56 protein-coding genes, 2 tRNA genes and 1 pseudogene are annotated in these 54,206 nt (G+C 64.3%); 30 read left to right on the top strand and 29 right to left on the bottom strand.

Annotated elements, in window-relative coordinates; translation table 11 throughout:
• Positions 1 to 109: 109 nt before the first annotated feature.
• The 4 genes from AC0L3X_RS13190 to trxB all read right to left on the bottom strand — a co-directional run bounded on the left by AC0L3X_RS13190 (position 110) and on the right by trxB (position 3,662).
• Positions 110 to 280: a hypothetical protein gene (locus AC0L3X_RS13190; protein ID WP_161495798.1), complete on the bottom strand. Its 171-nt coding sequence runs from the start codon at positions 278 to 280 to the stop codon at positions 110 to 112.
• Positions 281 to 395: 115 nt separating this feature from the next.
• Positions 396 to 1,304: a 4-hydroxy-tetrahydrodipicolinate synthase family protein gene (locus AC0L3X_RS13195; protein ID WP_063985508.1), complete on the bottom strand. Its 909-nt coding sequence runs from the start codon at positions 1,302 to 1,304 to the stop codon at positions 396 to 398.
• A gap of 463 nt (positions 1,305 to 1,767) precedes the next feature.
• On the bottom strand, positions 1,768 to 2,691 hold the full coding sequence (locus AC0L3X_RS13200; protein WP_027534296.1) for a LysR family transcriptional regulator: 924 nt from the start codon (positions 2,689 to 2,691) through the stop codon (positions 1,768 to 1,770).
• A gap of 5 nt (positions 2,692 to 2,696) precedes the next feature.
• Positions 2,697 to 3,662 carry a thioredoxin-disulfide reductase gene (trxB, locus tag AC0L3X_RS13205; RefSeq protein ID WP_063985507.1) on the bottom strand — a complete coding sequence of 322 codons (966 nt, stop codon included), beginning with the start codon at positions 3,660 to 3,662 and terminating at the stop codon, positions 2,697 to 2,699.
• A gap of 265 nt (positions 3,663 to 3,927) precedes the next feature.
• Between trxB and AC0L3X_RS13210 the strand changes: the two genes are divergently transcribed.
• Positions 3,928 to 4,407 (top strand): Lrp/AsnC family transcriptional regulator, encoded by a 480-nt coding sequence (locus tag AC0L3X_RS13210; RefSeq protein WP_028150670.1) that lies wholly within the window; start codon positions 3,928 to 3,930, stop codon positions 4,405 to 4,407.
• A gap of 119 nt (positions 4,408 to 4,526) precedes the next feature.
• On the opposite strand, the gene greA is transcribed toward AC0L3X_RS13210, so the two are convergent.
• From greA to AC0L3X_RS13225, 3 genes are all read right to left on the bottom strand, one after another.
• A complete protein-coding gene (gene greA / locus AC0L3X_RS13215) occupies positions 4,527 to 5,000 on the bottom strand; it encodes a transcription elongation factor GreA (protein WP_063985506.1) in 474 nt (157 codons plus the stop codon).
• Positions 5,001 to 5,210: 210 nt separating this feature from the next.
• Complete coding sequence (gene carB, locus AC0L3X_RS13220) at positions 5,211 to 8,675, bottom strand: carbamoyl-phosphate synthase large subunit (protein ID WP_354132157.1); 3,465 nt, start codon at positions 8,673 to 8,675, stop codon at positions 5,211 to 5,213.
• A 144-nt stretch (positions 8,676 to 8,819) separates the two neighbouring features.
• Entirely contained in the window at positions 8,820 to 9,989 is a 1,170-nt protein-coding gene (locus AC0L3X_RS13225) for an MFS transporter (protein WP_063985504.1), read from the bottom strand.
• Positions 9,990 to 10,101: 112 nt separating this feature from the next.
• On the opposite strand from AC0L3X_RS13225, the gene AC0L3X_RS13230 reads away from it, so the two are divergent.
• Complete coding sequence (locus AC0L3X_RS13230) at positions 10,102 to 10,473, top strand: ArsR/SmtB family transcription factor (RefSeq protein WP_028150674.1); 372 nt, start codon at positions 10,102 to 10,104, stop codon at positions 10,471 to 10,473.
• A 132-nt stretch (positions 10,474 to 10,605) separates the two neighbouring features.
• Here the strand turns inward: AC0L3X_RS13230 and AC0L3X_RS13235 are convergent.
• Both AC0L3X_RS13235 and AC0L3X_RS13240 read right to left on the bottom strand, forming a co-directional pair.
• Positions 10,606 to 10,681, bottom strand: a tRNA-OTHER gene (locus AC0L3X_RS13235).
• A 54-nt stretch (positions 10,682 to 10,735) separates the two neighbouring features.
• Positions 10,736 to 11,437 (bottom strand): class I SAM-dependent methyltransferase, encoded by a 702-nt coding sequence (locus AC0L3X_RS13240; protein WP_231143628.1) that lies wholly within the window; start codon positions 11,435 to 11,437, stop codon positions 10,736 to 10,738.
• Between the two features lie 115 nt (positions 11,438 to 11,552).
• On the opposite strand from AC0L3X_RS13240, the gene AC0L3X_RS13245 reads away from it, so the two are divergent.
• Positions 11,553 to 12,077, top strand: a complete 525-nt coding sequence (locus AC0L3X_RS13245) for a Dps family protein (protein ID WP_063985503.1) — start codon at positions 11,553 to 11,555, stop codon at positions 12,075 to 12,077.
• Between the two features lie 123 nt (positions 12,078 to 12,200).
• On the opposite strand, the gene AC0L3X_RS13250 is transcribed toward AC0L3X_RS13245, so the two are convergent.
• Both AC0L3X_RS13250 and carA read right to left on the bottom strand, forming a co-directional pair.
• Positions 12,201 to 12,728 (bottom strand): cupin domain-containing protein, encoded by a 528-nt coding sequence (locus AC0L3X_RS13250; RefSeq protein ID WP_063985502.1) that lies wholly within the window; start codon positions 12,726 to 12,728, stop codon positions 12,201 to 12,203.
• Positions 12,729 to 12,883: 155 nt separating this feature from the next.
• A complete protein-coding gene (gene carA, locus AC0L3X_RS13255) occupies positions 12,884 to 14,074 on the bottom strand; it encodes a glutamine-hydrolyzing carbamoyl-phosphate synthase small subunit (protein ID WP_063985501.1) in 1,191 nt (396 codons plus the stop codon).
• A 146-nt stretch (positions 14,075 to 14,220) separates the two neighbouring features.
• On the opposite strand from carA, the gene AC0L3X_RS13260 reads away from it, so the two are divergent.
• The 7 genes from AC0L3X_RS13260 to AC0L3X_RS13290 all read left to right on the top strand — a co-directional run bounded on the left by AC0L3X_RS13260 (position 14,221) and on the right by AC0L3X_RS13290 (position 19,783).
• The gene (locus tag AC0L3X_RS13260; protein ID WP_473316445.1) at positions 14,221 to 14,949 is read left to right on the top strand and encodes an alpha/beta fold hydrolase; all 729 of its coding nucleotides are present in this window, start codon (positions 14,221 to 14,223) and stop codon (positions 14,947 to 14,949) included.
• 33 nt (positions 14,950 to 14,982) lie between these two features.
• Positions 14,983 to 15,438, top strand: coding sequence for a GatB/YqeY domain-containing protein (locus tag AC0L3X_RS13265; RefSeq protein WP_028150679.1), 456 nt, complete (start codon positions 14,983 to 14,985; stop codon positions 15,436 to 15,438).
• A gap of 95 nt (positions 15,439 to 15,533) precedes the next feature.
• Positions 15,534 to 16,673 (top strand): epoxide hydrolase family protein, encoded by a 1,140-nt coding sequence (locus AC0L3X_RS13270; protein WP_063986690.1) that lies wholly within the window; start codon positions 15,534 to 15,536, stop codon positions 16,671 to 16,673.
• Between the two features lie 123 nt (positions 16,674 to 16,796).
• A complete protein-coding gene (locus AC0L3X_RS13275) occupies positions 16,797 to 18,407 on the top strand; it encodes an acyl-CoA synthetase (RefSeq protein ID WP_063985499.1) in 1,611 nt (536 codons plus the stop codon).
• Positions 18,408 to 18,420: 13 nt separating this feature from the next.
• Positions 18,421 to 18,888 carry a MarR family winged helix-turn-helix transcriptional regulator gene (locus AC0L3X_RS13280; protein WP_028159428.1) on the top strand — a complete coding sequence of 156 codons (468 nt, stop codon included), beginning with the start codon at positions 18,421 to 18,423 and terminating at the stop codon, positions 18,886 to 18,888.
• Between the two features lie 80 nt (positions 18,889 to 18,968).
• Positions 18,969 to 19,337: a YybH family protein gene (locus AC0L3X_RS13285; RefSeq protein ID WP_063985498.1), complete on the top strand. Its 369-nt coding sequence runs from the start codon at positions 18,969 to 18,971 to the stop codon at positions 19,335 to 19,337.
• 2 nt (positions 19,338 to 19,339) lie between these two features.
• A complete protein-coding gene (locus tag AC0L3X_RS13290) occupies positions 19,340 to 19,783 on the top strand; it encodes a hypothetical protein (protein WP_028159430.1) in 444 nt (147 codons plus the stop codon).
• 2 nt (positions 19,784 to 19,785) lie between these two features.
• Here AC0L3X_RS13290 and AC0L3X_RS13295 read toward each other — a convergent pair whose 3' ends face one another.
• A complete protein-coding gene (locus tag AC0L3X_RS13295; protein WP_063985497.1) occupies positions 19,786 to 22,017 on the bottom strand; it encodes an ATP-binding protein in 2,232 nt (743 codons plus the stop codon).
• 299 nt (positions 22,018 to 22,316) lie between these two features.
• Between AC0L3X_RS13295 and AC0L3X_RS13300 the strand changes: the two genes are divergently transcribed.
• Positions 22,317 to 23,090: a DUF2189 domain-containing protein gene (locus AC0L3X_RS13300; RefSeq protein WP_063985496.1), complete on the top strand. Its 774-nt coding sequence runs from the start codon at positions 22,317 to 22,319 to the stop codon at positions 23,088 to 23,090.
• 28 nt (positions 23,091 to 23,118) lie between these two features.
• Here AC0L3X_RS13300 and AC0L3X_RS13305 read toward each other — a convergent pair whose 3' ends face one another.
• Entirely contained in the window at positions 23,119 to 23,304 is a 186-nt protein-coding gene (locus AC0L3X_RS13305; RefSeq protein ID WP_063985495.1) for a hypothetical protein, read from the bottom strand.
• The gene (locus tag AC0L3X_RS13310; protein ID WP_063985494.1) at positions 23,304 to 24,110 is read right to left on the bottom strand and encodes a transglutaminase-like domain-containing protein; all 807 of its coding nucleotides are present in this window, start codon (positions 24,108 to 24,110) and stop codon (positions 23,304 to 23,306) included. The genes AC0L3X_RS13305 and AC0L3X_RS13310 overlap by 1 nt, the downstream gene beginning before the upstream one ends.
• Before the next feature lie 394 nt (positions 24,111 to 24,504).
• Between AC0L3X_RS13310 and AC0L3X_RS13315 the strand changes: the two genes are divergently transcribed.
• Positions 24,505 to 24,684, top strand: coding sequence for a hypothetical protein (locus AC0L3X_RS13315; protein WP_063985493.1), 180 nt, complete (start codon positions 24,505 to 24,507; stop codon positions 24,682 to 24,684).
• Between the two features lie 18 nt (positions 24,685 to 24,702).
• Here AC0L3X_RS13315 and AC0L3X_RS13320 read toward each other — a convergent pair whose 3' ends face one another.
• Genes AC0L3X_RS13320 through AC0L3X_RS13330 form a run of 3 tightly spaced genes read right to left on the bottom strand, consistent with a single transcriptional unit; the run spans position 24,703 to position 25,989 of the window.
• Entirely contained in the window at positions 24,703 to 25,215 is a 513-nt protein-coding gene (locus tag AC0L3X_RS13320) for an SRPBCC family protein (RefSeq protein WP_063985492.1), read from the bottom strand.
• The gene (locus AC0L3X_RS13325) at positions 25,212 to 25,682 is read right to left on the bottom strand and encodes an SRPBCC family protein (RefSeq protein WP_014492102.1); all 471 of its coding nucleotides are present in this window, start codon (positions 25,680 to 25,682) and stop codon (positions 25,212 to 25,214) included. Before AC0L3X_RS13325 ends, AC0L3X_RS13320 begins: the two co-directional genes overlap by 4 nt.
• Complete coding sequence (locus AC0L3X_RS13330) at positions 25,675 to 25,989, bottom strand: ArsR/SmtB family transcription factor (RefSeq protein WP_063687468.1); 315 nt, start codon at positions 25,987 to 25,989, stop codon at positions 25,675 to 25,677. Before AC0L3X_RS13330 ends, AC0L3X_RS13325 begins: the two co-directional genes overlap by 8 nt.
• Before the next feature lie 116 nt (positions 25,990 to 26,105).
• Here AC0L3X_RS13330 and AC0L3X_RS13335 point away from each other — a divergent pair, with 116 nt between their 5' ends.
• From AC0L3X_RS13335 to AC0L3X_RS13350, 4 genes are all read left to right on the top strand, one after another.
• Entirely contained in the window at positions 26,106 to 27,554 is a 1,449-nt protein-coding gene (locus AC0L3X_RS13335; protein ID WP_063985491.1) for an LVIVD repeat-containing protein, read from the top strand.
• 2 nt (positions 27,555 to 27,556) lie between these two features.
• Positions 27,557 to 28,093, top strand: coding sequence for a hypothetical protein (locus tag AC0L3X_RS13340; RefSeq protein ID WP_063985490.1), 537 nt, complete (start codon positions 27,557 to 27,559; stop codon positions 28,091 to 28,093).
• A 45-nt stretch (positions 28,094 to 28,138) separates the two neighbouring features.
• A complete protein-coding gene (locus tag AC0L3X_RS13345; protein WP_080586526.1) occupies positions 28,139 to 28,759 on the top strand; it encodes a LysE family translocator in 621 nt (206 codons plus the stop codon).
• Between the two features lie 84 nt (positions 28,760 to 28,843).
• Positions 28,844 to 29,827: a DUF3592 domain-containing protein gene (locus AC0L3X_RS13350; protein WP_084795399.1), complete on the top strand. Its 984-nt coding sequence runs from the start codon at positions 28,844 to 28,846 to the stop codon at positions 29,825 to 29,827.
• On the opposite strand, the gene AC0L3X_RS13355 is transcribed toward AC0L3X_RS13350, so the two are convergent.
• Complete coding sequence (locus AC0L3X_RS13355) at positions 29,824 to 30,630, bottom strand: N-formylglutamate amidohydrolase (protein WP_231143624.1); 807 nt, start codon at positions 30,628 to 30,630, stop codon at positions 29,824 to 29,826. The genes AC0L3X_RS13350 and AC0L3X_RS13355 overlap by 4 nt on opposite strands.
• A gap of 206 nt (positions 30,631 to 30,836) precedes the next feature.
• Between AC0L3X_RS13355 and AC0L3X_RS13360 the strand changes: the two genes are divergently transcribed.
• Complete coding sequence (locus AC0L3X_RS13360) at positions 30,837 to 31,235, top strand: gamma-glutamylcyclotransferase family protein (protein ID WP_063985489.1); 399 nt, start codon at positions 30,837 to 30,839, stop codon at positions 31,233 to 31,235.
• A gap of 76 nt (positions 31,236 to 31,311) precedes the next feature.
• On the opposite strand, the gene AC0L3X_RS13365 is transcribed toward AC0L3X_RS13360, so the two are convergent.
• Complete coding sequence (locus tag AC0L3X_RS13365; RefSeq protein ID WP_063985488.1) at positions 31,312 to 31,875, bottom strand: chlorite dismutase family protein; 564 nt, start codon at positions 31,873 to 31,875, stop codon at positions 31,312 to 31,314.
• Positions 31,876 to 32,078: 203 nt separating this feature from the next.
• Here AC0L3X_RS13365 and dnaG point away from each other — a divergent pair, with 203 nt between their 5' ends.
• A complete protein-coding gene (gene dnaG, locus AC0L3X_RS13370; RefSeq protein WP_063985487.1) occupies positions 32,079 to 34,097 on the top strand; it encodes a DNA primase in 2,019 nt (672 codons plus the stop codon).
• Positions 34,098 to 34,476: 379 nt separating this feature from the next.
• Entirely contained in the window at positions 34,477 to 36,636 is a 2,160-nt protein-coding gene (gene rpoD / locus AC0L3X_RS13375) for an RNA polymerase sigma factor RpoD (RefSeq protein ID WP_063985486.1), read from the top strand.
• Positions 36,637 to 36,745: 109 nt separating this feature from the next.
• Here the strand turns inward: rpoD and AC0L3X_RS13380 are convergent, their stop codons facing one another.
• Together AC0L3X_RS13380 and AC0L3X_RS13385 are read right to left on the bottom strand one after the other, a co-directional pair.
• Positions 36,746 to 36,982, bottom strand: coding sequence for a hypothetical protein (locus AC0L3X_RS13380; protein WP_028150700.1), 237 nt, complete (start codon positions 36,980 to 36,982; stop codon positions 36,746 to 36,748).
• Positions 36,983 to 37,616: 634 nt separating this feature from the next.
• Positions 37,617 to 38,549, bottom strand: coding sequence for an OmpA family protein (locus AC0L3X_RS13385; protein WP_187387816.1), 933 nt, complete (start codon positions 38,547 to 38,549; stop codon positions 37,617 to 37,619).
• A gap of 167 nt (positions 38,550 to 38,716) precedes the next feature.
• Here AC0L3X_RS13385 and AC0L3X_RS13390 point away from each other — a divergent pair, with 167 nt between their 5' ends.
• A complete protein-coding gene (locus tag AC0L3X_RS13390) occupies positions 38,717 to 39,523 on the top strand; it encodes a lytic murein transglycosylase (protein ID WP_063985485.1) in 807 nt (268 codons plus the stop codon).
• Between the two features lie 187 nt (positions 39,524 to 39,710).
• Here the strand turns inward: AC0L3X_RS13390 and AC0L3X_RS13395 are convergent, their stop codons facing one another.
• Complete coding sequence (locus AC0L3X_RS13395; RefSeq protein WP_063985484.1) at positions 39,711 to 40,547, bottom strand: SDR family NAD(P)-dependent oxidoreductase; 837 nt, start codon at positions 40,545 to 40,547, stop codon at positions 39,711 to 39,713.
• A gap of 120 nt (positions 40,548 to 40,667) precedes the next feature.
• On the opposite strand from AC0L3X_RS13395, the gene AC0L3X_RS13400 reads away from it, so the two are divergent.
• From AC0L3X_RS13400 to AC0L3X_RS13415, 4 genes are all read left to right on the top strand, one after another.
• On the top strand, positions 40,668 to 41,042 hold the full coding sequence (locus AC0L3X_RS13400) for a response regulator (RefSeq protein ID WP_028150703.1): 375 nt from the start codon (positions 40,668 to 40,670) through the stop codon (positions 41,040 to 41,042).
• 55 nt (positions 41,043 to 41,097) lie between these two features.
• Entirely contained in the window at positions 41,098 to 41,709 is a 612-nt protein-coding gene (locus tag AC0L3X_RS13405) for a LysE family translocator (RefSeq protein ID WP_063985483.1), read from the top strand.
• A gap of 641 nt (positions 41,710 to 42,350) precedes the next feature.
• On the top strand, positions 42,351 to 43,562 hold the full coding sequence (locus tag AC0L3X_RS13410; protein ID WP_063985482.1) for a GGDEF domain-containing protein: 1,212 nt from the start codon (positions 42,351 to 42,353) through the stop codon (positions 43,560 to 43,562).
• 34 nt (positions 43,563 to 43,596) lie between these two features.
• Positions 43,597 to 44,223, top strand: a complete 627-nt coding sequence (locus AC0L3X_RS13415) for a peptidoglycan recognition protein family protein (protein WP_063985481.1) — start codon at positions 43,597 to 43,599, stop codon at positions 44,221 to 44,223.
• A 111-nt stretch (positions 44,224 to 44,334) separates the two neighbouring features.
• On the opposite strand, the gene AC0L3X_RS13420 is transcribed toward AC0L3X_RS13415, so the two are convergent.
• The 4 genes from AC0L3X_RS13420 to AC0L3X_RS13435 form a co-directional block, all read right to left on the bottom strand.
• Positions 44,335 to 44,682 (bottom strand): hypothetical protein, encoded by a 348-nt coding sequence (locus tag AC0L3X_RS13420; protein WP_223153852.1) that lies wholly within the window; start codon positions 44,680 to 44,682, stop codon positions 44,335 to 44,337.
• A 333-nt stretch (positions 44,683 to 45,015) separates the two neighbouring features.
• Entirely contained in the window at positions 45,016 to 45,357 is a 342-nt protein-coding gene (locus tag AC0L3X_RS13425) for a hypothetical protein (RefSeq protein WP_063985480.1), read from the bottom strand.
• A gap of 334 nt (positions 45,358 to 45,691) precedes the next feature.
• Entirely contained in the window at positions 45,692 to 46,591 is a 900-nt protein-coding gene (gene rpoH, locus AC0L3X_RS13430) for an RNA polymerase sigma factor RpoH (protein WP_014492123.1), read from the bottom strand.
• Positions 46,592 to 46,807: 216 nt separating this feature from the next.
• Positions 46,808 to 47,815 (bottom strand): RluA family pseudouridine synthase, encoded by a 1,008-nt coding sequence (locus AC0L3X_RS13435; protein ID WP_063985479.1) that lies wholly within the window; start codon positions 47,813 to 47,815, stop codon positions 46,808 to 46,810.
• Between AC0L3X_RS13435 and AC0L3X_RS13440 the strand changes: the two genes are divergently transcribed.
• The 4 genes from AC0L3X_RS13440 to AC0L3X_RS13455 all read left to right on the top strand — a co-directional run bounded on the left by AC0L3X_RS13440 (position 47,814) and on the right by AC0L3X_RS13455 (position 49,657).
• Positions 47,814 to 48,158: a hypothetical protein gene (locus AC0L3X_RS13440; protein WP_063985478.1), complete on the top strand. Its 345-nt coding sequence runs from the start codon at positions 47,814 to 47,816 to the stop codon at positions 48,156 to 48,158. The genes AC0L3X_RS13435 and AC0L3X_RS13440 overlap by 2 nt on opposite strands.
• A gap of 98 nt (positions 48,159 to 48,256) precedes the next feature.
• Positions 48,257 to 48,847, top strand: a complete 591-nt coding sequence (locus AC0L3X_RS13445; protein WP_063985477.1) for a DUF2846 domain-containing protein — start codon at positions 48,257 to 48,259, stop codon at positions 48,845 to 48,847.
• Positions 48,848 to 48,986: 139 nt separating this feature from the next.
• A tRNA-Glu gene (locus tag AC0L3X_RS13450) sits at positions 48,987 to 49,061 on the top strand.
• 158 nt (positions 49,062 to 49,219) lie between these two features.
• Positions 49,220 to 49,657: a 2'-5' RNA ligase family protein gene (locus AC0L3X_RS13455; protein WP_231145435.1), complete on the top strand. Its 438-nt coding sequence runs from the start codon at positions 49,220 to 49,222 to the stop codon at positions 49,655 to 49,657.
• Between the two features lie 208 nt (positions 49,658 to 49,865).
• Here AC0L3X_RS13455 and AC0L3X_RS13460 read toward each other — a convergent pair.
• Together AC0L3X_RS13460 and AC0L3X_RS13465 are read right to left on the bottom strand one after the other, a co-directional pair.
• Positions 49,866 to 50,156, bottom strand: a pseudogene (locus AC0L3X_RS13460) (HigA family addiction module antitoxin); the annotation flags it as partial.
• On the bottom strand, positions 50,090 to 51,184 hold the full coding sequence (locus AC0L3X_RS13465; RefSeq protein WP_084795304.1) for a tetratricopeptide repeat protein: 1,095 nt from the start codon (positions 51,182 to 51,184) through the stop codon (positions 50,090 to 50,092). The pseudogene AC0L3X_RS13460 and the gene AC0L3X_RS13465, both read right to left, overlap by 67 nt.
• Before the next feature lie 185 nt (positions 51,185 to 51,369).
• On the opposite strand from AC0L3X_RS13465, the gene AC0L3X_RS13470 reads away from it, so the two are divergent.
• The gene (locus AC0L3X_RS13470) at positions 51,370 to 52,860 is read left to right on the top strand and encodes an amidohydrolase family protein (RefSeq protein WP_063985473.1); all 1,491 of its coding nucleotides are present in this window, start codon (positions 51,370 to 51,372) and stop codon (positions 52,858 to 52,860) included.
• Between the two features lie 4 nt (positions 52,861 to 52,864).
• On the top strand, positions 52,865 to 53,794 hold the full coding sequence (locus tag AC0L3X_RS13475; RefSeq protein ID WP_063985472.1) for a CobW family GTP-binding protein: 930 nt from the start codon (positions 52,865 to 52,867) through the stop codon (positions 53,792 to 53,794).
• Between the two features lie 34 nt (positions 53,795 to 53,828).
• On the opposite strand, the gene AC0L3X_RS13480 is transcribed toward AC0L3X_RS13475, so the two are convergent.
• A complete protein-coding gene (locus AC0L3X_RS13480) occupies positions 53,829 to 54,206 on the bottom strand; it encodes a tautomerase family protein (protein WP_473316451.1) in 378 nt (125 codons plus the stop codon).

Raw genomic sequence — 54,206 nt, forward strand, 5'->3', positions numbered from 1 at the left:
GGGCCCCCCCCACCCAACCGGCCCCGTGGGCACACACCCCCCCCCCCCGCGGGCGCGGCGCGCGACCGACCCTCCCCCTCCAGGGGAGGGTGAAGGACTCGCGCCGCCGCTAAACCCACTCGCTGTATTTCCTTCTGATCTCGTCGATGTAGTCCGCGCGCGATTTCACCTCATCCGCGGTCAATCCGATATCGCGCCGCAGCCAGTCGGATAACTCGCTCGCATATGAAACGCGTTCCCATGCCGCCTTCAGCGCATCGCGCCATTGACGAATGTCCATAGGTCGATCTCTTTTCCGGATTGAGATGGTGTCGAGCGGACACGACGCTGCCTTCCCTCTCCCGCACGGGGAGAAGGGGGTGGCGGCGTGCGTGTGAAGAGAGGAAGCGGAGGCGCTACGCGGCGACTTTCATCCGTCGCTCGATCTCGCGGTCGATCTGGGCTGCGAGCTCGCTGCTCACTTCCACCATTGGCAGGCGCACTTCGGGGCTGTCGATCAGGCCGCACCGCCACAGCCAGTACTTCGCCGGCGCCGGGCTCGGCTCGGTGAACAACAGGCGCGTCAGCTCGGCGACCTCGTGCCAGCGCGCCTGCGCCGCGTCGTGGTTGCCTCGCTTCACCTCGGCATACACGGCCGCAAACGTCGCGGTCTCGACATGGGCGGATAGCACGATGCCTCCGTCGGCGCCGTCGGTGAGCGCCTCAAGGTAGTTCGCATCCTCGCCGGTGAGCACGCGAAAGCCCTTCGGCCTGTCGCGCAGGAGCGCGATGGATTGATCGCGGTTCGCGCCGCAATCCTTCAGCCCGACGATGTTCCGATGTTCGGCAAGCCGCAGCAGCGTCTGGTTGGTGATGTTCACCGAGGTGCGATAGGGGATGTTGTAGAGCGCGATCGGCCACGCCGCGTGATCGGCAAGGGCTTCGAAATGAGCCAGGAGCCCGCGCTGCGACGGCCGCACATAATAGGGGCTCGCGATCAGATAACCGTCGATCGGCCAGTCCGCGGTCTCGTCGAGGCGTTCCTTCAGCCGCGAAGTGTCCGCGCCCGACAGTCCGAGGCAGATCGGAATGCTGCGGCGCTCCGTCGCCATCTCGTCGCGCACGATGGCGACGAGACGCTCGAGCTCGACCTCGCGCAGCGTCATGCCCTCGCCGGAGGTCGCCCCCAGGATGAAGCCGTCGACGGCCTGTCCGCTGTAATGTCGCGTCAGCCGCCGCAACGACCTCTCGTCGATAGCGCCGTCGCGAAACGGCGTCACCAGCGGCAGCCAGAGTCCGTGCAAATGATCTTGTAGACCGGTCATGTTCCATCTCCTTCTCGGGAAAAAACCTGAGACGGAGGGCACATGAAAAAACCCCGTCCAGGCGGCGGGGTTTCGGGATTTGCTAGCGATGACGAAGCTGTGTTAGCGCGCGCAAAAATCCGAGGTCCCCGGATGGGGGCCTTTTTTCGAGGCGACTGCCTTGAACGAGATTGCGCACGACTTCGTGATCATTCGCAAATGATGCGGGGTGTACGTGGAACTGTCAATACACGCGGAACGTGAAACCAGAATGGGACAGAAAAAAAGCCGGGCTCAAGCGAGCCCGGCTTAAGGTATTGGCCACGTGAGGCCGACACAATCACCTTCCAAGAGGGATTACTGAACTCCCGCGCCACTGGAGGAGGGGGACAAATGCGCAACGCGAAGGCTCAGCGTGGAAACATTATGGGCTCGACGAGCGCCATGCAGCAACCGTTCAGGTCGCATGTCAGACATGCGGAAATCAGGAAGGCCAGCGCTGCGCCTTGCTCACCACGAAGTCGCGGAACACCTGCACGCGCGCGACCGTCTTCAACTCCTCGGGATAGACGAAATAAGTGTCGAGCTGGATCGAATCCGATTCTCCGAACAGCTGCACCAGGCGGCTCTGTTCCTCGATCAGATAATCCGGCAGCGCCGCGATGCCGAGGCCTTGCTGACAGGCGCGGACGAGGCCGAGGATGTTGTTCACTCTGAAATAGGCCTCGCGCGGACCAGAGCCGTTGCGGCCGGCTTCGACCAGCCAGTTGCGGTTCTGAAGATGCGGCGCGAAGTTGCCGTCGGAGAGCGTGATGATGCGGTGGGAGTCGAGCTCCTCGAGCGTGCGCGGCGTGCCGAAGCGCTTGATGTAATCCGGCGAGCAATAGGCGTGGAAGCCCATCGCGAACAGCTTGCGCTGGATGAGATCCGGCTGCGTCGGCTTGCGGGTGCGGATCGCGACGTCCGCTTCGCGCATCGACAGGTCGAGCTCCTCGTCGGTGACGATCAGCGAGATCCGGATCTCCGGATAGAGCGCAGTGAATTCGCCAAGCCGCGGGATCAGCCAGTTGATGCCGACGCCGGGCGTGGTGGTGATCTTGAGGTCGCCGCTCGGCCGCTCGCGGCTGTCGGTCAGCTTGGCGCGCGCCGCCTGCAGCTGCATGAACACGTCATGCGCGGTGCGGAAGAGCAGGTCGCCCTGCTCGGTGAGGATCAGGCCGCGGGCGTGGCGGTGGAACAGCGAGACCGAGAGCTCCTGCTCCAGTGCCGAGACCTGGCGTGAGACCGCCGATTGCGACAGGCCGAGCTGCTCGCCCGCATGCGTGAAGCTGCCCGCTTCCGCCGCCGCGTGAAACACCTTCAGCTTGTCCCAATCCATATCCGTAAATCCGTCGCGTGTTCGAGGCATGATCTTTATTCCGCTGCAGCGCGCTCGCTGGCGCGCAGGGCCAGGAAACGTTCGGCTTCGAGAGCTGCCATGCAGCCGAGGCCGGCAGCCGTCACGGCTTGGCGATAGGTCTCATCGGCGACGTCGCCGGCGGCGAACAGGCCGGGCACCGAGGTGGCGGTCGAGTTCGGGGCAACCTCGACATAGCCCGACCGTTTCAGCTTGACCTGGTCCTTCACGAGCTCGGTCGCCGGCGCGTGTCCAATGGCGATGAAGACACCGTCGGTCTTCACGTTCGTGAGCGCGCCGGTCTTGACGTTCTTGAGGCGGACATGGGTGACCTTGTTCGGGTTCTCGGTGCCGCAGATCTCGTCGACAGCCGAGTCCCAGACCACCTTGATCTTCGGGTGCTTGAACAGACGCTCCTGCAGGATGCGTTCGGCGCGGAAGTGATCGCGACGATGCACGATGGTGACCTGCGAGGCATGGTTGGTGAGGTACAGGGCTTCCTCGACCGCGGTATTGCCGCCGCCGACCACCACGACTTCCTTGTTGCGGTAGAAGAAGCCGTCGCAGGTGGCGCAGGCCGACACGCCGCCGCCCTGGAATTTCGTTTCCGACGGGAGCCCGAGCCAGCGCGCTTGCGCGCCGGTGGCAAGGATGACGCTGTCGGCGAGATAGACGTCGCCGCTGTCGCAGGTGAGGCGGAACGGCCGCTGCATAGTCTCCAGCTTGGTGACCAGGTCGGAGACGATCTTGGTGCCGACATGGACCGCCTGCTTCTCCATCTGCTCCATCAGCCAGGGGCCCTGGATCACGTCGGCGAAGCCCGGATAGTTCTCGACGTCGGTGGTGATGGTGAGCTGGCCGCCCGCCTGGATCCCCTGGATCAGGATCGGCTCAAGCATTGCGCGCGCGGCGTAGATCGCCGCCGTGTAGCCGGCGGGGCCGGAGCCAATAATGACGACCTTTGCATGAACAGTGGCAGACATTTTGACGGACGCCTTTCACGGGGGATCTGCAGCGCGGGTGCGGAACGTGCCGGGAGGCGTCGCGGAAGCGCTGAAATATCAGAGCTAATCTAAGCCTTCTGGTGAGCTATGCAAGAATTGCATTCCCTGTCGGCGGATTTTTCCAACAGGGAACAAAAGTCGATTGCGCTGCACGCGCAATAAAATTGCGCAATTGCTGCGGACTGGCTATGAGGATTGCGTCAAATCCACCAATACAGCCGCAAAGGCCAGGAGTTCCAATCACGTGTCGCGGAACCTAGACGAGATCGACCTGAAAATTCTCACCGAGGTCCAGGCCGACGGTCGAATCACGAATGTCGAGCTGGCCAAGCGCGTCGGCATCTCGCCGCCACCCTGCCTCCGCCGCGTCCGCGCGCTGGAGGAGGAGGGCTATATCCACGGCTATCGCGGCCTGCTCGACGCCCGCAAGCTCGGCTTCGACGTCACTGTGTTCGCCGCCGTGCACCTGTCCAGCCAGGCCGAGGCGGATTTGCGCGCCTTCGAGGAGTTCGTCCGTGCCGAGCCCCTGGTGCGGGAATGCTGGATGCTGTCGGGCGAGGTCGATTTCATCCTGAAATGCGTCGCGCCGGACATGGCCACCTTCCAGGATTTCGTGACGCACCTCACCGCCGCACCCCATGTGCGTAACGTGCGCACGTCGCTGGTGCTGCATAATTCGAAATACGAGGCGGCCGTGCCGCTTGATGTGAAGGGGAGAAGGTAAGCCTTCTCCCTCTCCCGGTTCTTGCGGGGAGAGGCACACGGCCCTCGCAATACCCCGAAACAAAAAGGCCGCGCAGGGCGCGGCCTTTTCAAAACATCATCACGCTTAGCGGCAAATCCTTACCGCCACTCTACCTTGGTGATCTCATACGCCTTGGCGCCGCCGGGGGCGTTGACCTCGACGGTTGAACCCTTCTTCTTGCCGATCAGCGCGCGCGCGAGCGGCGAGGTGATGGAGATGCGGCCCTTCTTGGCGTCGGCCTCGACCTCGCCGACGATCTGCCACACCGTCTTCTTCTCGGTGTCCTCGTCGACCAGCGTCACAGTGGCGCCGAACTTGATGGTGTCGCCGGACAGCTTGGAAATATCGATGATGTCGGCGCGCGCGAGCTTGTCCTCGAGCTCGGCGATGCGGCCCTCATTGTGGGACTGCTCTTCCTTCGCGGCATGATATTCCGCGTTCTCCGACAGGTCGCCGTGCGAGCGCGCTTCCGCAATATGCTCGATGATGCGCGGACGGTCCTCGGACTGGCGCCTCTTCAATTCTTCTCCGAGCGCGGCAAAGCCGCCCGCTGTCATCGGAACCTTTTCCATCTCTTCTCTCGTCCTTCGGCCGCGCGCCCCGGCAAGACACAGGGCGCGGCAACCTTGATTCGTCAGTACTTCCGGGGCTGAGTATACGGCCACCGGAACGGTTATGTGGGTCTGGCGCCGGAACAGAACAACCACAACGGCCGGACAGTTCCTCCGGCCATTGTGGCTTCATTGCCAGTCACTTAGCGGAAGCGTCGCCGTTGCTAGCGATCAGGTTTCCGAAAAGTAGCTCTGCAGGGTACGAACCTCAAGGTCCCCGCCCAGATAGGCGCGGATGCCCTGCGCGGCCGCCACGGCCCCGGAAAGAGTGGTGTAATACGGCACTTTATGCAAGAGGGCCGCGCGCCGCAGCGAGCGGCTGTCGGCGAGCGCCTGCGGGCCCTCGGTAGTGTTGAGGACGAGCTGGACGTCGCCATTGGTGATGGCATCGACGATGTGCGGCCGTCCCTCAAGCACCTTGTTGACCCTCTCGGTCGGGATGCCCTGATCGGTCAGGAAGCGCGCCGTGCCCGATGTCGCCAGCACCTTGAAGCCGAGCGAATGCAATTCGCGAACGGCCTCGGCGATGCGCGTCTTGTCGCTCTCGCGAACCGAGACGAACACCGTGCCCTTGCGCGGCACCCGCGTGCCGCCGCCGAGCTGACTCTTGGCAAAGGCTATCGCGAAGGAGCTGTCGATGCCCATCACCTCGCCGGTCGAGCGCATCTCGGGGCCGAGCACCGTGTCGACGCCGGGGAAGCGGGCGAACGGAAACACCGATTCCTTCACACCGACATGCTTGAAGTCCGCCTTCTTCAGCTTGAAGTCGGCGAGCTTCTCGCCGGCCATGATGCGCGCTGCGATCTTGGCGACCGGCGTGCCGACCACCTTGGCGACGAAGGGCACCGTGCGCGAGGCGCGCGGATTGACTTCGAGCACGTAGATCTCGCCGTCCTTGATCGCGTACTGCACATTCATCAGGCCGACGACGTCGAGGCCGAGCGCCAGCTCACGCGTCTGCCGCTCCAGCTCCTCGATCATCCTGGCGTCGAGCGAGTGCGGCGGCAGCGAGCAGGCGCTGTCACCGGAATGGATGCCGGCTTCCTCGATGTGCTCCATGATGCCGACGATGAAAGTGTCCTTGCCGTCGCAGAGGCAGTCGACGTCGATCTCCGTTGCATCGGACAGATAGCGGTCGAACAGCAGCGGGTTCTTGCCGAGCACGGTGTTGATCTGCCCGGTCTTGTCGTTCGGGTAGCGCGCCTTGACGTCGGCCGGCACCAGCTCTGGCAGTGTGCCGAGCAAATAGTCGCTGAGCTGGTTCTCCTCGCGGATGATCTGCATCGCGCGGCCGCCGAGTACGTAGGACGGGCGCACCACCAGCGGCAGGCCGAGATCGGTTGCGACCAGGCGCGCCTGCTCGACCGAATAGGCGATGCCGTTCTTCGGCTGCTTCAGCCGGAGCTTGTCGAGCACGCGCTTGAAGCGGTCGCGGTCTTCGGCAAGGTCGATGGCGTCGGGCGAGGTGCCGAGGATCGGCACTTCGGCGGCTTCCAGCGCGCGCGCCAGCTTCAGCGGGGTCTGGCCGCCGAACTGCACGATCACGCCGTGCAGCGTGCCGTTGGTGCGCTCCTTCGCGATGATCTCCAGCACGTCCTCGGCGGTGAGCGGCTCGAAATAGAGCCGGTCGGCGGTGTCGTAGTCGGTCGACACCGTCTCGGGGTTGCAGTTGACCATGATGGATTCGTAGCCGGCGTCATGCAGTGCGAAGCAGGCGTGACAGCAGCAATAGTCGAACTCGATGCCCTGGCCGATACGATTGGGCCCGCCGCCGAGGATGATGACCTTCTTCTTGTCCGACGGCGAGCTCTCGTCCGCAGGCGCGCCCGCAAACAGCGCCTCATAGGTCGAATACATGTAGGCGGTGGGCGAGGCGAACTCGGCCGCGCAAGTGTCGATGCGCTTGTACACCGGGCGGACGTCGAGCGCGTGGCGCTTCGCTGTCACCTCGGCCTCCGTCGACGCCACCAGCACGGCGAGCCGCGCATCGGAGAAGCCCATGGCTTTGAGCGTGCGCATGCCGAAGGCGTTGCCCGGCAGGCCGTTCTTCCGGACCTTCTCCTCCATGTCGACGATGCCGCGCATCTCGCTGAGGAACCACGGATCGATCTTGCAGGAGTTGAAGATGTCCTCGTTCGACCAGCCGAGCCGCATGGCCTGGGCGACCTGGAGCAGCCGGTTCGGCGTCGGCGTGCCGAGCGCGGCGCGGATCGCGTTCTTGTCGTCGTGCTGGCCTAGCCCCTCGATCTCGATCTCGTCGAGCCCGGTCAGGCCGGTCTCGAGTCCGCGCAGCGCCTTCTGCAGGCTCTCCTGGAAGGTACGGCCGATCGCCATCACTTCGCCGACCGACTTCATCGACGTGGTCAGCGTGGTCGACGCGCCCGGGAATTTCTCGAAGGCGAAGCGCGGAATCTTGGTGACGACGTAGTCGATGGTCGGCTCGAACGAGGCCGGCGTCGCGCCGCCGGTGATGTCGTTGGCGATCTCGTCCAGCGTGTAGCCGACCGCGAGCTTGGCGGCGACCTTGGCGATCGGGAAGCCGGTGGCCTTGGAGGCCAGTGCGGACGACCGCGACACGCGCGGATTCATCTCGATCACGACCATGCGGCCGTCTTCGGGATTGACGCCGAACTGCACGTTGGAGCCGCCGGTCTCGACGCCGATCTCGCGCAGCACCGCCAGCGAGGCGTCGCGCATGATCTGGTATTCCTTGTCGGTCAGCGTCAGCGCCGGCGCGACCGTGATGGAGTCGCCCGTGTGCACACCCATCGGATCGAGGTTCTCGATCGAGCAGACGATGATGCAATTGTCTTTCTTGTCGCGCACGACCTCCATCTCGTACTCTTTCCAGCCGAGCACGGATTCTTCGATCAGCACTTCGTTGGTCGGAGACGCATCGAGGCCGCGCTCGATGATGTCGAGGAATTCTTCCTTGTTGTAGGCGATGCCGCCGCCGGTGCCGCCCATCGTGAAGGAGGGACGGATGATCGCGGGCAGGCCGATCTCGGACAGCGCCATCAGCGCCTGGCCGAGCGCATATTCCTGGTAGCGCTTGCGGCGGTCGCTTTCGCCGAGCACCCATTGCCGTTCGTGTTCCTCGAGGGCGGCACCCGACAGCTTCTCGCGTTCGGCCCGGTGCTTGTCGCGGAAGGACTTCTTCAACTCGGACGCGTTGGCGAGCCGCGACTTTGGCGTCTCAAGTCCAATCTTGGTCATGGCCTCGCGGAACAGCTGACGGTCTTCCGCCTTGTCGATCGCATCCGCGGTCGCGCCGATCATCTCGACATCGAACTTTTCCAGCGTGCCCTGCCGGCGCAGCGACAGCGCGCAGTTCAGCGCGGTCTGTCCGCCCATGGTCGGCAGCAGCGCGAAGCCGCCGGGAATGACGTGACGTTCCTTCTCGATGATTTTTGCGACGATCTCGGGCGTGATCGGCTCGATATAGGTCGCATCGGCCAATTCCGGATCGGTCATGATGGTGGCCGGATTGGAATTGACGAGGACGATGCGATAGCCCTGTTCCTTCAGCGTCTTCACCGCTTGCGTGCCCGAATAGTCGAACTCGCAGGCCTGGCCGATCACGATGGGACCAGCGCCGATGATCAGGATGGTGGTGATGTCTGTACGTTTGGGCATCAACTCTCGCCGAAGTGGATTTTGGGCACAAAAAAAGGGCGCGCTTGCCGCGCGTCCCCTTGAGCCGAGAGCGCGGGGTCTCCCCTCGCGCGCGGGTGGGTCTTAGACCAGTTTTCGGGGCGGCGAAACCCCGAAAAACGCCCATCAACCGGCAATTTTGACGGGTTTTGGCCGTGCCTGCCAGCCACGGGCGAGATGCACCAGCAGCGAGGCCGCAACGCTCGATCCGCCGATCCAGCCAAGATCAGTAGGCGAAAGGGTGGCCAGCACCGCGCCACCCAGGGCCCCGCCGATGGCAAAGCCGAGATACATGGCGGAGGCGTTGAGCGAGAGTGCGATCATCGAGGCCTGCGGCTCGATCCGGATGATGCTAGCGACCTGGGCCGGATAGAACGCCCAGCCCGAGATGCCCCAGAGGAAGATCGCGCCCAGCACCGCATAATGCGCCTGTCCAGGCATCAACTTCAGGACCAGCGAATGCAGGATCAGGGCGCTCGCCATGCCGGCGAGCCCGAGGCCTGCGGTGGCGAGAGTCCCGAGCCGGTCGGCCAGGACACCGCCCAGCATGTTCCCGATGGCGGCGGCGCCGCCGAACACCAGCAGCGCGAGGCTGATCTGCGCGGCGTCGAAGCCGAGGCCGCGCAGCGGGACCGCGAAATAGGTGAACACGGTGAAGCCGCCGAGCGCCCATAAGATGGTGATCAGCAGCGCGATCACGACATTGCTGTGACGCGCCACTGCCAGCCGTTCGCTGAGCGAGGCGGTGTTGCGCGGCAGGCCGCGGGGCAGGCCAAGCAGCAGGCCGGCAAGCGCAACCGCGCCGATCAGGGCCACCATGGCAAAGGTCGCGCGCCATCCGAGCAGGCTGCCGACGAGATTGCCGAGCGGGACGCCGATCACGGTTGCAATCGTGAGGCCCGAGGTGACCAGCGCCACCGCGCGGCCGCGCCGTTCGGGCGCGGCGACCGCCACCGATACGGCGAGCGCCGTCGGCATGCACAGTCCGGAGCCCAGCGCCATCAGCATGCGGGAGGCCAGCAGCAGGGCGTAGCTGGAAGCCACCATCGCGACGAGATTTCCGGCAATGAAGGTCGATAGCGCCAGGGCCAGCACGGTGCGGCGGTCGATATTGTTCAGCGTCACCGCCAGGATCGGCGAACCCACCGCATAGGTGAGGGCGTAGGCGGTGACCAATTGGCCGGCGGCCGGGACGGAAATCGAAAGATCGCTGGCGATCGATGGCAAAAGCCCTGCAATGACAAAGCCTTCCGTACCAATCGCGAAGGCCGCGAGAGCCAGCCAGAACACGCTCATTGGACGATATCCCTATGTTAAACGTTTATTGAACTATTGAATGCAAAGGCTAAGAAGTCAATTGGTTCAAGAACTATTGAACATCACGGTCAGTTTGCTATGATTCCAGACCATGAGCCGCACGCCCCTTCATCCCACCCGCGAGCAGATCGAGCTGCCGATGGTTCTGGATTGCCTGAGCGATCCGATCCGGTTGGCCATCGTCTATCAGCTCGCCCAGCAGGAACGTGTCAGCAGCGAACTCTGCTGTGGCGACTTCAGCGGCCTTTCCGGCAAATCCAACCTCGCCTACCATTTCGCCAAGCTGCGCGAATGCGGCCTGATGCTGACGCGCGTGGCGGGCACCAACCGCTTCATGCGGCTCCGCCGCGAGGATCTGGACGCACGCTTTCCGGGGCTGCTCGATGCTGTCCTCAGCTCCGCAGCCAAGGATGCCGACCGGCTACAGCTGCTGTCGGAGTGCGAAACGGTTGAAGTGGATTGAAGTTTGCGAGTTTTCGAGAATTCGCTTTGGGCGGTCCGTCGAAGCGTGCCCGTCTTCGCCCTTCGGGCTTCGCCGAGGCAGCCTTCGCACGATACGGCTTGCCTAGCCGAAGCTGGCGGAGCCAGCGAAGGCTGGAGACCCGGCCTGGATTTGAACCAGGATGAAGAGCGTTGCACCGCCCTCGCGTAGACGCTTCCGCCACCGGGCCGCGACGATCTTTACCTATCGGCGTGTGACAAGCCACCTCGGGCAGTCATTATGCTTAACGGACCAGAGGCGGCCGCGCGATGAAGGTCATGCGCCAGCGATTATGGCCGATATTGGTGTGGGCGCGCTGGACAGCGAAGCCGGCCGCGGTCAGCTTGGCGACGATCTCGTCCTCGCTATAGCGCTGGAGCCCGATGCGCGTGCGCAGATGACGGTAATCTGACAGCGCGGTGCTGATCAGCCCGATCAGCGCGTCCTTCAGGAAGCCGTGACGCAGGCCGAAGCTGAGCAGCGCCATCACATCCCTGAACATGCCGACATTGGGCTGCAAGATATCTCCGAGCACGAGCTTGCCGGATGGGGTCAGCAATCGCCGGATGTTCACAAGCGCGGCATCGAGCTCGTCCGGCGTCATGTATTGCGCGACCGAGTTCATCACCGCGAGGTCGATCGACTGGTCCTGCATTTTGCGGACGTCGTCGAGGGAGCGGACGCGGATCCTGGTGTTCGGGGCAAATCGCGCGATCAGCCGGCCACGCACGCCGGGGGCGGGCTCGGCGAGAATCAGCTTGCCGCAGGCCGCGGCCACCTGGCTCGCCGACAGCGCCTCGCCGCAGGCATAGTCGAGCACGGTCGCCTCGGGCGATGAGATGTAGCCGATGATGTCCCGCGCGATGATCTGGAAGTGCAAGTCGCGATGCAGCTTGCTGACATAGATCGTATGCGTGGAGTCGTAATAATCGATCCAATCGTCCATGGTATTTCGTAGGTCCCGGCCAAACGGTTCCTGTCAAGGAACCGGCGCTGCCCGCCTTGCGTTAGGGGTGCGACGGCGCGCCGTCAATGTCCGCGTCCTAACAGGAAGGTTTCCCGTGAGCAAAGCCCCCACCAAGGTCTCGCCCGATCTCGATACCCCCACCGATCTGTCGCCCGATGGGGTCAAGAAGGTCTCTGAGGCGCTCAACGTGCTTTTGGCTGATGCGTTCGCGCTCTATCTGAAGACCAAGAATTTCCACTGGCACATCAGCGGCCGGCATTTCCGCGACTATCATCTGCTGCTCGACGAGCAGTCCGACCAGATCTTCGCCACCACCGACCAGCTCGCCGAACGCGTCCGCAAGATCGGCGGCACCACGCTGAAGTCGATCGGCCAGGTCGCCAAACTCCAGACCATCAAGGACAACAACGAGGACTACGTCCCGCCACGCGAGATGCTGCGCGAGCTGATGCAGGACAACAAGCACGTCGCGAGCGCGATGCGCAAGGCACACGAGGTCTGCGACGACGCCGGCGATGTCGCCAGCGCCAGCATCCTCGAAAACTTCATCGACGAGACCGAGCGCCGGACGTGGTTCCTGTTCGAGGCCACCCGCCAGGAGGGTGGCAACGAGGCGTAGGGGGTACGCGACTGCGTAGGGTGGGCAAAGGCGCGCTTCTTGCGCGCCGTGCCCACCATCTATCCTTGCGGCTTGAACTGATTGGTGGGCACGCTCCGCTTTGCCCCCCCTACGGCGTCGCGCTTATGGCCGGCTCCACAGCCTCATCAACGCCCCGTTCTTGCCCGTCACCGGATCGGCCGGCGGCAGCGCGACCTCGGGAATCGTCTTCAGTGCCCTGGCGTGGTTCTCCGGAGTTGCCCGCGTCACCACCATCTTCGATCCCGGCGGATAGGCGCCGATGATGCAGAAATCGTCGCTCGCCCTGATGCACTGATGCCCCGTGCCGGCAGGCAGGATCGCGACGTCGCCTGCCTTGATCTCCAGCTCCTGGCCATGATCGCCGCCGAAGCGGACGCGGGCACTTCCGCGCGCGACGCCGAGCACCTCATGCACCGTCGCGTGATAGTGCAGATAGTCGTAGACACCGTTGCGCCACGTGCCGCCCCAGCTATTCGCTTCGAACAGGTTTTCGATGGTCGCCTCGGGACGCCTGGAATCGAGCTTCACCGCACCCCGATAGACCAGGAAGGGAAGGATGTTGTTCGGCACGAGCCCGTCATCTTCGAACACGATGGCGCGTGGCTCGGCATTGTCGCGGACAACGGACATGGCAGGGCTCCTGCGTGAGCGTAGCAGGAATCAACGAGGGGCGTGAGACGACGTTCCTTGCGTCCGGGCGAACCGCAGCGTCGAGCCCGGAATGACAAGAGCCCGGGTCAAGGCCCGGGCTCGATGTCGTCAAGGCAATTGCAGGAGAGCCGGCGTTACGCGCTCTTCTTCTGCCGCATCAGATCCGCGAAGCGCTGGAACAGATAGTGCGAGTCGCGCGGGCCTGGAGAGGCCTCGGGGTGGTACTGCACCGAGAACACCGGCTTGCCGTCGAGCTGGATGCCGCAATTGGAGCCGTCGAACAGCGAGATGTGGGTCTGCGTCGCGCCCTTCGGCAGCGTCGCCTCGTCCACCGCAAAACCGTGGTTCATCGAGGTGATCTCGACCTTGCCGGTGGTCTCGTCCTTCACGGGATGATTGGCGCCGTGATGGCCCTGATGCATCTTCTTGGTCTTGGCGCCGACGGCGAGGCCGAGCATCTGGTGGCCGAGGCAGATGCCGAAGGTCGGCGTGCCCGACTTGATCACGTCCCGGATCACCGGCACCGCGTATTTGCCCGTCGCGGCCGGATCGCCGGGGCCGTTGGACAGGAACACGCCGTCCGGCTTCATCGCCAGAATGTCTTCCGATGAGGTCGTCGCCGGCACCACCGTCACCTTGCAGCCGACGCCGGCGAGCAGGCGCAGGATGTTGCGCTTGATGCCGTAGTCGATGGCGACGACGTTGAACTCCGGCTTGTCCTGGCGGCCAAAACCCTTGTCCCACAGCCAGGGCGTCTCGTCCCAGGTGAAGCGCTGGCCCGAGGTGACCATCGGCACGAGGTCCATGCCCTCGAGGCCCGGCCATTCGCGCGCTTCTTCCTTCATGCCATGCAGGTCGAACTCGCCGTTCCTGGCATGCGCGATCACGGCGTTGGGCATGCCCTTGCTGCGGATCAGCGCGGTCAATGCGCGGGTGTCGATGCCGGACAGGCCGATGATGCCGCGGGCCTTGAGCCAGGCGTCGAGATGCTTGGTGGCGCGGTAGTTCGAGGGATCGGTGATCGCGGTGCGCAGGATCACGCCGCGCGCGCCGGGCGTCGCGGCCATGTTCACCGTCTCGATGTCTTCCTCGTTGGTACCGACATTGCCGATATGCGGGAAGGTGAAGGTGATGAGCTGGCCGGCATAGGAGGGATCGGTGAGGATCTCCTCATAGCCGGTCATCGCGGTGTTGAAGCAGACTTCACCGACGGCATGGCCTTCGGCGCCGAGACCGAAGCCTTCGAGCACCGTGCCATCGGCGAGCACGAGGAGCGCGGTCGGTTTATGGTCCGGCCAGGCGGTATCGTTGTCATGTTGTGTCATGAGCCCGGTTCATAGTCCGGGCCGGCGCCGCCGTCAAAGCGGACGAGCGCCGATTCACATGCGTTTTTGCATATTTGACAGGTCTCCTCAGGCACTTAAGCTTGGCAGAATAATTTCCGCCAATTTCCCGGGCTTGCGAGGCAATAATGGACCAGACCACCCCGCTTCTGCTGGTTCCGGGGTTGGCCTCTTCGGCCCGGATCTACGCCCCGGTGGTCCCCGCGCTCTGGCGGTTCGGCCCGGTGATGATTGCCAACCATATCCGCGACGACAGCATAGCGGCGATCGCCCGGCGCGTGCTGAGCGAGGCCCCGCCGCGCTTTGCGCTCGCCGGCCACTCCATGGGCGGCCATATCGCGCTCGAGATCATGCGCCAGGCGCCCGAGCGGGTTTTGAAGCTCGCGCTGATCAACACCCAGGCCCGGCCCGATACACCGGAAGCGACCGCGCGCCGCCGCGGCCTGATGGAACGGGCCAGGCGCGGCGAGCTGAGCGCGGCGCGCGAGGAGATGTTTCCGGAGCTGGTGCATCCCTCGCGCCGCGACGATGTCGGCATTCGAAAGCTCGTGCATGAGCAGGGCGAGGACGTCGGGGTCGAAGGCTATCTGCGGCAGCAGACCGCGATCATTGCGCGGGTGGATTCACGGCCGACGCTGGCGACGATCAAATGCCCGACGCTGGTGCTGACAGGCGATCAGGACAACACGATTCCGAACGCGTTCTCCAAGGAGATGGCGGAGGGCATAGCGGGCGCGAGACTGGTGATCCTCGAGCGTTGCGGGCACCTGCCGCAGCCGGAGCAGCCCGGGGCGACGACGCGGGCGCTGGTCGAATGGCTGGCCGCCCCGGTTGTCTCAGGGCCGCGAACGGCCTAGATCAGGCGTCGGATATTCGAAGGGATCACGATCATGCTGCGCGACGACATCAACAACGCGGTCAAGGAGGCCATGAAGGCCAAGGACGAGCGCAAGCTGTCCACCCTGCGCATGGTCAACTCGACCATCAAGAACGCCGACATCGAGGCGCGCGGCAACGGCAAGCCGCCGCTGTCGGACGCCGACCTGCTCGGTGTGTTTCAGAAGATGATCAAGCAGCGCCAGGAGTCGGTCGAGCTCTACGACAAGGGCGGCCGTGCCGAACTCGCCGCCCAGGAGCGCGAGGAGATCGCGGTGATCTCGGCCTATCTGCCGAAGCAGATGTCGGACGACGAGGTCAAGAAGGCGATCGCGGATGCGATCGCCGAGACGGGCGCAGCCGGCATGAAGGACATGGGCAAGGTGATCGCGGTGTTGCGCGCGAAGTACGCCGGTCAGATGGATTTCGGCAAGGCCAGCGGCCTGGTGAAGGCGGCGCTGACAGGCTAGCTTCTTCCCTCTCCCGCAAGGGGAGAAGGTGCACCTTTGATGCCGCGTGAGTTCGGTCTACTCTCTCCCGATAGGCAAATCGGGGGCAACCGATGATCGGCGCCATCAAACCGTTTCGCATCGCCATCAGCGACGACATTCTCACCGACCTCAAATCGCGCCTCGCCCGCACGCGCTGGCCGGAGGCGGAGCTGGTCGACGACTGGAGCCAGGGCGCGCCGCTGAAATGGATCCAGGAGATCTGCGCCTACTGGGCCAACAGCTATGACTGGCGCGCCCGCGAGGCAAAGCTCAACCGCTTCGACCAGTTCACCACCGAGATCGACGGGCTCGATATCCACTTCCTGCATGCGCGCTCGAAGGAGCCGTCCGCACTGCCGCTGATCATCACCCACGGCTGGCCGGGGTCGATCGTCGAATTCCAGAAAGTGATCGCGCCGCTGGTCGATCCTGCCGCGCATGGCGGTAATCCTGCGGATGCGTTTCACGTGATCTGCCCGTCGCTGCCGGGCTTTGGCTTCTCCGCCAAGCCAAGGACCACCGGCTGGGGCGTCGACCACATCGCCGCGACCTGGGCGAAGCTGATGGATCGGCTCGGTTACGCGCGTTACGGCGCGCAGGGCGGCGACTGGGGCTCGGCAGTGACGACATCGCTGGGCGCGCAGGACGCCGAGCACTGCGCCGGCATCCACATCACGCTCGCTTTCAACGCGGCGCCGAAGGTCGAGGGCGAGCCGACGGCGGAAGAGAAGCGCGCGCTCGCCGGCCTGAAGCATTATGTCGATCTCGATTCCGGCTATTCCAAGCAGCAATCGACGCGGCCGCAGACGCTCGGCTATGGCCTGACGGATTCGCCGAGCGGGCAGGCGGCCTGGATTTTGGAAAAATTCTGGGCCTGGACCGATTGCGACGGCCATCCCGAAAATATTTTTGACAAGGACGAGCTGCTCGACAACGTCATGCTCTATTGGGCAACGGAGACGGCGACCTCCTCCGCACGGCTCTATTGGGAGAGTTTTGGCAAGCGCCGCACCACGCCCAGGGTCAACGTGCCGACCGGCGTCGCCGTATTCCCGAAGGAGATCATCACGCCGGTCAGGCGCTGGATGGAGCCGAACTTTCCTAACATCACGCACTGGAGCGAGATGGAGAAGGGCGGGCATTTCGCCGCATTCGAGCAGCCGGAGCTGTATGTTGGCGACGTCAGGAAATTCTTCCAGACGGTGCGCCGTTAGGGGATGCCTCCGCATCGTCATGCCCGGGCTTGTCCCGGGCACCCACGCGCATAAACTCAGGTCCAACAAGAACGTGGATGGCCGGGACAAGCCCGGCCGTGACGACGCTGCCGGGAAACGACCATGCTGACCGAAGCCGCAACCTACGACGAGCTCTATCGTAACTTCCGCTGGGACGTCCCGGCGCGCTTCAACATGACGGAGGCGTGCTGCGACCGCCATGCCGACGGCACGGGCCGCCTCGCGCTGGTCTATGTCGACGAGAACGGCGCAACCACGCGTACCTCCTTCGACGAGGTCGCGGAGATGTCGCGCCGCTTCGCCAATGTGCTGAAGGCCGATGGGCTCGTGCGCGGCGACCGCGTCGCGGTGTTCCTGTCGCAGTCGCTGGAGCTGCCGATCGCGCATATGGCCGCGTTCCGCTCCGGGCTGATCTCGATCCCGCTGTTCGCGCTGTTCGGCGAGGACGCGCTGGAATTCCGCCTGTCGAATTCGCAAGCAAGAGCCATCATCACTGATGAGGCGGGCTGGGAGAAGCTCACGAAGGTCCGCGATCGGCTGCCCTATCTGCAGGACATCTATATCACGAGCGGCGCCGTCCACGCCGGCGCAAAACCGTTCTGGCCGGCGATCGAAACCGCGTCCGAGGACTTTGCGACCGTCGACACCTCCGCCGATGATCCCGCCCTGATCATCTACACGTCAGGCACGACAGGCAATCCGAAGGGCGCGCTGCATGCGCATCGCGTCGTGCTCGGCCACTTGCCGAATGTCGAGATGTGCCACAATTTCCTGCCGCGCCCCGGCGATCTGATGTGGACGCCGGCGGACTGGGCGTGGATCGGCGGCCTCGTCAACGGCCTGTTCGCGTTCTGGTATCACGGCATCCCCCTGGTCGGTCACCGCGCGCGAAAGTTCGAGCCGCAGGCGGCGATGCAGATGATGGCCGACCTCGGTGTCCGCAACGTCTTCCTGCCGCCGACCGCGCTGAAGCTGATGCGGCAGGCCGGCGTGAAGCATCCGGGCGTCAAGCTGCGCAGCATTTTCACCGGCGGTGAATCGCTCGGCGGCGAGCTGCTGGGCTGGGTACGCGAGACGTTCGGCATCGATGCGCATGAAGTGTTCGGACAGACCGAGTGCAATCTCGTGATCGGCAGCAACTCCAACCTGTTTCCGATCCGCCCGGGGTCGATGGGCAAGGCGACGCCGGGCTTCGACGTCCGCATTGTCAACGACAAGGGCGAGGAGCTGCCGACGGGGCAGCGCGGCATCATCGGCGTGCGCCAGCCATGTCCGTGCACGATGCTCGAATACTGGCGCAATCCAGACGCGACGGCGAAGAAATATGCCGGCGAATTCCTGCTGACCGGCGATCTCGGTACCCGGGATGAGGACGGTTATTTCTGGTATGTCAGCCGCGAGGACGACGTCATCACCACCGCCGGCTATCGCGTCGGCCCGTCCGAGATCGAGCACACGCTGATGAAGCATCCGTCGGTGGCGATGGCGGCGGTGGTCGGCATCCCCGATCCGATCCGCACCGAATCGATCAAGGCCTGGATCGTGCTGCGTCCCGGCTTCGCGGCAAGCGACACGCTCGCGCGCGAGATCCAGGAGTTCGTGAAGGTGCAACTCGCCGCGCACGAATATCCACGCTTCGTCGAGTTCGCGGAGACGCTGCCGATGACGGCTACGGGCAAGGTGCTGCGGCGCGAGCTGCGGGCGCGGGGTTAGGCTCTTTCAGACAATGGCAAAGACGTCTCAAGCTGCGGGGCTTCACCGCGCCTCACTTCCGAAGCTGCACGATCTCGATGCGGCGCTGGAGCTGATGTATTACGGCTGGCGCGGGATGACGCTGGAGGCCGACGAATATCTTGCGAAGCAGGGCCTGTCGCGTCCACACCACCGCATCCTCTACGTGGTGGCGCGCCGTCCCGATATCGCGATCGGCTCGCTGATCGAGATCCTCGGCATCTCCAAGCAGGCCCTGAACCGGCCGCTCAACCTGCTGCTGGAGCGCAAGCTCCTGACGTCGAAGCGGGCACCCGAGCAGCATCGCTCCAAGCTGTTGCGCCTGACGGAGGCCGGGCGACGCATCGAGCAAAAGGCATCGGATCACGAGCGCAAGGTCCTGCGCGAAGCGTTTGATCGCGCCGGGGCGTCGGGTGCGGCGGCATGGATGGCCGTCATGGGGGCGATCGCCGACAACAACTGACGGTTCCTCAAGTCAATATAGTTGACATGAGGCGCGAGCTTTGCCACTTTCCCGGCAACGAGCCAGGGGAGGGCTCCGCCATGAGCGGATGGAAAATGGATCGCGCAGCCGCCGAGCGCTTTGTCGCGGCATGGTGCGCGAGCTGGCGCCGGGTCGATATCGACGCGGTCGTCGCGCATTTCGCCAACGATGCGCAGATGCGCAGCCCTCTGGCACTATCATTGACCGGTTCTCCGGTCGTCAGCGGCGCCGAGAACATCCGCGCTTATTGGCGCGAGGCTTATGGCCACATCGAAAGCGCCGACCTGAAGATCCTGAGCTGGAGCTGGGACGAGGCGATCGCGCGCCTGACGGTGTGGTGGCAGCTCGGCGACACGCGCGCCAGCGAGTTCATGGATTTCGACGATGCGGGCCGTGTGGTGCGCAGCGAAGCCTTCTACGGAAAATGATCATGCATCTTTCGGATTTCGTCCTGCTCCTCAACACGCTCTGGTTCGGCGGCGCGTTCATCCAGTTCAGCGTCGCCCAGGGCAACACGCTGAAGATACTCCTGCCGCGCGAAGAGCGCAGCAATCCGATCGCGCCGACGCTGGCGGCCAGCGTGGCGTTCCTGGGCGGGATGAATCTGCCGATCGGGCTTTTGTCGTTCTATCTTCTGGCCGCTCGTCCGGCCTTCTTCCAGCCGATCGAGGCGCAGCTCGCGCTGTTCCTGTTCTTTGCCGCCTGCCACTTCAGCCAGTTCGCCTATAACCTTCCGGTCCTGATGCGCGGAGGGCGCGTCGGGGTGGCCTACTGGCCCGTGCTGAAAGGTCCGATGCTCAGGATCTTCGTCATCGACGCGGCTCTGTTCGTAGCCAATCTCGGCGTAGCGCTCCGGCTGGCGTTCTCTTCCTGATTTCAGCGCGGCGACGCCGACAGGGCGGACCGCAGCATCGCGGCAAGATCCTTCCGCCGGAACGGTTTTGTCAGGATGCGGGCGTCGCCGACCCCGTCGGGCGTCTTGACGGGATTTTGGGTGTAGCCCGAGGTGAAGAGCACCTTGAGCCCGGGCCGCAAGCCGGTCGCTTGCCTGGCAAGCTCTGGTCCGAACATGCCGCCCGGCATCACGACGTCGGTGAGCAGCAGGTCGATGTCGCCGGGGCGGCGCAACAGTTCGAGAGCCGCGGGACCGTTCGACGCCGCGATGACGCGATAGCCGAGGGTCTTCAGCTCGCTCTCGACATAGGCCCGAACCATGTCGTCGTCCTCGACGACAAGAATGGTCTCGCTTCCGTCGGGGGCGACGATCCGTTCCGCCGGTGACGGATGCTCGTTTGGTGGCGCCGCAAGGCGGGGAAAGAACAGCCTGACGACGCTGCCTTGTCCCGGTTCGGACTGCATCTGCACAACGCCGCCGGATTGCCGCACAAAGCCGTAGACCATGCTCAGGCCGAGGCCGGTGCCCTTGCCGACCTCCTTGGTGGTGAAGAACGGCTCGAACGCCCGGCTCGCCACCTCGGCGGTCATGCCGCTGCCGGTGTCGGTCACGGCCACCATGACGTAGTCGCCCGGCCGCGGCTCGCCATTGACGTCAAGGTCGGATTCACCGAGCGAGGTGTTGCGCGCCTCGATCGTCAGCTTGCCGCCGAGCGGCATGACGTCGCGCGCGTTGAGCACGAGATTGAGCAGCGCCGTTGTCAGCTCGCCGGGATCGACGCTGGTCAGCCACACATCCGATTCGAGCGCGAAGGTGCATTCGATGTACTCGCCCAGGGGCCGGCGCAACAGCTGCTCCATCTCGTGAATCTTCACGGCGATGTCGATGTCTCGCGGCCTCAGGGGCTGCTTGCGCGCGAAGGCGAGCAGGCTCCGCGTCAGGTCGGAGCCGCGCTCGGCGGCGGTCGCGATGTCGTTGGCGATCCGGTGCAATTCCTTGTTGCCCGCCAGTCTGTCGGCAAGATGCTCCGAATTGCCGAGAATGACGGTCAAGAGGTTGTTGAAATCGTGCGCCACGCCGCCGGTGAGCTGGCCCATGGCTTCCATCTTCTGGGATTGGCTGAGCTTGTGGCTGAGGTCGGCGATGGCGGCGCGTTGCTGTTCGAGCGACTCGGCGGTGTCGTTGAGCAGGGTCATCAATCCGCCCAGTTCGCCGCCCGGGTGGGGAGGCGGAATTCGCGCGCTGAGATCTCCGAGCCCAAGTTTCTTCGCCATGGTGGCGAGACGTCCGACCTGGCGCCCGACGCTCACGGTGGCAAGGATCCAGACGGCCGCCAGCAGCAGCAGCGAGGCCACCGCGAGTATCGCCACATCCTCGTAGAGCCGGCGATTCGCCGCGGCGACCAGTCCGTCCTTGGACCGTCCGACCATGATGTAGAGGCCGGCATCGCGGGTCGAAGGCGAGCGCGCGGCGACAGCCCAGACCTGCGTCCGGCCGTCGCGATCGGTCACCTCCTGATACGCCTTCCGGTCCGGCGTTGCAGCGAAGCGGAGCAGATCGGATCCCGCGATCGACGTGCCGACCGGCTCGGTCCATCCTCCGCGGGAGGGGGCGACCAGAACCGTTCCCTTGCTGTCGAGGAGCAGGATCTCCTTCTGGCCGAGCAGCCGCTTGTCGTGAAACTCCGCGAATTTGCGCAGGTTGAAGGAGGCGAGCAGGATCAGCTTCAGGGCGCCCGTCTCCGATCGCACTGGATAGGCGATCTGGAGCACCGATAGTCCGGTCAGCCGGCCGAATACCGGCTCGAGCGCGATGCCGCGCGACGCCAGGGCCTGCTTGAAATAGGCGCGATCCCGGAGGTCGAGGGTGCGGTTGGTCCGCAGCGAATCGCAGAACAGGCTGCCGTCGGGATCGATGGTCAATATCCCGGTGAACTGTGGGTATTCCTCGCGCACTTCCGACAGGAACGCCGAGCACGCCGCCTTGTCGCGCGTGTCGAGGTCGCGTGCACGGGCGAGACCATAGTGAAGCTGGGCGGTGCCCTGGATCTTCTCGTCCAGGTCGCTCGCAATGTCGTCGGCTGTCGCGGTCAGATTGGCCAGGGCTGCGTTGATTTCGCTGCTGCGATTTTGCACGAAACGTAAGCCGACGAGGATGGCCGGCACCAGCATGGCCGCAATGACGAGTATCAGTAGCCGGGTACGCAAGCTCATCGGTCGGGCGGTCCAATTTGGTCGTCGCGCGTGCTGGTTCGAAGATGCAATCTGCGGCACCACCCTCCGCTCAGTCCATAGGCATCCGCCGAAAAAGCCCCGCGGGGAAAGATTTCGGCCGCGTACATCACGGATGAGTCCCCGGAAAGTTCGCCCGCGAGGCCCTGTCGGGCTGGTGTCGGGCCTCCCGGGATACCGTCATCCCGCAATCAACGCGCGCGTGCGCGCCGGTCGCGAGGGCGCTAATATCGGGATCGCGCGCGACGGAGATCGTGCCGGTGATGAGGAGAGGGAGCCGCATGTCGATCTCGGGCAAAGTCGATCCGGTGGTGCGTCCCGTGGCGGCGACCGACATCGCCGAGGCGCTGGTCGAGGGTTTGCGCGATTTCCAGGCGCTGCCGCTCTACGGGCTCTGCTTCGGCGCGCTCTACGCAGGCGGCGGCATCGCCATCATGCTCTGCCTCACCGCCTTCGGCATGGTCTATCTCGTCTATCCCCTTGCGGCCGGCTTCGCGCTGATCGGGCCGTTCGTCGCGATCGGCCTCTACGAGGTCAGCCGTCGCCGCGAATGCGGCGAGCCGGTCTCCTTCGGCGCGATCTGGTCGGCGATACGCGCGCGCAGCGAGATCGGCTGGATGGCCTTCGTCACGCTGTTCGTGTTCGTGATCTGGATGTACCAGGTGCGGCTGCTCATCGCGCTGCTGCTCGGCCTGCACGCCTCGTTCTCGAGCTTGCAGGAATTCATGACGGTGGTGCTGACGACGAATGAGGGCCTGCTGTTCCTCGTCATCGGCAATGCGGTCGGTGCCGCGCTGTCGCTGATTTTGTTCTCGCTGACGGTGGTGTCGTTTCCGCTGCTGCTCGACCGCGAGGTCGATTTCGTCACCGCCATGGTGACGAGCGTACGCGCGGTGGTGACTAGCCCGCTGCCGATGATCTCGTGGGCCGCGGTGATCGTGATGCTGCTGATCGTCTCGGCGCTGCCGTACTTTCTCGGACTGGTCGTGACGCTGCCCGTGCTCGGACATGCGACATGGCACCTTTACCGGCGGTTGGTGGTGCCGGTGGCGTAAAGGGGAAGCCGGACGCAACGGAAGCGAGCTATTCGCCCGTTGCCAGGCGGCGAGCGCCTGACGAAGTCAGCTCGAGTTCGCCGAGCCGCCTGATCGCATAACCCAGATTGGCCAGACGTTCGCCGTGCGCCTGCGGAATGTCGCCTTGACCCTTGCCGACTATGGCCAAGGACGCAAATTCATCGGCGGTGAGCGCAGGGGTGCTGTCTGTCATCAGGCAACCTCGTCGGTCCATACCTTGAAATTGAGCAGGGTATTCGGACCGAAGGTCTGGACGATCGGGACGTCTGCGGCATCGCGCCCCTGCGCAATCAGCACGCGGCCGATCCGCGGCGTATTGTTGCGCGGATCGAACATGTGCCAGCTTCCACCGACGAAAGCCTCGAACCAGGCGGCGAAATCTCCAGCAGGCCATGGTTGTGGGGTGCCGATGTCGCTGAGGTAGCCGGTGCAGTAACGCGCCGGAATGTTCATGCTGCGGCAGAACGCGATGGCGAGATGGGCATAGTCACGGCACACGCCCTTGCCTTCGTCGTAGGCTTCCCGGGCTGTCTTGGTCGCACGCGCGTGCTCATGGCCGAACGTGATGTGGCGATGAACAAAATCGCAGATGGCCTGGACCCGCGCCCAGCCCGGCGGCGTCTGTTCGAACAACTTCCATGCGATATCCGACAGGCGATCGGTCTCGCAGTAGCGACTGCCGAGCAGATAGACGAGCGTGTCGGCCGGCAGCGCTTCGACGGCGTGCTGAAACGCGTTCGGAAACACCGGGTCGGGCAGGCCGCTGTCGCGAACGATGCCATCGCCGGCAAGACGGAAGGCGCCGGCCGGCGCAACGATGCGGCTGCACCAATTGCCGAAGAGGTCGCGATAGGGACTGATCGCCACCGAAGGTCGGGTGGTCAGCAGGTCGGGCACGACGATATCAGAGGCGCGCGTGAAGTGCGTGCCCAACACCATGATCATAGGCGTCGGCTGCGGGAACTCGTACAGCATCTCGAACCCGACGCGGAGCTTCATGCAAACTTCTTTCTCTTGGCCAAGCTCCCAACATGGCTACGAAGCGATCGAACACAAGGCATTCACGGCCTTATTCGATCGAGAGCGGCATTTGGCGCTTCAAAAGCGCGGCGCGGGCGAGAAAACGATAGCTAATTGCGGCGATTGCGCGCACGGTGCGCCAATGTCGGAAAGAGCGGTCGTCTGTGCGCACACGCTGCGTCACGACGATTCGCGCGCGACTTGAAGCGACTCATTCTTCGCATCGGCGGAGCCTTCTCATCGCGACGTCGTAACGGCGATCGTCGCGCTTATTGCCACTTCCCGCGGGCGAGCCGGACGCAGCAGGCGTGCCGCGGACGCCTGAAAAATTCCACAGCGGTTCGATACGAGATCGAACGCCAACCGAAAGCACATGATGCAAACTCTCTCCCCACGGCACGTCAAGACAGACGAAGCGCTCCGGCTCGGCGTGGAGTCAGGCTGGTACGCGATCAAGGTCAGCGGGACCTTCGTCTCGGGCCCGCACGACTCGGAAGGGGATTGCCGTCGCAAGATCGACGAGATTCAACCGCCGGTGAAGAAGAAGCGATAACAGCGCCGATTTCGGCCGCTACGGCGTCTTGATCCCCATCGCCTTCAACGCCGCCAGCATCTGCGCTGGCGGTGTCATTTTGATCTGCGGCGCCTTGCCGGTTTCCAGCAAACTCTTCAGTCCCGACAGGATCGCGGGCCAGCCGGTGCGGCCGCCGGAGAGGATGCCTTCGCTGAGCGCGCGGTCGTGGCGTTCGCTCATGGTGAGGCGGACGGCCTCGCCGGCTTGCTCGATCTCGTAGGTGACGAGCGTGGTGCCGAGCTTTGCGACGAGGTCGGGCCAGTTGACGTTCCATGTCACCGTCAGCTTGTTCGGCGGATCGTATTCGAAGACTTCACCCGAGATGTGCTCCGAACCGTCAGGCGCGCGCACGGTGAAACTCCCGCCGAGCCTCCGTTCCATCTCCACGGCAAAACCGGAAAAGTACTTCCTGCTGAACTCGGCCGAGGTCAGCGCTTCCCACACCTTCTCCGGCGTGGAGACGATGTAGATGGTGTAGACCGTCAGTGGTTTGAACTGATCGAGGTTCATTTTGCGTCGAATCCCTTGTTGAGCGCGGCGCGGGGAATGCCGAGCAGCTTGCCGGTCTCGAGCAGGCTCTTGAGCTGGGACAGGATCGCCGGCCAGCCGTTGGAGACGGCGCCGAGATATTTGCCGCCCTCGACGAAGCCGTCATGCAACACGGTCAAACGCACGAGCGAGCCGAACGGTTCGATCGTGAAGACGACGCGCGATATCGGCTCGCCGCGCAGCTCTTCGAACTTCTGGTGCTTGAAGCTGTAGGACAGGCGGCGCGGCGGATCGGCCTCCAGAATCTCGCCGGAATCGGTGACCTCGCCGTCGAGCGTGAGCGCGAAGGGGGAGCCGACCTTCCAGTCTGACCTGACCTCGGCGCCGAACCAGTATTGCCTGGTGAATTCGCTCGACGTCAGCGCCTCCCACAGCTTTTCCGGCGTGGTCTCGATATAGCTCACATAGACGAATTGGGGCTTACTCATCGCGCTTCTCCAACTGACGTTTCAACTCGCCGAGCGCGGCGAGCTTGCCGCGCTCGAATTTCCTGATCCAGCGTTCGCCGATCTGATGGATCGGCACCGGATTGAGGTAATGCAGCTTCTCGCGGCCATGTCTGATGGTCGTGACCAGATTGGCCTCTTCGAGAATGACAAGGTGCTTGGTCACGGCCTGGCGCGTCATCGCGAGGCCTTCGCAGAGTTCGTTCAGCGTCTGGCCGTTCCTGGCGTGAAGCCTGTCCAGCAGCGACCGTCGTGACGCATCGGCGAGCGCTTTGAAGACCTCATCCATGGTGGCGATAATAGGCAACCAAATGGTTGCATGTCAAGATGGTGTCTTTGGCGCCCGGAAATGGCTGTGCTAGCCTTGAAGCTCAGCCAACGCAGATTGGTTCCGGGAGAGCTTTGATGTTCCGTTGCTTCTCACTCGCAGCAGGTCTTGTCCTTTTCGCCTGCAGCACCACGGCCCAGGCACAACAGAAGCAGACCATCGGCGCGCCGCAGGAAGCGTCCAACATGAAGCTGGTCGGCACCAACGACCTGCAGGCGCGCAGCGCGTACCAGCCGACCATCCATCATCAGGCCGATCGCTGGATCGCCTATATCGGCCATCACGGTGGCACCGACGACGTGCCCGCGCCCGTCAACCCGATGACGGGGCAGGCCGAACCGAACGGAACGTCCATCGTCGACGTCACCGATCCCGCGCGTCCAAAATATCTGCGGCATCTGCCGGGACAGGAAGGCAAGTACGAATCCGGCGGCGCGCAGATGGTACGGGTTTGCGACGGCAAGTCGCTGCCGAAGGGCGATCCCAATGCGGTCTATATGCTCCGCACCTTCGGCAGCGAGGCGCATGAGATCTGGAACGTCGCCGACCCCGTAAATCCCGTGCTCGTTACCCGCATCGGCGGGCTGAAGGACACCCACAAGAGCTGGTGGGAGTGCGACACCGGCATCGCCTTTCTTGTCTCCGGCGCGCCGGACTGGCGCACGCGGCGCATGACGCAGGTCTACGACCTCAGCGATCCCGCGCATCCGCAGAAAATCCGCGACTTTGGCCTGCCCGGCCAGGAGCCCGGCTCGACCGGCGCCGTGCCGACCGAATTGCACGGGCCGATCTCGACCGGACCCGACGGCAATCGCGTGTTCTTCGGCTACGGCACCAACAAGGGCGGCATCCTGCAGATCGTCGATCGCGACAAGTTGCTGAACGGGCCGAAGGAGCCGACGCCGGAGAATCTTCGCTATCCCGAGATTTCGCGCATGCCGATGTCCGCCTTCAACGGCGCGCATACGACGTTCCCGATGCTCGATATGCCGGTCGCGGAATTCGCCGAGGACAAGGACGGCAAGACCCGCGACATCGTCATGATCGTCGACGAGGCGATTCTGAACGAATGCGGCGAGGCGCGGCAGATGGTGTGGTTCGCCGACGTCACCACCGAGACGCGGCCGATGATGATCTCGAGCTACACCGTGCCGGAGGCGGGTGGACAGTTCTGCCAGCGCGGCGGCCGCTTCGGCTCGCACTCCTCGAACGAGAGCATGGCGCCGGTCTATTACAAGAAGATGGCCTTCATCGCCTTCTTCAATGCGGGCGTGCGGGCGCTCGACATCCGCGATCCCTATCATCCGAAGGAGGTCGGCTATTTCATCCCGGCGATCACGCAGGCCACAGACAAGCGCTGCATTCCCGTCGAGGGCGGCGAGCGCTGCAAGGTCGCGATCCAGACCAACAATGTCGAGACCGACGATCGCGGCTACATCTACATCGTCGACCGCGCCAATACCGGTCTGCATATCCTCGAACTGACCGGACCGGCGCGCGCGGCCGCCGGCCTGCCGAGGAACTGACGATGCGGCGCGGGGCGGCGATTGCGGCTGTGGCCATCGCGCTCGGTGTGTCCGGCGTCGGGGCTTATCGGCTGGCGCCGGCGGCGGAATCGGCAGGCTGGCGCGAAATCGCATGGCCGTTCCCGCGCGACGGCTGGCCCGCCGGCCGCGCGTTCCGCTGCGACGGCGCCTGCGCGGGCACCGAGCTCTACGTGCGCGCCAAGCGTGGCTTCTGCAATTGCGACCGCGGCGTCGCCGACGATGATGAGGTCGATCGCGTTGCCGACATCGATCTGATCAGCCCGCGCTTTGCCGCCGTCGCGCCGGGCGAGGAGGTGGGTCTTGGCGAGATGCGCGGCCGTGCCAGGCGCTATGATCTCGATATGCTCGACGACGTCCGCCATGCCGCGATCGGCATCGCCGTCTCGCGCCGCTGCGATCTCTTCGTCGCTGCGGCCCAGGGGCGTGGCGAAGCAGGCGCCGTGCAACGCGCAGCGCTGGCGTTCCTGGAGACGCGGGAGATGAAGGTATGGGCGACCGCGGCGCTGGACGGACAGTGAGTGTCATGCATTAATGCGCCAAACCGCTCTCAGCGAGTCCTCCCCATGATGTCCATGCAAGCCTATTTCGCCTTCGTCGCCGCCTGCATTGCGCTGGCCTTGCTGCCGGGGCCGATCGTCACCCTCGTCGTCGCCAACGGCCTGCGTCACGGCACGCGCGCGGCGTTGACCAATGTCGCGGGCGCGCAGGCCGGGCTCGCCATCGTCATCGGCATCGTCGCAGTCGGCCTGACCTCGCTGATGGCGACCATGGGTTACTGGTTCGACTGGGTGCGCTTTGCCGGCGCCGCCTATCTGATCTGGCTCGGCATCAAGCTGATCTGGGCGCCGGTCGAAGGCCTCAATGTCGACGAGCCGCCGGCGCCGCCGCGCGGCGGGTTCTTCCTGCAAGGCTTCCTTGTGCTGCTGTCGAACCCGAAAGTGCTGATCTTCTTCGGCGCCTTCATTCCGCAGTTCATGGACATGAACCGCGATCACTTCCCGCAAGTCGCGGTGCTGGGCGCCACTTTCATGGTCACCGCGGCGATGACGGATGCGCTCTACGCTCTTGCCGCGGGGCGTGCGCGAAAATTCTTCTCGGCCCGCCGGACGCGGCTGATGTCGCGCATCTCCGGCGGCTTCATGATCGGCGGCGGTATCTGGCTGGCGCTGACACGGGCAAAATAACCTCGCTCGTACCGGTTCGCGCTTGAACCCTTCGCGGCGGCGATGCGTCCAATCGGGCATTGCCGCTGACGAAGGAATTTGGCCGTGCCCGATCTGCCCTGGTTCGTCTATGCGATGCTGTTCGCACCGCTCGGGCTGTTACTGGTCGCCTCCGTTGTGAAGACCTGGCAGGTGCGCGAGGCGCGAAGCTGGCCGCAGGCATCGGGCAAGGTCGTCCGCTCGGTCGCCGAGGTACGCGAGGTCAGGGTGTCCGACAGCGACCGCGAGGAAGGCTATCGGCTCGAGAGCCGCAATTTTGCGAACGTGACTTACGAATATCCGGTCGGCAGCCGCAAGCTGAGCTGTAACCGCATCTCGATCGGCGAGGACCTCGGCAATTTCGAGGTCGCCGAGAAGCTTGCAAAATATCCCGCCGGCAGCATCGTCACCGTCTATTACAATCCGCGCCATCCCGATCAGGCCGTGCTCGAGCGCGACCTGCCCAAGGGGCTGTGGGGCTGCCTCGGCATCGGCACGGCGATCGCGTTTGGCATCGTGTTCGGCTCGGCGTTCGGGCTCAACCAGACTTATGCCTACCTTGCGCACCGCATCGGGCGGCCCGATCTCGCCGGCCTTGTCGTCGGCTTCGGCGCGTTCGGCCTCGTCATCGCGCTGATGGGGTATGGGGTGCGGCGGCAGGCGTTGAAGGCGGCGCGCTGGCCGGTGGTGCCGGGCACGATCAAGCTGTCGGGGATCGAGCAATATCACGAGGCCAGCGAGCCGGGCGAGCGCCGCGGCACCGAGATGTTCGGCAAGCGCGTGACCTACACCTATCGCTATCAGAATATCAGCTACACCAATGAATGCGCGCGCGTCGCGGCCGGGACGCAGTCCGGGTCCGACGAGATGTTGAAGAAGCTGATGTCGCGCTACAAGCACGGCGCGACCGTCGAGGTGCGCGTCAATCCCGACAACCCGGCCGAGGCAACGCTCGATACAAGCGGCCCCGTCCGCATCGCCTGGCTGCTGTGGGGTATCGCTGCGATTTTCGCTGCGCTCGCGGTGTTCGTCGCGACGCGGGGCAGCTAGTCGACCAGCCTCTCCCTGCGCAACTCCAGCTCGATCTCCGCAAAAATCCTCGCCAGCCGCTCCGCCCATTGCTGCTGGCCGGACTGATCCGCGATCAGATCCTGGCGGATCTCGATGCCGGTGTTGACGAGGCCGCGGGCTTCGCCGTGGACGGGGATGGTGTAGTCGCTGAGGTCGCTCACCGCATAGGGCTCGTTGTCGCCGACGACGAGATCGCCTTCAGCGCGCAAATGTTTCAGCAGCAGCTGCGGCAGCACGGTGTCGCGGTTATACAGCGCGGCGATGTGCCAGGGCCGGGCGACGCCGGCATAAACCGGCGTGAAGCTGTGCAGCGACACCAGCACCGTCGGCCGCGTGTCGTGCAGGCGGCGGTCGATCGCGGCATCGATGCGGCGGTGATAGGGCTCGAAGATCTCGCGCCGCCGCGCCGCGCGCTCGCCCTCTGAGATGCCCTCGTTGCGCGGGATCGCGGTCGCCTCGGATATCACGGGAATCGAGCTTGCTACGCCGGGCGAGCGGTTGCAGTCGATCACGAGCCGGGAATAGCGCTGCGCGATCAGATGCGCATCGAGCATTCTTGCCAGCCGCTCGGCGACGCCGGCAATGCCGATGTCCCAGGCGATGTGTCGCGTCAGCTCGCTTGCCGCGACGCCGAGGTCGCCGAGCGCGCGCGGCAAGATCCGTCCGTAATGATCCGAGGTGAGCAGGAAAGGCGATGCCCCATCCGCATTGACCTCATGCACCGGCGGAATGTCCCCCGCGCCGAGCAGTTGATCGGTCGCGTCGGCCGTGTTCAAGTCCATCCTGATTGCCTATGGAAAAAGCAGTTACCGTCCAAATTGGGCAGCAATCGCTTGCAGGTCGGTCCACCCAAAATCATCATGATCGCCAGACGATGCCGTTGCCGGCGATTCATCACAAGACCAAATCTCGATTGCCCCCGGGGACTTCGCTGGGACGAGGAAATGTGCGGCTGTCGTTTCGCTCGATTGACGGCTATAGACACCCCATGACCTCCGATCGTCTTTTCGTCTACGGCACCCTGATGCGCGGCTTCGACCATCCGATGGCGCGGCTGCTTGCAGGACATGCGGACTTTTTGGGTGACGCGACGTGTCGCGGCCGGCTCGTTCTCGTGAAGCATTATCCCGGATTGCTGCTGTCGAACGCGGCCTCCGATGTCGTCCATGGTGAGCTTTTTCAATTGCGCGTGCCCGACGAGCTCCTGCGCGAGCTCGACATGTACGAGGCCTGCGGCGAGGGCTTTCCGGAGCCGACCGAATATCTGCGCAAGCTGATCGACGTGACGCTGCCTGATGGCACCACGGAGAAGGCCTGGACTTACGTCTACAATTGGCCCGTCATCGATCTGCCGCGCATCGAGTCCGGGCGCTTTCTCGAGCACTAGGCGCGGATGCGGACTTCACCTCTCCCGCGCAAGCGGAGCGAGGGATCGCACCTTCATCGTGGCCGGCGTTCGATCACTAAGCCGACAGCACTTCCTTCACCAGGCGCACGTCGATCTCGTGCTCGACGTAGCTCCACTCCTCGGTCTGCCTCAGCATCGCCACCAGCTCCTCGAACAGCGAGGCATCGGGGGGCGCGAACTCGAACCATGTCAGGAAGTCGAAGGGACCGCCGAGATCGCGGCTGTGATAGAGCTGCCGCGCGATGGCGGGCAGGAAACGAAGAGTGCTGGCGATGTGGTGCGACTTGTCCTCGAAGATCTTGCGGCGCTCTTCCTGCGTCAGCTCCCACCACGCCTCCGATTTGCGGATCGGAATCAGCGCCGCGGAAGTGGCCCCTAACCGGCCGAGCTCGGCCTGCACCGCGGTGAGCTGCTGCTTCTCGGCGCGCTCAGTATAGCGCGGCGTGCTCGCAACGCCGACCAGCCGCCACGCATTGCGAGAGGGCACCAGGGGCAATGAAATCGCCTCGCTGTCGGTCACCGACAGCGCCGGCACGAAGGGCAGGGGCTCGCCCACCACGGGTGAAATCGAGGTCACACGCCAGCCCCCGCTGTGGCCGCCGCGAAACATCCTGAACATGGCCTATGGAAGCGCGGAACCGGTCCGGGTTCAAGTCTTTCCGCGGTCATTCCGGGCTCGATGCTTCGCATCGCCCCGGAATGACGCCTGTGCATAGGTCGAATAACCCGGATAAGCCGGACAAACCTGACTTTTGGGCAGGCCGCGCCTATATCCGTAACCCTTCGCCCGACTCACGTTGATTCGCGCCAGACCCAGAGCCCATGCGCTTCACGCCCCAGTTCCTCGACGAGCTTCGTGCCCGGCTTTCGGTCTCCGAAGTCGTGGGCAAGCGCGTGAAGCTGAAGAAGGCCGGGCGGGAATGGAAGGGGCTGTCGCCGTTCCAGCAGGAGAAGACGCCGTCCTTCTACGTCAACGACCAGAAGGGATTTTACCACGACTTCTCCTCCGGCAAGCACGGCGACATCATCACCTTCGTGATGGAGACCGACGGCCTGCCGTTCGCCGAGGCTGTGGAGCGGCTCGCCGGCATGGCGGGCCTGCCGCTGCCGGCGGTGACGCCGGATGCGGCGCGGCACGAGCAGCGGCGCCGCACGCTGCATGACGTCATGGAGCTCGCTGCAAAATTCTTCGCCGAGACGCTGGCCTCGCGCGCCGGCGCCAAGGCGCGCGGCTATCTCGCCGATCGCGCGATCTCGCCGGCGACGCAAGTGCAGTTCCGCCTCGGCTATGCGCCGCCGCCACCCGAGCGTTTCGCGCTGAAGGAGCATCTCGGCAAGCTCGGCGTCTCCATCGAGGACATGATCGAGACCGGGCTGCTCGTTGCCGGCAACGACATTCCCGTGCCCTACGATCGCTTCCGCGATCGCGTGATGTTTCCGATCACGGATCTGCGTGGCCGTGTCATCGCCTTCGGCGGGCGCGCGCTGGAGAAGGACGTTCCGGCAAAATACCTGAACTCGCCGGAGACGCCGCTCTTCCACAAGGGCGACAATCTCTACAATCACCAGACCGCGCGCAAAGCCACCCACGATGGTAGCGCGCTGATCGTGGTCGAAGGCTATGTCGACGTCATCGCCATGGTGACAGCAGGCTTTGCAGGTGCCGTGGCGCCGCTCGGCACCGCGCTGACCGAAAACCAGCTCACGCTGCTCTGGAAGATGGCGGACGAGCCGATCCTCTGCTTCGACGGCGATCGTGCCGGACAGAAGGCGGCTTATCGCGCGGCCGACTTGGCCTTGCCATTTCTTGCGCCGGGCAAGAGCCTGCGCTTTGCGCTGCTGCCGGAAGGGCAAGACCCCGACGATCTCGCCCGCTCGGGCGGTCGCGGCGCGATCGAGGATGTCATTGCTGCGGCGAAGCCGCTCGCCGAGATGATTTGGTCGCGCGAACTCGAAGGCGGCAACTTTGCCACGCCCGAGCGTCGCGCCGCGCTGGAAGCGCGCGTCAAGGAGCTGTCCAACGGCATCCGCGACGAGGTGGTGCGGCGCTATTATCGCGACGATTTTGCCGAACGGCTTCGACGCACCTTCGCGCCTGAGGGCGGGCGCGGCGGTTTTGCCGGCCGGGGCAATTTCCAAGGCAATTCCGGCCGCTCCTTCCAGCCGCGCAACGGGGGACAGGCGAATCGATTCGGGGGTCAGGGATTCGGCAGCCAGGGGCGGCGTGGGGCCTCCGGTCCCGCCTTTATTCCCTCCGGCCCCTACCAGGCGGCGAGCCCCCAGCTGGCGGCCAGCCCGATCATGAAGGGCCAGCGCAGCGCCATATCCCGGCGCGAAGCCCTGATCCTGCAAATCCTGATCAACCACCCCTGGCTGCTGCACGACCACCTTGAGGAGGTCGCCGCCCTGGAGCTGGCCCATCCCGAGGCCCATAAGCTCCGGGCCGGCATCATCGCCGCCTTCGCCAACGACCACCACCACTCGCCGGACCCCGGCGAGCTGGCCGAGAAGATGCGAGCCGACATCGAAAAGGGCGGATTTTTACAGCTTCTTCAAAGGGTTGAGAACGGCATCACGACCGCGGCGGTGTGGGGTGCCCGCGAGGGCGCCGCCCGGGACGACGTTCTCTCCACCTGGCACCAGCTCGTTGCCTTGCATCGGCAATACCATTCACTACTTAGAGAACTGAAGGACGCCGAGCTGGCCTTGGGGGAGGACCCCAGCGAGGCCAATTTGGCGTGGCTGCGTGACGTCAAGGCTCGGATAGGAGAAGTCGACGGTACCGAGGCCCTGATCGAGGGTTTTGGCGAGCTGTCGGGCCGGTTCCAGAAGAGCGTGTGATGAAAGAATCATGCGGACGGCCGGGACCGGAACCGCTAAAAGACTCGCCAAATCCAAGGTTTGGCGGCAAAAACAGGGTTAATCGAGGCTTAACGGTCTTGTAGCACTTTGGCCACCAGGCGGCCGCAGGCAGAACAGACGCGTCAGGAATGAATCCGCGCAATCGCTGTTGGCACTACACCTGCATCCGCTGCGACAAAGAGGCTCACGAAGCGTTAGGCAAATCCGGCGAGAGAGAAGGTCGGGGTGGCGAGAGATATCCGCGCCGCCCTTTCCGTGTCGCGATCTGACGAAGCGAGAGCGTCGAACAACAGGTTCAAGTGAATTCAGGCGGGCGGGCCGTTCGGCCTTCTGCATGAAGCGCGTTTAGGAGCAATGGATGGCCACCAAGGCAAAGACGCTGCAGGCGAAGGACAAAGAAAAGGACGACAAGGCAGCGGACGCGCCGGAGAAGGACTCCCAGGACGCGCCGTCGCCGTTGCTCGATCTGTCCGACGCGGCCGTGAAGAAGATGATCAAGCAGGCCAAGAAGCGCGGCTTCGTGACCTTCGATCAGCTCAACGAAGTTTTGCCGTCCGACCAGACCTCCCCCGAGCAGATCGAGGACATCATGTCCATGCTCTCGGACATGGGCATCAACGTCACCGAAGCCGACGATAGCGACGGCGAGGAGGACAAGGACGAGGGCGGCGAGGACGAGACCGATAACGAGCTCGTCGAGGTCACCCAGAAGGCCGTCACCGAGGTCAAGAAGAGCGAGCCGGGCGAGCGCACCGACGACCCCGTGCGCATGTATCTGCGCGAGATGGGTACGGTCGAGCTCCTGTCCCGCGAAGGCGAAATCGCGATTGCGAAGCGCATCGAGGCCGGCCGCGAGGCGATGATCGCAGGCCTCTGCGAAAGCCCGCTGACCTTCCAGGCCATCATCATCTGGCGCGACGAGCTCAACGAAGGCAAGATCTTCCTTCGCGACATCATCGATCTCGAAGCGACCTATGCCGGGCCCGACGCCAAGGGCGGCATGAACACCGCGATGATCGGCGGTCCGACCGGCGAGAACGGCGAAGCGTCCGCCGAAGGCGGCGAGGCCGCTGTCGTGAACGGAGCTGCGCCGGCGCATGTCGCTCCGCCCGCCGCGCCGCCGTCGCCGACCCCGTTCCGCGCCGCGCCTGCGCCCGGCAATGCCGGCGAAGGCGAGAAGGATCCGGGCGAAGCCGCCGCCGAAGCCGACATGGACGAGGACGACGAGTTCGAGAACCAGATGTCGCTCGCGGCCATCGAGGCCGAGCTCAAGCCGAAGGTCGTCGAGATCTTCGACAAGATCGCCGACAGCTACAAGAAGCTGCGCAAGCTTCAGGAGCAGGACATCCAGAACCAGCTCGAGAGCACTTCGCACGGGCCCTCGCTGTCGCCGCACCAGGAACGCAAATATCGCAAGCTGAAGGACGAGATTATCGTCGAGGTGAAGTCGCTGCGCCTGAACCAGGCGCGTATCGACTCACTGGTCGAGCAGCTCTACGACATCAACAAGCGCCTCGTGTCGCACGAGGGCCGCCTGATGCGCCTTGCCGATAGCCATGGCGTCGCGCGTGAGGACTTCCTGCGCAACTACACCGGCTCCGAGCTCGATCCGCGCTGGCTCAACCGCGTCTCGAAGCTCTCGGCCAAGGGCTGGAAGAACTTCGTCCATATCGAGAAGGACCGCATCAAGGACCTCCGTCACGAGGTGCACCAGCTCGCCGCGCTCACCGGCCTCGAGATCGTCGAGTTCCGCAAGATCGTGCACTCCGTGCAGAAGGGCGAGCGCGAGGCACGCCAGGCCAAGAAGGAGATGGTGGAAGCCAACCTCCGTCTCGTGATCTCGATCGCCAAGAAGTACACCAACCGCGGCCTGCAGTTCCTCGACCTGATCCAGGAAGGCAACATCGGCCTGATGAAGGCGGTTGATAAGTTCGAATACCGCCGCGGCTACAAGTTCTCGACCTACGCCACGTGGTGGATCCGGCAGGCGATCACCCGCTCGATCGCCGACCAGGCGCGCACTATCCGCATCCCCGTGCACATGATCGAGACGATCAACAAGATCGTGCGCACCTCGCGCCAGATGCTCAACGAGATCGGCCGCGAGCCGACCCCGGAAGAGCTCGCCGAGAAGCTCGGCATGCCCCTGGAGAAGGTCCGCAAGGTCCTCAAGATCGCCAAGGAGCCACTGTCGCTCGAGACCCCGGTCGGTGACGAAGAGGATTCACACCTCGGCGATTTCATCGAGGACAAGAACGCGATCCTGCCGATCGACGCCGCGATCCAGTCGAACCTGCGCGAGACCACGACGCGCGTGCTCGCCTCGCTCACCCCGCGCGAAGAGCGCGTGCTGCGCATGCGCTTCGGCATCGGCATGAACACCGACCACACGCTGGAAGAAGTCGGCCAGCAGTTCTCGGTCACCCGCGAACGTATCCGCCAGATCGAAGCGAAGGCGCTGCGCAAGCTGAAGCATCCGTCGCGGAGCCGGAAGTTGCGGTCGTTCCTGGACAACTAATTCGGATCGTCGTGCCCGGGCCAGTCCCGGGCATTCATCCAAACGAAAACGGCGGGCCGAAAGCCCGCCGTTTTCTATTTGTGCCGACGCTTCGCGAGTCGGACGGAGCCTACTTCTTCTTCGCGCCGACCCGGTCGAGGGTCTTGATTGCCAGCGGCGGGCGGCCGGACTTTTCCGCGATCTCGCGGTCCTGCTCCATGATGAAACCGCGCGCGGGCTCGTCGCCGTCCAGGCCTCCGAGCAGCTCCGCAGGCACGCGCCGGTTGGAGCGTTGGGAGCCGTCTTCGTAGAAGACGTTGAAAAAGGCGAACTCGCCCTTGGGATTGGTTCCAGGTTTTTTGGCCATGGCGGGCTTGTCGTCGATCAGGGCGCTATAGTCAAATGACTTTGGCGGGTTTTCCGGTGGTCACACGGACCTGTCGCGGCGGTCTCGGCTGCGCAATCGATCGATGAAGTCCGTTTGCTGGATGTTCGGATGCGTCCGGCGCTTCGTAAAATCCGATGCAACCCTTCGCTCAACAAACGGCGGGCCGCAAAGCCCGCCGTTTATTTTTGGTCTTCAGCGTCGCCCGGGGCTGGCGGGGCGACAACCTAGAATAGAATACTATAACTTGCGCCATAGCGTGGCAAGGCAAATCGTTGACGCCGTGATGTCGCATCGAGCGCGTCAGATATGCGCTGATCGCGACATCTGGTTTCGATGCGCATCAAAGCAATTGTTTGGATGGCCAAATCACTTTGTTCATATTTCCCGCTCTCGCAACGCAACGAGAGGTGCGTGCTTTGTAAAAATGCGCGTTCGCCTGCACGTCTTCCGTCCGCGTGCACAGGTTGTGTTCCATTGTGCGAACGAGTTCCATATCCGTGGTTGCACATCTCACTGCGTACACGTGACGAGTTCCGCTACGACGAGCCACTTCTCCACCGACAACGCCATTCAACAGATACTCGGAGCGCAGGTGGGAAGATGAGTGAGGCCGTTACGGCGCCACCAGCTCCACGCGCCGGTTGAGCGCGCGGCCGGCGTCCGTAGCGTTGGAACCGACTGGTGCCAGCAATCCGACGCCGGCGGTGCGCAGCCGCGTCTGCGCGATCCGAAAGCTTTTCACGAGTTCGGCTGCGACCGCTTCGGCGCGGCGCTTCGAGAGATCGAGATTGTACTCGTAAGCGCCCTGGCCGTCGGTGTGGCCGACGATGAAGACGTTGAGCTGCGGCTGACTCGTCAGCAGCTTTGCGATCTGCTCCAGCGTCGGGCGGCTCTCCGGCTTCAGCACCGCCTTGTCGGTATCGAAATAGATGCCGTAGAGCGCGATGTGACCGGTCTCGCCAAGACCCTTCGCCATCGCGGCGGCATCGACCATCTTGTTCGCGATGGCGCCGAGCTCGGCGACTGTAACCTGCGCATAAATGTCCTGGTTGTTCTGGCTGACGATGACGCTGGCATAGGTCTCGCGCCCGCCTTCGGTCTTGCGGCCGGCAAAATAGCGGTAGTTGAAGCCGTCGACCCACATCTGCGGCACCGGCAGCGTGTCGATCGCCTCGGTGAAGGGAATCGCACCGCAGGCGTCGGTGTCGCAGGCGAGCAAGGTCTCGAAGCCGGCTTTCGCAAGCTGCGTCTCGAAATTGCGCGACACTTCCAGGATCGAGGGGCCGGGATTGGTGCGATAGGCGATGCGGAAGATGCGGCCTTCGAGCCGCCGCGCATCTGCCGGCTGGCCGTCCCTAAAGGCGGCCGCCTGCATCCGTGCGGCGTCAAAATCCTTCGTCACGTAGCCGGTGATGACGCTGCCGGTGAAGCGGCCGATGCCGGGATAGTCGCGGCTGCCTGCGACATCGCGGGTCTGCGCGGCGGCGGCCGTGGCGGTGAAGGAGAGCAGGGCGAGGACAGCGAGCATCCGGTGCGGAATGGGCATGGTGATCTCGATCGGTTGGGGACGGGGCGAGCGCAATTCATTTGTCGCGGCCAAGATACGATCGGTTCTGACGATCGGTTCTGGCGAGGATCTGCCGCTTTGACGCGAATCCGGTTCCCGGGCATGATCGCGCGCTTCCGCGTTCATTCTTCAAAGGATTTTCCCGCATGTCGAGACTCGCCCTGGCCACCGCCTTCATCCTCTGTCTGGCCGGCGGATCGGCGCAGGCCGCGCGTTGCGGCGGCGACTTCAACAGCTTCGTCGCCAGCATGAGCTCGGAGGCGCAAGGAGCCGGCGTCTCGGCGAGCGTGACCAGCGCGGCCTTCAGCGGTATCGCCCAGGATGGCGCGGTGCTCGCCTTCGACCGGCGCCAGCGCTACACCTTCAACAAGAGCTTTGAACAGTATGTCTCGACCCGCGTCGGCCCTGGCCGCATCAATGGCGGCAAGGCACTGTTGCAGCGCCACGCGGCGCTGCTCTCGCGCATCGAGCAGCAGTTCGGCGTGCCCCGCTATATCCTGGTCGCGATCTGGGGGCTGGAAAGCGATTTCGGCAAGGGCGACATCGGCAAGCTGCCGGTGATCCGCACGCTCGCCACGCTCGCGCATGATTGCCGCCGCACCGAGCTGTTCCAGGGCGAGCTGCTCGCCGCGCTCAAGATCGTGCAGCGCGGCGACCTGCCGCTGCGCGACCTCATCGGCGCCTATGCCGGCGAGATCGGCCAGACCCAGTTTCTGCCGTCGTCCTACATCAAATACGGCGTCGATTTCGACGGCGACGGCCACGTCGATCTGCGCCACAGCGTGCCCGACGTGCTCGCCTCGACCGCGAACCTGCTTCACACCAGCGGCTTCAAGATGGGCCAGCCTTACGGCGAAGGCACCGCCAATTTCGAGGCGATGCGGGAGTGGAACAGAGCGGTGATCTACCGCAAGACGATCGGCTATTTTGCGGATCGGCTGGCGGGGCAGTGACCACATACTCGGTGTCATCGCCCGCCTTGTGCGCACTTGCGTACTGGGGCGGGCGATCCAGTATTCCAGAGGAGGCGCGGCTAGAACCGAGAAGCCGCGGCGTACTGGATGCCCCGGTCAAGCCGGGGCATGACAGCGGTGGTGTGGCGACAGCGGAGCACGCAGCGGCGATGCCGTCGCGTCACGCCTACTTCGCCGTCCCCTTTGCCATCTTCTCCAGCTTCCGCTGCAACGGCGCCCAATAGGTCCCGGGGCGAAAGCGCTGCAAAATGTCCATGAAGCGGGCGTCGTTGCCGATCAGGATGCGGGGCTGGTTGTTCTCGATGCCCTTGATGATGCGCAGCGCGGCGTCTTTCGGCGTGGTCTTTGCCGCGTTCTCGAACCGCTCGATCGATTGCGCGCGGCGCGCATTGTCGGTGACGCCGACCCCGGTGCGCGAATTGCGCGCGATGGCGGTGGCGACGCCGCCGGGATGCACCACCGACAGTTTTACGGGGCTGCCCGCGACCGCAAGCTCGTGCCGCACGCTCTCGGAAAAGCCGCGCACCGCGAACTTGGCGGCGGCATAGGCCGACTGTCCGGGCGGCGCGATGATGCCGAAGATCGAGGAGACGTTGACGATGTGCGCCTCTGCCAGCGTCTTCAGGTGCGGCAGGAAAGCGCGCGTACCGTGCACCACGCCCCAGAAATTGATGTCGAACAGCCACTCCATCTGCGCCTGGTCGATCTCCTCGAACGTCCCCATCAGCGCCACGCCGGCATTGTTGATGACGATGCCGAGCGCGGGATGGGCCGCGATCGCATCACGCGCGAACTCCGCGATGTCGCCGGGCTCGCTGACGTCGACGCGATGCACGCTGACCTTGCGTGCGGCACCGATCTCGGCGGCGAGCGTCTTCAATCCGGCCTCGTCGCGGTCGGCGAGCGCGAGATCGCAGCCGCGACTTCCGAGCTCGATCGCCAGCGCGCGGCCAATGCCGCTCGCCGCTCCCGTGATGGCGGCGGCGCCGCGAATGGCAGTCATGATGTCCCCCCGTCAAGCCGGTCGTGTGGAACTATGATCTACATTTTTCATGATGGAACTGAACCACCGGCGAACTGGCTCCTTAACATAGGTTACGCAAGCAAGCACTGGAGCAGCCCCATGGGACAGGCAGAACCATTTCGCGCCACGGCGTTGATCGTCGAAGACGACGTCATGCAACGGGAGATGCTCAGTCTTCTGCTGGAGGAGAGCGGCTACCAGGTCATCCAGTGCGACAGCGCCGAGGCTGCCCAGCGGGTGCTCGACAGAAGCGCCGGCGCGCTCTGTCTGATGCTGACGGACGTCCAGCTTGCGGGGCGCATGACCGGGGTCGAGCTCGCGCACGTCGCCAAGGACCGCAATCCAAAGCTCGATATCGTCGTCACCTCCGGCCGTCCCTTGGCGCAGCCGTTACCCGACGGCGCAAAATTCTGGGCCAAGCCGTGGGCTCCGCTCGACGTGCTCCGCGAGGCCGAGCTCGCGCAGCTGTCCTGACGATTGATCCGGGGGCTCGCTTTCTTGCCGTGAGGCGCGGTGATAGGGTCTGCCCATGACCTTGTCCTTCCTGCTTACCTCGCTCATCGTCGTCGCCTCGCCCGGCACCGGCGTGCTCTACACCCTGGCTGCGGCGCTGACCCGCGGCTCGCGCGCGAGCATCGCTGCCGCCTTCGGCTGCACGCTCGGAATCGTGCCGCACATGATAGCTGCGATGCTTGGGCTTGCCGCGGTGCTGCATACCAGCGCGCTCGCCTTTGCCGCGCTGAAATGGGGCGGCGTCGCCTATCTGCTCTACATGTCCTGGCAGGCGCTGCGTGAGACTGGAGCGCTCGCGGTCGATGGCGAGATCAAGGAGCGGTCGAGCCGCCGCGTCATCGTCACCGGCTTCCTGATCAACATCCTCAACCCGAAACTATCGATCTTCTTCCTGGCCTTTCTGCCGCAGTTCATTGCGGTGGATGAAGCCCATGTGCTGGCGCGGATGCTGGAATTGAGCGGCGCCTTCATGGCTATGACCTTTGCGGTGTTCGTCCTCTACGGTCTCTGTGCGGCGTCGGTACGCGATCGCGTCATCTCCCGCCCGCGTGTCATGGCCTGGCTGCGCCGCAGCTTTGCCGCCGGCTTTGCGGCGCTTGGTGCCAAGCTGGCGTTTGCGGAGCGCTAGGCTTCTCCTTCATCTCTCCCCGCTTGCGGGGAGACGCCGCAGCAGAGTGCGGCCAATAAAAAAGCGGGCCTTGCGCCCGCCATCCTCAAACTCTCTCGACCTTACCCGACGCCCGGGCGGAGCGAGGCTCCACCCGGGCAAAGAACATGCTGGCTACTTCTTCTTGGCGGCCTTCTTGGCCTTTTTCTTCGTCGCCTTCTTCGCCTTCTTCGCTTTCTTAGCCATAGTATCCTCTCAAGGGTTCATGGTTAAACGCGACACGAGGGATGCTCGGCGGAGGGCCAGCCTCGCAACATCCTCGACCACAAACTCAGCAGATTCGCGGGCGGCTGCCCCGTGCTGTCACATCTGTGTCATTACGTTATCCACAGCTCAGATGCGTTTTCGGGTGATTTTTGCCCACGAATCCGCATCGCGATGCGCATCGGCGTGGCCGCGCAGGGAGACCGCGACATGCCTAATGATCCGATAATCGCGGCGCACTGTTCATGAATCCAAAACCAAGGGCGAGCTTTCGCAGATCGCAGTGAGGTTCCGTTAAGTGCAATCCGCGCATTCTTCTCCGCAAGAACGCGGGGAAGGGTCATGGACGAACGGCTGCCAGAGATGGGGGGTGCGACGCTGCGCGTGCCGCACGCGCCATGCTGAACGTACCGACACTCTGGACGGTCTTCGTCGTCAACTTCCTGGCGCTTGGCCTGATCTGGGCCTACGTGACGCGCTCCTATCCGAAATTTGCGGCCGCGCGGTTCTGGATGGCATCGTCGTTCGTCGGCGCCGCCGGCGCGATGACGGCCCTAGTCCGCCTGTTCGTCGCCTCTCCCCTGCCGCTTCTTGTCGGCGCTGCCGGTATCATCGCGGCGAGCTGCCTCGCCGCCATGGGCATTCAGCGCTTCTATGACCGGCCGGTCTCATGGCGCGTCATGGCCGCAACGGGGGTGCTAAGCCTCGCCGGCGTCGTGTTCTTCATGGTCGGCTTCGAGCACATGCAGCTGCGCATGCTCAGCTACACGCTCGGCCAGGCCTTGCCGCTGGTGCTGGCGCTGCGTCTGCTCCTTGCGCCGCCGGAGGGCCGCGTCAGCCCGGGCGCGCGGCTGTCCGGCATCGTCATCCTCACCATCATCGGGATCTTTGCGGTTCGCACGCTGGGTAATCTGCTCGGCCACGATTTCTCGGCGCGCGCCGGCGGTCAGGCTCATGGCGTCATGGTGCTGGGCCTCCTGTTCCTGTCGATGACGCTCAATTTCGGCTTCCTGCTGATGGCGATGGATCGCCTGCGCAACGAGGTCGCCGACCTCGCGCTGCTCGACGATCTCACCGGCGTCGCCAACCGGCGCCATTTGTTGCAGCGCCTGTCCGAGGAATGCGCCCGGTCTGAGCGCAGCGGCGAGCCGTTCTCGCTGCTGGTGATCGATCTCGACGGCTTCAAGGCCATCAATGACTCCCATGGTCACGCCGCGGGCGATGCCTGCTTGCGGCACTTCACCCTGATGGCGCAAACGCGGCTGCGGCCGGGCGACATGCTGGCCCGCACCGGCGGCGACGAGTTCTGCGTCGTGCTGCCGTCCTCGTCCCTGCGCGAGGCTGCCGCGATCGCCCGCCGCGTGCTTGAGGTCTGCCGCCAGGACGCCGCGGCCTGTACAACCAGGGACATCCCGATCGCGATCTCGATCGGCGTTGCCGAATGGGACCGCGGCATCGGCCAGTTTCCGGACCGCCTCATCGCCCATGCCGACCACGCCCTCTATGACGCCAAGAAAAACGGCAAGAACGACTTTGCCGTCTACGATCCGGCTCCGCCGCTCTCGCCTGAGCGGCCCGGGCTCGGCGAGGCCACGCGCAAATTCGCATGAAGCCTGCTAGGATTTGGGCCCGCCTTGGACCCGTATGATGATCCTCCGCCTGCCCGCGGCTTTTTTCGCCGCCCTTCTTCTGTTGACCCCAGCCGCTGCGACGGATGCCGAGCTCGCAAAGATCGCGCGCGTCTCCGGCACGCCTGACATTCCCGGCCTGAAAATGGTCTGGCTCGCGCCATGGGGCGATGTCCGCGACGCCCATCCCTGGCGCAACATCATCGTGCACCAGACCGAGGGGCCGGCAGGCTCGGCGCGCGGTGGCGCGGCGGAGCAATCGAAGAACCCGACGCGCCGCGGCGTCACCGTGTGGGTCGAGACCGACGGCACGGTTTATTGGGCGGTTGCGGAGAATCTCGTGCCGACCCATGGCGACGGCGCCAACCGCAACGACAACAAGTATATCGACAACAGATCGACCTATCGCCAGGTGGTGCGCGACAACTCGATCGGCGTCGAGTTCGCCGGCAACTATCCGGATGTCACCGCGGGCCCGACCGAGGCGCAGGTCGCGGCCTGGAAGATCCTCGTGAAGGTGCTGCGCGCGCGCTACGGCATCCCGCTCGACCACGTCTATGCGCACAACTGGATCGACTACAAGGACGCCCGCTATTGCGAAGGCTGCTGGCTCGCGACGCTGGCGCGGATTTGGGGGGAGTGACGAGCAGGCGCGTCCGGCAACCAAAGGCCGAAACCTCCGGTGCCGGACGGCCATCGAGAGCGATCGCTATCGGCTCTCATCGCCATCCCAAGTCCACCGGTCTTCCCAGGCTCAGGGGAATGCCTTGGGAAGATCGGCGGAAGGCTTCGTGACGATCTGGTGCGCGTCGCGCCAGATCACTTCGCGCTGGCGCGAGGTTGTAATCGTGCGCACCGGCAGGCCACCCTCCTCGAGCAGCCAAGCGCAGTAGCGCGCGCGGCTGACAGCCTCGCGGGCTTGAGGATCGAACCAGCAAATGCCCCAGATCGAATCGCGCCGCTTGAAGTGACGCGCGATGCGTCCAGGAAGCGGCAGATGCTGCGCGAACCAATTGAACTGGTCCGAGAGCTCATGCCGGATCCAGTCCGGACAGTTGTTTCGCTGGACATACCAGGACGCACGAAAGAAGCCGCTCTCCACGCGACTGTGCGGGTGGATGAGCGGTGTAACGAACCGCAAATACATGACGACACGGCGCGACGCCTTGTTGCGTCGCGCCCCTCGCAGCCAGATGCAATGAATGGAGAACAGCCGCGAAGCGGCGTTCAGCTTATGACCGATTGCCGATCAAAGAGGTCGGCGGTCAGAACGTATCGATCTACTTTTCATGCCGCCTCCCTTGGTTGCGCTGAACAACAAAGGCGCGATATCGCGCCGGGCGGCAGCACATACATCAGCAAGCGTCCTGCGGCAAGCGTGATCGACAAGGACGATTGAGCGGGAAGCATCCATGACGCGCTCCGGAATGACGAGCTAAACCGGCTGCGCCATCCATCCGAACAGCCGCCGCATCAATCCCGGCCGCCGTGGCAATTCCGGCGGGCCGTCCGACGCCAGCACGCGTTTGAAGAAGTAGTCCAGGAACACCATGTCGTTCGGCTCGGTGACGGTGAATTGTTCGTCGCCGAAGAACACGCTGTAATTATAGAAGAACGGGCCCATGAGCGGGATCGTCGCGGTCGAGGCATAGTCCTTGGAGATGACGAACTCCGCGGGATCGAGCCCGTGCTCGCGCATCGCTTGCTCGACCAGCGGCAGCTTGCGCATGAACTGGGCGGAGAAGCCGCCGACGGTGGATTGCAGGATGATCGACACGGTTGGTGTCCGTTCAGTTGAGGCCGCCGGCCCGATCATTCTGGGTCGGTTGACCGGACGCGCGGGTTCAAGGCAAGCCCGGTTCTATGTCGGCCAGGGGAAGGAGACTGTGATGGCGATCTCACTTGGTAAGACTTTCCGCCACAACCACCGCTGTCATCGCCCGGTTCAAGCCGGGGCACGACAGCGAGTGTGGAGGTACGGCGCGCGTCGCATCGCGCAGAGAAGGCACGGCGGATCACTCAAACAGAGCATCGCCACAAACAAAAAAGCCGGCGTTGCCGCCGGCTTTCTGCCTCTTGTCGATCCGCCAATATCTACCGCGAAAGCCCGCTTAGTGCGCGGCTTCCAGTGCGGCCTGTTCCGCCCGTGCGATCGTGCCCTTGACCGCGGCCTGCACCTTTTCAAAGGCGCGGACTTCGATCTGGCGGACGCGCTCGCGCGACACGCCGAACTCGGCGGCAAGGTCTTCCAGCGTCATCGGCTCATCGGCGAGGCGGCGAGCCTCGAAAATGCGGCGTTCGCGCGGGTTGAGCACGCCCATGGCGCCGTTCAGCGCGTCACGGCGTTCGTCATACTCCTCGTGCTCCGCCAGCATGGCTTCCTGGTTGGGCGTGTTGTCGACCAGCCAGTCCTGCCATTCGCCGGCTTCGCCGTCATCGCGGATCGGAGCGTTGAGCGACGCGTCGCCACCGAGGCGGCGGTTCATGTCGATCACGTCCTGGTCGGTGACGCCGAGGCGCTTGGCAATGATCTTCACCTGGTCGGGGCGGAGATCGCCCTCGTCCAGCGCGTTGATCTTGCTCTTCGCCTTGCGCAGGTTGAAGAACAGCTTCTTCTGGTTCGCGGTGGTGCCCATCTTCACGAGCGACCAGGAACGCAGGATGTACTCTTGAATCGACGCCTTGATCCACCACATCGCGTAGGTGGCGAGACGGAACCCCTTTTCGGGTTCGAAACGCTTCACCGCCTGCATGAGGCCGACATTGCCTTCCGAGACGACCTCGGAGATCGGCAGGCCGTAGCCGCGATAGCCCATGGCGATCTTGGCCACGAGGCGGAGATGGCTGGTGACGAGTTGGTGCGCCGCGTCGCGATCATCATGCTCACGCCAACGCTTGGCGAGCATGTATTCCTGCTGGGGTTCCAGCATCGGGAACTTGCGGATCTCGGCGAGGTAGCGAGAAAGGCCGGATTCTCCATTGAGGACCGGCAAAGCAGCGGTACGGGCCATGATGAAGCCCTCCAAGGTTCAGGCCCCCGATAGCGGCGGGCCAGGCAGACGACCGCTGTGTTAAAGCCGGCCGTAGCTGCGATGTTCCGTTGGTCATTTCCAACGCAAGCGCAATATACCCCAAGGGGGGTCAAAAAGGGAAGGATTGCTGACGTCACGTCCCCGTGTGGCAGCTATAACTTTTTGTAATGTAACGCTTTTCCAAGGCGGCCTGCGTCATAGCGCCGCTTTCAGAGCGCCCTGAAGGAGAAGCAAATCCTTCGGCAGAGGCGCTTCCCAGTGGAGTAATTCTCCGGTTCTCGGGTGCTCCAATACCAGCAAATAGGCATGCAGGGCCTGCCGTCCAAGCGTGGCCAGAGTCGCCTGCGACTCCGGGCCGAGGTGGTTCGCCTTGGTCTTGAAGTGCGGGCCATAGACGGCGTCGCCCATCAGGGGATGGCCGATATGGGCGAGGTGGACGCGGATCTGGTGGGTGCGTCCGGTCTCGAGTTCGCAGGCGAGCAGGGAGGCGATCGGCTTGCCGTCACGCCCCGCAAAACTCTCCAGAAGCTCCCAATGCGTCACCGCCTCGCGGCCGCCCTGGCGCACCGCCATCTTCTCGCGCGCATACGGGTGGCGGTCGATCGGCGCATCGACGGTGCCGCGGTGGCGTCCTGGCAGCCCCCAGGCGAAGGCCATGTAGCCGCGGCGCATCGCGCCCGTCCGGCCGTGGTCGGCGAATTGCGCGGTGAGCGAGGCATGGGCGAGGTCGTTCTTGGCGACCACCATCAGCCCGGTCGTGTCCTTGTCGAGCCGGTGCACGATGCCGGGCCGGCGTACCCCGCCGATGCCGGAGAGCGAGCCGCCGCAATGGGCGATCAGCGCGTTGACCAGCGTGCCGGTCTCGTGGCCGGCCGCGGGGTGCACGACGAGGCCCTTCGGCTTGTTGAGGACGACGATGTCGTCGTCCTCGAACACGATGTCGAGGGCGATATCCTCGCCCTTGGGCTCGGGCGGGGCCGCCTCCGGCACGTCGATTGTGATCGTATCGCCGGATGTGACGTGATAAGCGGGGTCGCGGATCGCGGCGTCCTTGAGGCTCACCGCGCCCGCCAAAATCAGGGCTTTCAGCCTCGATCGCGACAGGTCGGTGAGGTGCGCCGCCAGCACGCGGTCAAGCCGAGCCGAGCCCTCGTCGCCGGCGACGACAACTTCCAACCTTTGCGCAGAGCCTGAGCTATCCATGACGACGTCTGATACCGCTGTTCCCGAACCGAGCCCCGAGCAGGCCGCGCTGTTCGCGCGGGTGCGGCGGATGATGCTGATCGCGGGGTTGACCACGGCGCTGGCAATCTGCGCCGTCCTGATTGCGGTGGGCTACCGCCTTTTCAAGTCGGAGGGAAGGGCGTCCGAAATGGCCGGTGACGTCACCGCCGCCCTGCCCAAGGGCGCCAGGATCGTCTCGACCGGGGTCGCCGGCGACCGCCTCGTGGTCACGCTGGACGTGGGCGGCGTCATCGAGATCCGCACCTTCGACGCCCACACCCTGAAGCCGGCCGGAAAGCTGAAATTTGCCAATGAGCCGTAGGGCCGGCCGCGGCTGTTGATCGTTCTCCGGTCCAGTTTGTCTTGCCGCGCAACTTCTGATTTAGCTCTTGGGCTTGGGAAGTTGGGCTGGGACTGGGAATGGGACGTATCAAGTCGCGCGTCGTCGCAATTGCACTCGTTGTCGGAACGTACGGATGCGCTGGATTTGCGGCGCTCGCAGAGCCGGCCAGGCAGCCCACAGCGCCAGCCAGGCAGGCTGGACTTGCCGCACCGGCCAAACAACCCGCGGCGCAGGCCAAGCCAACGGGCTCGCGGAACGCAAGGCTCTATTTCCTGCGCGAGAAGGGCATTTTCGGCGCGATGGGCGGAATGGCAGCCTCGTCGGAAATCCTGATCGACGGCAAGTCCGTCGGAAAGGTCGACATGGGGACGTTCTTCTTCGTCGACCGGCCGCCGGGCGTCCACAAGATCGCCTCCCACATGAAGATGTCGATGACGGACTATGAGGTCGAGGTCCCCGTCGAGGCCGGCAAGACCTACTATTTCGGCGTCGGGGTGCAGCGGACGGGCGCCATCGGCCAGGACCTCCTCAACCAGGCCTTCGCCGGCAGCAGCGGCCAGCAGATCCGGTCCTCTTCGCCGTTCAAATCAGCCTTTGCGGGCGCGGGCCTGTTCCGCCTGGAGCCGGCCGCCGGCGCTGCGGCGATCGAGAAACTGAAGCAGCCGTGAGTGTTCCCGGCAGTTTCGCGGGGCGCGGCGGCCTGCCCCGCAATTAAGCTTGAGCCGCATTGACCGTGCATATCCGGGATTTTCGTACCCCATCGAGGCTTGCCGTCGGCAAATTTCGCGGCTATGTCCTGTCCCTCACGCTCCCTTCGTCTAGCGGTTAGGACGCGGCCCTCTCAAGGCTGAAACAGGGGTTCGATTCCCCTAGGGAGCGCCATTGCCTTGAAGCTACCTTCCCTTGATCTCGATTTGATTGTTCCCCCCGCTGGGTGAGCGCTTGTGGCATTGGCGATCAACGTTCGAGCCGATAACAATTCAGCAAGTGAGATCGAGCGGCTGTGGGATCAGGTCGTAGCGTTCGAAGTCGAGCCTTCGATGCGCACCCTTGGCTACCGGCCACATTTTACATTTGCGATCTACGACTCGCCTGCGATCGACGAAAAGATAGCATGGGCGGCCATGCTGGCGGCCGTCGCTGGCGAAGCGCAATTTCGCATCGAGTTCAAACGGATTCGTTGGTTCGCAGGCTCGCCTCTCGTTCTCTGGGCGGAGCCGAACTCCAATGAGGCGCTAACCCGCATCCACAGCTCCGTCAGCGCCGCAATCGACCCGGCGCATTGCCGCCCTCATTACCGGCCCGGGGCATGGACGCCGCATTGTACGCTCGGCTTGCGCATCGCCGATGAGCGGCGTGATGACGCGATTGCTTTTGCGCGATCGTTTGATCGAAGCATGGAAGTGCTGTTCGACGTGGCAGATTGCGTTGCCTTTCCGCCGGTTCAGGTAATCGCTGAGCAGCGATTGCCCCCGTAGTCGATGGCACGGCCACGGTGGGCAAGGTCGGTAGCTTCGACGCCAAGTCGCTAGCAAACATGTTGCAGGCGAAGGCGATCTCGGCGGAGTTAAAGGTGATCTTCTCGCCCAGGGCATACCATCGAACTCGGTGTTCTCTCTTCATAAGGATCTCGGCCATGCCGGTGTGCTCGTGGGTGTCGATAATCACGCCGACGGCCGTTTCCAGATCGAAGCGCGTCTGAATGTTCATCCAGAACGCAGCGCCAGTCTTGAAGAATTTTCCGAGCTGCAGCGCAGTATCGGCCGTGACGGGCTTTTCCTCGCGCGCAATGTGCCCGATCCGGGTGCGCGGCACGTTCAGGGCGGCCGCGATCGCGTAGGGTGTCAGTTTGAGCGGAACGAGAAATTCCTCGCGCAGGATTTTGCCGGTCGCTTTCTCCGCCTCTGCGATCACTGCGCCTGCAATCGCTTCAGGTCGGCAATGGCGGCACGATACTCTCGAAACGAGGTCGGGCATCCGTCTCGCGCGGCCGCAAACTCGTTCCGGGCCGCGACTGTGTCGTTGGCCTTGAGCTGAACAATCCCACCGTAATAGTGCGCCTCGCAGGTTTGATCTGAATTCCTGGCCGAAGCCAGGGCTGCGGCGGGAGTGATCCGGCCGACGAGCAATTCGCCAACGGTTCTCGGCCAATCCCTGAGCTGGCCCTTGTCGAGTGCAGCAGACAGCGCGATGCCCGCATCGGCAGATCGTCCCTGCATCCGCGCCACCGATCCCCAAATCACGCCGTAGCCATCGGGATCGGAAAACCGCGCCTCCCGGTCATAGTCCGAAGCGGCATCCCTGAAATCGCCTCTCCGATAGTACGCATCTCCCCGGGCCGCGTAGTAGTCAGTCGCGACGCGATCGGCCTCCGGACGACTCACCTCCTGGTCTTTGGCAAAGGTGGTGTTCTTGTCGGGTCCAAGCCTGATGGCATCGGTGAAATCCCGGATCGCCTCGTCCAGCCTGTCCTCGGACATATAAATCTGCCCGCGAATGAACCGGCTTGCGGCACCTGAGGGATCAAGATTGATGGCCTCGGTGAGAGAAGCGATTGCGCGTGTGGTGTCGCCCTTTTTGGCCAAGGTCAGTCCCAGCTCGTGATGAGCGTAGTTGTTCTTCGGGTTGAGCCTGACCGCCTCGGTGAAGTCGGCTTGAGCCGCATCCATGTTGCCGAGTGCAAAATTTCCGAAGCCATGCTTGAGCAATGCCATGGATCTTGCACCGGGAGGTAGTCTGGCGTCCTGGGAGAGGCTGCTGCACGCTGCCATCATGCGCGGGACATCGGTGCTGTCCTGACAATCGTTCAGGTCTTGTGGGGTGGCCGCAAACGCGCTTGCCGCCGAGACGACGATGAAGATGATCAAAGCTGCCCTGCAGCCGATGCGCAGGCCCTGATTTGACATTGCAGACATTTCGCCCCCTTGCACGACACACTTGGCCGATGATCCCGACGCAGGCAACGCGACCTGCCGCGACGGCAACCTTATAGCGATCTTTTCCATCGTTCTACCGGAGGCTTGTTGGTCCGTTGCCCTTCGGGCAAGACATGCCGCGAGGTCGCGAGCGCATGCAGCATCGGCATCAGTGGCGGTAGTCGTTCTCCCCAAAATCTGCACTATGCGCTCCGCGCCTCCGGAGCTGCTGCCGGGCCTTCGGAGGTTCTGGCAATAGCATGCGGAGTTTTGACATGAGCGGCTTGGTGATCTCTGGCGGCCGGGTGGTGGATCCCGCGAGCGGGATGGATGCCATTGGCGATGTGGCGGTGATGGACGGCAAGATCGCCGCGGTCGGCACGGGCCTCGGCGGCGCCGAGCAGGTGATCGACGCGACAGGGCTCGTGGTCGCGCCGGGCTTCATCGACCTCCACGCGCATGGCCAGTCGATCCCGGCCGACCGCATGCAGGCGTTCGACGGCGTGACGACGACGCTCGATCTCGAGGCCGGCGTGCTGCCGGTCGCCTCCTGGTATGAGCGCCAGGCGCGTAAGGGACGCGTGCTGAACTACGGCGCCGCCACCAACTGGGCCTTTGCGCGCATCGGTGCGATGACCGGCTCGAATGCGGAGAGCTCGCTGGAGGCGTTCGGCAACGCCATGCGCGATCGCCGCTGGATGGACAACGTGGCGAGCGATGCGGAGGTCGCCGGCATCCTCGAGCGTCTTTCGCGCGGCCTCAACGAAGGCGGCATCGGCATCGGCATCCTGAACGCCTATGCGCCGGGTGCCGGCGTGCAGGAGCTGACCGCGGTCTGCCAGCTCGCGGCGAGGCAGGACGTGCCGACCTTCACCCACGTCGCCTACATGTCGCGCGTCGACCCCGAAAGTGCGGCGGAAGCCTATATCCGCCTGATCGGCTATGCCGGCGCCACCGGCGCGCACATGCACATCTGCCATTTCAACTCGTCGAGCAAGACCGACATCGAGCGCTGCCGCGTGCTGGTCGAGAAGGCGCAGGCGCAGGGCTTGCCCATCACGGTCGAGGCCTATCCCTACGGCACCGGCTCGACCGTGCTGGCAGCGGCCTTCTTCAGTGATCCCCAGTTCGTCGAGCGCAACGGCACCGGTTATGACTCAGTGCAGCGCGTGACCGACGGTCACCGCTTCCGCGATCGCGAGGAGCTGCTGAAGGCGCAGGCCGAAGAGCCGTCCTCGCTGGTGCTCTGGCACATCCTCGATACCGACAATAATGCGCATCATCGCGATCTGCTCGATATGTCGGTGCTGTATCCCGGCGGCGCGATCGCGTCCGATGCGATGCCGTGGACGACGTCGGACGGCAAGACCTACACCGGCGATGCCTGGCCGTTGCCGGATGATGCCACCTCGCATCCGCGCTCGGCCGGCTGCTTCACGAAATTCATCCGCGAATGGGTGCGCGAGCGCAAGACCGTGTCGCTGCTGGAAGGCGTGCGCAAATGCGCGCTGATCCCCGCAGAGATCCTGTCGCAGAGCACGCCGGCGATGCGCGCCAAGGGCCGGCTCGCGATGGACGCCGATGCCGATATCGTCGTGTTCGACTACGAGAAGCTCTCGGACCGCGCGACCTTCACGGCGATGAACCGTCCGTCGGAAGGCGTGCGGCATCTGATCGTCAGCGGCCAGCCGCTGATCAGCGATGGTGTGCTGGACGTGGCAGCGCGGCCCGGCCGCCCCGTGCGCCGTCCCGTCGTCGAGGGCTGATCCCATGCCGGTCCCCATTCTCCTGGTGACGGGTTTTCTGGGGGCGGGCAAGACCACGGTCGTCAACCATCTGCTGGCGAACGCGGAGGGACGGCGTATCGCGGCAATCGTCAACGATTTCGGCGCGATCAACATTGACGCGGAGTTGATCGCGGGTGCGAGCGACGGCGTGGTCAGCCTCGCCAATGGCTGCATCTGCTGCTCGCTCGAAGGCGATCTCCTGCGCACGCTCTCGACGCTGCTTCGGCGCGATCCGAAGCCCGAATATATCGTCATCGAGACCAGCGGCGTCGCCGATCCCGCCGACATCGTCCGCAACCTGATGGACCCCGTGATCCTGCGCGAGGCGCCGCTGGAAACCGTGCTCTGCGTGATGGATGCGGCGACGCTGCCGGCGGCTCTGGATGATGCGCTGATGCGGTCGCAGCTGCGCGTCGCCGATATCGTGGCGCTGAGCAAGCTCGACCTGGCGGACGAGGGCGCAGGCGCCCGCATGCGCGAAGCCATCCGCGCGCAACGCGTCCCCGCCGTGGTGGTCGATGCCAGGCACGGCGAGATTCCGTCCGTGCTGCTGTTTCCCGCGGCTGTCAATCGTGCGCCCGCGCCGCGCGACCCTGGACCACGACGGCCGTCCGAGGAGCGCTTCGAGACGCTGAGCTGGACCTCGGACCAGCCGCTGTCGCTGCCGCGCCTGCAGCAGGCGATCGGCCGCCTGGCGCCAAAGCTTGCGCGCGCAAAAGGCCTGTTCGAGACCGTCGAGCAACCCGGGCGCCAGATGGTGTTTCAGTTCGCCGCCGGCCGCGCGACGCTCGCGCCCGGCGATGCGCCGGCACCGGGCGTGCCGCGCGCGCGGATCGTATTCATCGCCGAACTCGGCGTGCTCTCGAAGGCCGAGCTCGACGGGATCATGGAGGCGTGTATTGCGGGTGGGTGAAGCAAGCGATCACGCCAGAAGCACGCCCCTCACTTCACGCAAATTGCGCGATGCCGTTTCCGACGGACCAGTTCTCCGCGGGGGCGTCGAGCACGTTGACGAACACGTCCTCGGAGCGGATGCCCGGGTTTTCGCCGAGAAGCTCCGCGATCCGCCGGTACAGCGCCTTCTTCTGCTCCGCCGTGCGCGATGCGAACACAGTGATCTGGATCAGCACGGCGTCGTCGCTGCGTTTGACGCCATAGGCATTGCCGCAGCGGAAGTTCGAGGCGTCATGCTCGCTGATGGTCATGAACTCGTCGCCCTCGGGCACGTTCAGCGCCTCGCGCAGGGCGAGGTACAAACCATCGAGGATCGCCTGCCGATAGGCTTCCGGTTTGCCGGCGCGCATCGAGATGTGAAGGAGAGGCAT

It is taken from the genome of Bradyrhizobium sp. MI1.7 (genome assembly GCF_055811795.1).

Coding starts and splice junctions, on each gene's coding strand:
- AC0L3X_RS13190 (WP_161495798.1), bottom strand. CDS start 280: ATGGACATTCGTCAATGGCGCGATGCGCTGAAGGCGGCATGGGAACGC.
- AC0L3X_RS13195 (WP_063985508.1), bottom strand. CDS start 1,304: ATGACCGGTCTACAAGATCATTTGCACGGACTCTGGCTGCCGCTGGTG.
- AC0L3X_RS13200 (WP_027534296.1), bottom strand. CDS start 2,691: ATGCCTCGAACACGCGACGGATTTACGGATATGGATTGGGACAAGCTG.
- trxB (WP_063985507.1), bottom strand. CDS start 3,662: ATGTCTGCCACTGTTCATGCAAAGGTCGTCATTATTGGCTCCGGCCCC.
- greA (WP_063985506.1), bottom strand. CDS start 5,000: ATGGAAAAGGTTCCGATGACAGCGGGCGGCTTTGCCGCGCTCGGAGAA.
- carB (WP_354132157.1), bottom strand. CDS start 8,675: ATGCCCAAACGTACAGACATCACCACCATCCTGATCATCGGCGCTGGT.
- AC0L3X_RS13225 (WP_063985504.1), bottom strand. CDS start 9,989: ATGAGCGTGTTCTGGCTGGCTCTCGCGGCCTTCGCGATTGGTACGGAA.
- AC0L3X_RS13230 (WP_028150674.1), top strand. CDS start 10,102: ATGAGCCGCACGCCCCTTCATCCCACCCGCGAGCAGATCGAGCTGCCG.
- AC0L3X_RS13240 (WP_231143628.1), bottom strand. CDS start 11,437: ATGGACGATTGGATCGATTATTACGACTCCACGCATACGATCTATGTC.
- AC0L3X_RS13250 (WP_063985502.1), bottom strand. CDS start 12,728: ATGTCCGTTGTCCGCGACAATGCCGAGCCACGCGCCATCGTGTTCGAA.
- carA (WP_063985501.1), bottom strand. CDS start 14,074: ATGACACAACATGACAACGATACCGCCTGGCCGGACCATAAACCGACC.
- AC0L3X_RS13260 (WP_473316445.1), top strand. CDS start 14,221: ATGGACCAGACCACCCCGCTTCTGCTGGTTCCGGGGTTGGCCTCTTCG.
- AC0L3X_RS13265 (WP_028150679.1), top strand. CDS start 14,983: ATGCTGCGCGACGACATCAACAACGCGGTCAAGGAGGCCATGAAGGCC.
- AC0L3X_RS13275 (WP_063985499.1), top strand. CDS start 16,797: ATGCTGACCGAAGCCGCAACCTACGACGAGCTCTATCGTAACTTCCGC.
- AC0L3X_RS13280 (WP_028159428.1), top strand. CDS start 18,421: ATGGCAAAGACGTCTCAAGCTGCGGGGCTTCACCGCGCCTCACTTCCG.
- AC0L3X_RS13285 (WP_063985498.1), top strand. CDS start 18,969: ATGAGCGGATGGAAAATGGATCGCGCAGCCGCCGAGCGCTTTGTCGCG.
- AC0L3X_RS13290 (WP_028159430.1), top strand. CDS start 19,340: ATGCATCTTTCGGATTTCGTCCTGCTCCTCAACACGCTCTGGTTCGGC.
- AC0L3X_RS13295 (WP_063985497.1), bottom strand. CDS start 22,017: ATGAGCTTGCGTACCCGGCTACTGATACTCGTCATTGCGGCCATGCTG.
- AC0L3X_RS13300 (WP_063985496.1), top strand. CDS start 22,317: ATGTCGATCTCGGGCAAAGTCGATCCGGTGGTGCGTCCCGTGGCGGCG.
- AC0L3X_RS13305 (WP_063985495.1), bottom strand. CDS start 23,304: ATGACAGACAGCACCCCTGCGCTCACCGCCGATGAATTTGCGTCCTTG.
- AC0L3X_RS13310 (WP_063985494.1), bottom strand. CDS start 24,110: ATGAAGCTCCGCGTCGGGTTCGAGATGCTGTACGAGTTCCCGCAGCCG.
- AC0L3X_RS13315 (WP_063985493.1), top strand. CDS start 24,505: ATGATGCAAACTCTCTCCCCACGGCACGTCAAGACAGACGAAGCGCTC.
- AC0L3X_RS13320 (WP_063985492.1), bottom strand. CDS start 25,215: ATGAACCTCGATCAGTTCAAACCACTGACGGTCTACACCATCTACATC.
- AC0L3X_RS13325 (WP_014492102.1), bottom strand. CDS start 25,682: ATGAGTAAGCCCCAATTCGTCTATGTGAGCTATATCGAGACCACGCCG.
- AC0L3X_RS13330 (WP_063687468.1), bottom strand. CDS start 25,989: ATGGATGAGGTCTTCAAAGCGCTCGCCGATGCGTCACGACGGTCGCTG.
- AC0L3X_RS13335 (WP_063985491.1), top strand. CDS start 26,106: ATGTTCCGTTGCTTCTCACTCGCAGCAGGTCTTGTCCTTTTCGCCTGC.
- AC0L3X_RS13340 (WP_063985490.1), top strand. CDS start 27,557: ATGCGGCGCGGGGCGGCGATTGCGGCTGTGGCCATCGCGCTCGGTGTG.
- AC0L3X_RS13345 (WP_080586526.1), top strand. CDS start 28,139: ATGATGTCCATGCAAGCCTATTTCGCCTTCGTCGCCGCCTGCATTGCG.
- AC0L3X_RS13355 (WP_231143624.1), bottom strand. CDS start 30,630: ATGGACTTGAACACGGCCGACGCGACCGATCAACTGCTCGGCGCGGGG.
- AC0L3X_RS13360 (WP_063985489.1), top strand. CDS start 30,837: ATGACCTCCGATCGTCTTTTCGTCTACGGCACCCTGATGCGCGGCTTC.
- AC0L3X_RS13365 (WP_063985488.1), bottom strand. CDS start 31,875: ATGTTCAGGATGTTTCGCGGCGGCCACAGCGGGGGCTGGCGTGTGACC.
- dnaG (WP_063985487.1), top strand. CDS start 32,079: ATGCGCTTCACGCCCCAGTTCCTCGACGAGCTTCGTGCCCGGCTTTCG.
- rpoD (WP_063985486.1), top strand. CDS start 34,477: ATGGCCACCAAGGCAAAGACGCTGCAGGCGAAGGACAAAGAAAAGGAC.
- AC0L3X_RS13380 (WP_028150700.1), bottom strand. CDS start 36,982: ATGGCCAAAAAACCTGGAACCAATCCCAAGGGCGAGTTCGCCTTTTTC.
- AC0L3X_RS13385 (WP_187387816.1), bottom strand. CDS start 38,549: ATGCCCATTCCGCACCGGATGCTCGCTGTCCTCGCCCTGCTCTCCTTC.
- AC0L3X_RS13390 (WP_063985485.1), top strand. CDS start 38,717: ATGTCGAGACTCGCCCTGGCCACCGCCTTCATCCTCTGTCTGGCCGGC.
- AC0L3X_RS13395 (WP_063985484.1), bottom strand. CDS start 40,547: ATGACTGCCATTCGCGGCGCCGCCGCCATCACGGGAGCGGCGAGCGGC.
- AC0L3X_RS13400 (WP_028150703.1), top strand. CDS start 40,668: ATGGGACAGGCAGAACCATTTCGCGCCACGGCGTTGATCGTCGAAGAC.
- AC0L3X_RS13405 (WP_063985483.1), top strand. CDS start 41,098: ATGACCTTGTCCTTCCTGCTTACCTCGCTCATCGTCGTCGCCTCGCCC.
- AC0L3X_RS13410 (WP_063985482.1), top strand. CDS start 42,351: ATGCTGAACGTACCGACACTCTGGACGGTCTTCGTCGTCAACTTCCTG.
- AC0L3X_RS13415 (WP_063985481.1), top strand. CDS start 43,597: ATGATGATCCTCCGCCTGCCCGCGGCTTTTTTCGCCGCCCTTCTTCTG.
- rpoH (WP_014492123.1), bottom strand. CDS start 46,591: ATGGCCCGTACCGCTGCTTTGCCGGTCCTCAATGGAGAATCCGGCCTT.
- AC0L3X_RS13440 (WP_063985478.1), top strand. CDS start 47,814: ATGACGACGTCTGATACCGCTGTTCCCGAACCGAGCCCCGAGCAGGCC.
- AC0L3X_RS13435 (WP_063985479.1), bottom strand. CDS start 47,815: ATGGATAGCTCAGGCTCTGCGCAAAGGTTGGAAGTTGTCGTCGCCGGC.
- AC0L3X_RS13445 (WP_063985477.1), top strand. CDS start 48,257: ATGGGACGTATCAAGTCGCGCGTCGTCGCAATTGCACTCGTTGTCGGA.
- AC0L3X_RS13455 (WP_231145435.1), top strand. CDS start 49,220: ATGCGCACCCTTGGCTACCGGCCACATTTTACATTTGCGATCTACGAC.
- AC0L3X_RS13465 (WP_084795304.1), bottom strand. CDS start 51,184: ATGGAAAAGATCGCTATAAGGTTGCCGTCGCGGCAGGTCGCGTTGCCT.
- AC0L3X_RS13470 (WP_063985473.1), top strand. CDS start 51,370: ATGAGCGGCTTGGTGATCTCTGGCGGCCGGGTGGTGGATCCCGCGAGC.
- AC0L3X_RS13475 (WP_063985472.1), top strand. CDS start 52,865: ATGCCGGTCCCCATTCTCCTGGTGACGGGTTTTCTGGGGGCGGGCAAG.
- AC0L3X_RS13480 (WP_473316451.1), bottom strand. CDS start 54,206: ATGCCTCTCCTTCACATCTCGATGCGCGCCGGCAAACCGGAAGCCTAT.